The 44,071-nt window shown below is 40.7% G+C and carries 34 protein-coding genes and 2 pseudogenes; 10 read left to right on the plus strand and 26 right to left on the minus strand.

What is annotated here, in order from left to right; genetic code table 11:
- Nucleotides 1-273: 273 nt before the first annotated feature.
- Nucleotides 274-564, minus strand: a complete 291-nt coding sequence (locus ACFE90_RS04665; protein WP_375498185.1) for a Nif11-like leader peptide family natural product precursor — start codon at nt 562-564, stop codon at nt 274-276.
- Nucleotides 565-783: 219 nt separating this feature from the next.
- Nucleotides 784-990: a hypothetical protein gene (locus ACFE90_RS04670; protein ID WP_375498187.1), complete on the minus strand. Its 207-nt coding sequence runs from the start codon at nt 988-990 to the stop codon at nt 784-786.
- Nucleotides 991-1,403: 413 nt separating this feature from the next.
- Between ACFE90_RS04670 and ACFE90_RS04675 the strand changes: the two are divergent.
- From ACFE90_RS04675 to ACFE90_RS04700, 6 genes and pseudogenes are all read left to right on the plus strand, one after another.
- Nucleotides 1,404-1,755, plus strand: a pseudogene (locus tag ACFE90_RS04675) (IS630 family transposase); the annotation flags it as partial.
- 296 nt (nt 1,756-2,051) lie between these two features.
- Nucleotides 2,052-3,011 (plus strand): peptidylprolyl isomerase, encoded by a 960-nt coding sequence (locus ACFE90_RS04680; RefSeq protein ID WP_375498189.1) that lies wholly within the window; start codon nt 2,052-2,054, stop codon nt 3,009-3,011.
- 59 nt (nt 3,012-3,070) lie between these two features.
- Nucleotides 3,071-3,313, plus strand: coding sequence for a hypothetical protein (locus ACFE90_RS04685; protein WP_375498191.1), 243 nt, complete (start codon nt 3,071-3,073; stop codon nt 3,311-3,313).
- 492 nt (nt 3,314-3,805) lie between these two features.
- Complete coding sequence (locus ACFE90_RS04690; RefSeq protein WP_375498193.1) at nt 3,806-4,990, plus strand: phosphotransferase; 1,185 nt, start codon at nt 3,806-3,808, stop codon at nt 4,988-4,990.
- A 43-nt stretch (nt 4,991-5,033) separates the two neighbouring features.
- On the plus strand, nt 5,034-6,155 hold the full coding sequence (locus ACFE90_RS04695) for a T3SS effector HopA1 family protein (RefSeq protein ID WP_375498195.1): 1,122 nt from the start codon (nt 5,034-5,036) through the stop codon (nt 6,153-6,155).
- Between the two features lie 2 nt (nt 6,156-6,157).
- Nucleotides 6,158-7,159, plus strand: a complete 1,002-nt coding sequence (locus ACFE90_RS04700) for an aldo/keto reductase (protein ID WP_375498197.1) — start codon at nt 6,158-6,160, stop codon at nt 7,157-7,159.
- Between the two features lie 350 nt (nt 7,160-7,509).
- Here ACFE90_RS04700 and ACFE90_RS04705 read toward each other — a convergent pair.
- The 4 genes and pseudogenes from ACFE90_RS04705 to ACFE90_RS04720 all read right to left on the minus strand — a co-directional run.
- A pseudogene (locus ACFE90_RS04705) lies at nt 7,510-7,758 on the minus strand (IS4 family transposase); the annotation flags it as partial.
- A 204-nt stretch (nt 7,759-7,962) separates the two neighbouring features.
- Entirely contained in the window at nt 7,963-8,742 is a 780-nt protein-coding gene (locus tag ACFE90_RS04710; RefSeq protein WP_375498199.1) for a response regulator, read from the minus strand.
- Nucleotides 8,743-8,773: 31 nt separating this feature from the next.
- Entirely contained in the window at nt 8,774-10,240 is a 1,467-nt protein-coding gene (locus ACFE90_RS04715; protein WP_375498201.1) for an ATP-binding protein, read from the minus strand.
- Between the two features lie 965 nt (nt 10,241-11,205).
- Nucleotides 11,206-11,703 (minus strand): GNAT family N-acetyltransferase, encoded by a 498-nt coding sequence (locus ACFE90_RS04720; protein ID WP_375498203.1) that lies wholly within the window; start codon nt 11,701-11,703, stop codon nt 11,206-11,208.
- Nucleotides 11,704-11,948: 245 nt separating this feature from the next.
- On the opposite strand from ACFE90_RS04720, the gene ACFE90_RS04725 reads away from it, so the two are divergent.
- A complete protein-coding gene (locus tag ACFE90_RS04725) occupies nt 11,949-12,845 on the plus strand; it encodes an alpha/beta fold hydrolase (RefSeq protein ID WP_375498205.1) in 897 nt (298 codons plus the stop codon).
- A 175-nt stretch (nt 12,846-13,020) separates the two neighbouring features.
- Here the strand turns inward: ACFE90_RS04725 and ACFE90_RS04730 are convergent, their stop codons facing one another.
- The gene (locus ACFE90_RS04730) at nt 13,021-13,338 is read right to left on the minus strand and encodes an acyl-CoA dehydrogenase family protein (protein ID WP_375498207.1); all 318 of its coding nucleotides are present in this window, start codon (nt 13,336-13,338) and stop codon (nt 13,021-13,023) included.
- 221 nt (nt 13,339-13,559) lie between these two features.
- Between ACFE90_RS04730 and ACFE90_RS04735 the strand changes: the two genes are divergently transcribed.
- Nucleotides 13,560-14,339 carry a pentapeptide repeat-containing protein gene (locus tag ACFE90_RS04735; protein WP_375498209.1) on the plus strand — a complete coding sequence of 260 codons (780 nt, stop codon included), beginning with the start codon at nt 13,560-13,562 and terminating at the stop codon, nt 14,337-14,339.
- 177 nt (nt 14,340-14,516) lie between these two features.
- Nucleotides 14,517-14,993 (plus strand): DUF3592 domain-containing protein, encoded by a 477-nt coding sequence (locus tag ACFE90_RS04740; protein WP_375498211.1) that lies wholly within the window; start codon nt 14,517-14,519, stop codon nt 14,991-14,993.
- A 183-nt stretch (nt 14,994-15,176) separates the two neighbouring features.
- Here ACFE90_RS04740 and ACFE90_RS04745 read toward each other — a convergent pair whose 3' ends face one another.
- The 18 genes from ACFE90_RS04745 to ACFE90_RS04830 form a co-directional block, all read right to left on the minus strand.
- Entirely contained in the window at nt 15,177-15,338 is a 162-nt protein-coding gene (locus tag ACFE90_RS04745; RefSeq protein WP_375498213.1) for a hypothetical protein, read from the minus strand.
- Nucleotides 15,339-15,918: 580 nt separating this feature from the next.
- Nucleotides 15,919-18,711 (minus strand): glucosidase, encoded by a 2,793-nt coding sequence (locus ACFE90_RS04750; RefSeq protein ID WP_375498215.1) that lies wholly within the window; start codon nt 18,709-18,711, stop codon nt 15,919-15,921.
- Between the two features lie 166 nt (nt 18,712-18,877).
- Nucleotides 18,878-20,866, minus strand: coding sequence for an amylo-alpha-1,6-glucosidase (locus ACFE90_RS04755; RefSeq protein ID WP_375498217.1), 1,989 nt, complete (start codon nt 20,864-20,866; stop codon nt 18,878-18,880).
- Nucleotides 20,867-21,242: 376 nt separating this feature from the next.
- The gene (locus ACFE90_RS04760; protein WP_375498219.1) at nt 21,243-22,676 is read right to left on the minus strand and encodes a Dyp-type peroxidase; all 1,434 of its coding nucleotides are present in this window, start codon (nt 22,674-22,676) and stop codon (nt 21,243-21,245) included.
- A gap of 90 nt (nt 22,677-22,766) precedes the next feature.
- Nucleotides 22,767-23,786, minus strand: a complete 1,020-nt coding sequence (locus ACFE90_RS04765) for an L-dopachrome tautomerase-related protein (protein ID WP_375498221.1) — start codon at nt 23,784-23,786, stop codon at nt 22,767-22,769.
- A gap of 115 nt (nt 23,787-23,901) precedes the next feature.
- The gene (locus tag ACFE90_RS04770; RefSeq protein WP_375498223.1) at nt 23,902-25,851 is read right to left on the minus strand and encodes a galactose oxidase-like domain-containing protein; all 1,950 of its coding nucleotides are present in this window, start codon (nt 25,849-25,851) and stop codon (nt 23,902-23,904) included.
- A 273-nt stretch (nt 25,852-26,124) separates the two neighbouring features.
- Nucleotides 26,125-27,132 carry a sugar phosphate isomerase/epimerase family protein gene (locus tag ACFE90_RS04775; protein ID WP_375498225.1) on the minus strand — a complete coding sequence of 336 codons (1,008 nt, stop codon included), beginning with the start codon at nt 27,130-27,132 and terminating at the stop codon, nt 26,125-26,127.
- A 95-nt stretch (nt 27,133-27,227) separates the two neighbouring features.
- Nucleotides 27,228-27,632: a DUF4904 domain-containing protein gene (locus tag ACFE90_RS04780; protein WP_375498227.1), complete on the minus strand. Its 405-nt coding sequence runs from the start codon at nt 27,630-27,632 to the stop codon at nt 27,228-27,230.
- Nucleotides 27,633-27,666: 34 nt separating this feature from the next.
- Nucleotides 27,667-28,059 (minus strand): YybH family protein, encoded by a 393-nt coding sequence (locus ACFE90_RS04785; RefSeq protein WP_375498229.1) that lies wholly within the window; start codon nt 28,057-28,059, stop codon nt 27,667-27,669.
- A 220-nt stretch (nt 28,060-28,279) separates the two neighbouring features.
- Nucleotides 28,280-29,392 carry a myo-inosose-2 dehydratase gene (iolE, locus tag ACFE90_RS04790; protein WP_375498231.1) on the minus strand — a complete coding sequence of 371 codons (1,113 nt, stop codon included), beginning with the start codon at nt 29,390-29,392 and terminating at the stop codon, nt 28,280-28,282.
- Between the two features lie 824 nt (nt 29,393-30,216).
- On the minus strand, nt 30,217-30,885 hold the full coding sequence (locus tag ACFE90_RS04795) for a pentapeptide repeat-containing protein (protein WP_375498233.1): 669 nt from the start codon (nt 30,883-30,885) through the stop codon (nt 30,217-30,219).
- A gap of 94 nt (nt 30,886-30,979) precedes the next feature.
- Nucleotides 30,980-31,456, minus strand: a complete 477-nt coding sequence (locus ACFE90_RS04800) for a hypothetical protein (RefSeq protein ID WP_375498235.1) — start codon at nt 31,454-31,456, stop codon at nt 30,980-30,982.
- 51 nt (nt 31,457-31,507) lie between these two features.
- Complete coding sequence (locus ACFE90_RS04805; protein WP_375498237.1) at nt 31,508-32,599, minus strand: ferritin-like protein; 1,092 nt, start codon at nt 32,597-32,599, stop codon at nt 31,508-31,510.
- A gap of 157 nt (nt 32,600-32,756) precedes the next feature.
- Entirely contained in the window at nt 32,757-34,604 is a 1,848-nt protein-coding gene (locus ACFE90_RS04810) for a GMC family oxidoreductase (RefSeq protein ID WP_375498239.1), read from the minus strand.
- Nucleotides 34,605-36,197: 1,593 nt separating this feature from the next.
- Entirely contained in the window at nt 36,198-37,016 is an 819-nt protein-coding gene (locus tag ACFE90_RS04815) for a carbonic anhydrase (RefSeq protein ID WP_375498241.1), read from the minus strand.
- Between the two features lie 791 nt (nt 37,017-37,807).
- The gene (locus ACFE90_RS04820) at nt 37,808-39,442 is read right to left on the minus strand and encodes an alpha-D-glucose phosphate-specific phosphoglucomutase (RefSeq protein ID WP_375498243.1); all 1,635 of its coding nucleotides are present in this window, start codon (nt 39,440-39,442) and stop codon (nt 37,808-37,810) included.
- A 214-nt stretch (nt 39,443-39,656) separates the two neighbouring features.
- Complete coding sequence (locus ACFE90_RS04825; protein WP_375498245.1) at nt 39,657-40,856, minus strand: TonB family protein; 1,200 nt, start codon at nt 40,854-40,856, stop codon at nt 39,657-39,659.
- Between the two features lie 514 nt (nt 40,857-41,370).
- The gene (locus ACFE90_RS04830; RefSeq protein WP_375498247.1) at nt 41,371-42,009 is read right to left on the minus strand and encodes a histidine phosphatase family protein; all 639 of its coding nucleotides are present in this window, start codon (nt 42,007-42,009) and stop codon (nt 41,371-41,373) included.
- 247 nt (nt 42,010-42,256) lie between these two features.
- On the opposite strand from ACFE90_RS04830, the gene ACFE90_RS04835 reads away from it, so the two are divergent.
- A complete protein-coding gene (locus tag ACFE90_RS04835) occupies nt 42,257-42,427 on the plus strand; it encodes a hypothetical protein (protein ID WP_375498249.1) in 171 nt (56 codons plus the stop codon).
- Between the two features lie 676 nt (nt 42,428-43,103).
- On the opposite strand, the gene ACFE90_RS04840 is transcribed toward ACFE90_RS04835, so the two are convergent.
- A complete protein-coding gene (locus tag ACFE90_RS04840) occupies nt 43,104-44,018 on the minus strand; it encodes a TauD/TfdA dioxygenase family protein (RefSeq protein WP_375498251.1) in 915 nt (304 codons plus the stop codon).
- Between the last annotated feature and the right edge of the window lie 53 nt (nt 44,019-44,071).

Raw genomic sequence — 44,071 nt, forward strand, 5'->3', positions numbered from 1 at the left:
AGAGAAAATACACTAACGCCTGATCCGTGCTAATTCTGGAATAGAATGCCTTTGCGCTTTCAATAGACATAATTTCCTCAGTTGTAATGTAGATGGTAAAAGTCAATATTTGTATCCCAACTGCTGGCTAGGTAAGTTGGACTAAAATGAAGCGATCGCCTGATTTTGGAGTTTACTTTAATGTTTGTAATTCAACTGCTGCTTAGTCGGGCTAAAACGGGGCGATCGCAAATTGCCAAAAATTACTGCTTCTAATCCACTTGTCAACAGGCTCTAGAAGAGGTTATCAGGAATGTTGAAGAGTGCTGGCGTACCATAAACTGGTACCAGCCCCGGTAATCCACCGCTAACTGCTTGCAATTCCGAGTTACTCAGTTCGCTGCTATCGTTTGACGCTTGAAATTGAGCTTTGGCGGCTTCCCATTCTTGGGAAGTAAATTCATAATCAGCAGCTTGCAGTATTTGCTGGCGTTCTTCTTTAGAAGCCGCCTGCTCTAATTGCGTTCTGAACGTTTCATCTGTGGTCATCCTAAAATAGAATGCCTTTGCACTTTCAATAGACATAGATTTCTCCCATTTTTTCGGTTTTGCTTAGTCTGTAGCGGGATGCGATCGCTACATTTAATAGAAGATAAGTTGGAATTACGAGTTACCATTAACTCAACTTGAGTTTGGTAAAAAATTTCCTCAAAATCAAGATGTCTGAAAGTTATTTTGCCTTATTTCACAGTCAGGTTTGTGAAAATTCAGACATTGAGTTTTAAGGCATTTAAGTAGATATATTTAAAAATGTTTATCAAGTTTTTCCCCAATATCAGAAACTAAACCTTTGCCCTCTTTGTAAACGTCAGTAACAAAGTCTTTAGTAACATCTACTAATTTGCCTAATTCTATACCACCGGAAACCGAAGTAATCTCTTCATCAGATAACTCATTAGATTGCTGTTGGGAATCGATTTTATTTTGGGGATCAATTGGATTGTTTGTCATGGTATGTTTCTCCTTTGGCTTTTCTGGTTTACTTCATAGAGCTACTACAGGTGACTAAAGCTTATTAATCACTTTTGCTCTCATTAAATTCATCAACCTTTCCGGGAATAAAACTGAAACTTTAAATACTTTGCGACAAGCTGCTCAGAAGAAGTCTACATGTCCTTTGTATTCTACCCTTGCAGCAAGCCCTGACCTTTGTGACACTCGCAGGCTCGCTACCGCTGACGCTCCAAGTCTCACTAACGCTAAGGCTAGCCCGTTCTGGGTTTGTTTCTTCTGTTACAGTACTTAGTTTAGAGAATGCTACTTCCGCTGACAATGCACAATCTTTCAGTCAGACTAACCAATTTTTCGCTCCTGTAAGATGCGTTATGGAATGCGATCGCTGATTAGCTCAAATAGAGCAACACTACGTCAATACGGAACTTTTTAATCAGGTTTTAGCAGATTTTGCCCGTGAATTCAACGTCGGCGCGAAGAAACACATTCTCTTAGCTGTTGACCAAGCTGGGTGGCATACCAGCAAAGATTTAAAGCTACGTTTTGGGCTACATTTGGCACTTTTAACCTCCCATTCACCTGAATTGCAACCTGCGGAAAGATTGTGGACTTTGGTTAACGAACCAATTGCTTTCTCGTTGATTTGAAACACTCAATGATTTGGAGGAAATTTTATTCCATCGCTGTCAATCTTTACTTCAACAGCAAGATTTGATTCAAGGGTTAACTGGTTTTCATTGGTGGATTCAAATCGGAGCTTAATTGTAAGCAATTATCCGAACATAATATGAGGCATCTATACGAAGCAGAAGCCAAAGAATTGTTAGTCTTACCGAAAGTTTGTGCATTGTAGCTAAAAATTGCTTTCCTTAATCTAGAAGTATCAAGAGAAAGGAAATGTCCCTCGAAAGCGCAAGAGCATTTTACGAAAGATTAACGAAACGATGTTTCTATACTTTTCGTAACTTCAAAACCTGCTTTCTGAGACGGGAAAATATTCCACTTATTAGGGACACTCCTATTTTGGTACAAACTTAAATCTTTAAAGAAAGATAATCATGACTAGCAGTATGCAGCGACCAACATCGCAATCATTGCCTGTACTTAAACTTCCACCTGTTCCTCCAGCGACGGATGCAGATATTCTTGCTTACCTGCGTCGTTCTTTTAAAATGGCAAGAATAGCAGCTTTAGCCGAACGTGATGCAACGCTGTTAAAGTTCGGTGAGCGGCTTGGTATTACTGTTTCTGATGAAGAACTGCAAGCAGCAGGAGATGTATTTCGGCGCAGATATAAGTTATTAAGTGCTGCCGAAACTCTCTCTTGGCTCTCCAATCACAAAATAACTGCACATGATTGGTCTGAAGGTCTCAAAATTGAGTTGCTTACAAAGAAGTTGGAAGAGTATCTCTTCGGAGCGCAGGTTGATAGCCATTATTTGGAAAACCGAGATACTTACAAACGCGCTGCTTTCTCTCAGATTCTGGTATCTAGTGAAGTGGAGGCTCAACGATTAGCACGTGCTATCCGGGAAGAGAACGCTTCCTTCAATGCATTGGCCCTAGAACATTCACGGGGTCTAATTTCTAGAGCTAACGCAGGCTTTGTTGGCGTTCGCTTTTTTGGCGAATTACGACCAGAGCTTGCACAAGCGATGTCAGAAGCGAAAGAAGGCGAAATAGTTGGACCAATTCAGACAAAGCTAGGCTACCACATTATCCGAATTGAGAAGTGGTTCCCCACTGAACTCACCACCCCCCAAAGAAAGCGTATGCTGGCAGCTATGCTCAAGCTGGCTGTGACTAGTATTGAAATCACCGCTACCTCGGATGGGACTGAACTGTTAGCAGACAATGAAAGCTATATGAGTGAGCTATCTGAAGATGAGCTTAGTCTAGTTGCTGGTGGTAGCACTCCTCTCTCCGCTTTATATGTTTCTGGCGCTGCTCTTATGGGGGGTATCGCAGCAATAACCGCTGCTAAGCAACTCGTCGATGAGGTACAGGGCGACGACTGATAAGTTTCGGTAAAAACTTCAAAGGAAAAGTAAGAAAACTAAATTGGAGATTTTCTATCATGGCAGATGTTCGTATTGATGACTTACAACCCAGTGAAAATGAACTGTTGGCAGACGATGAAAGCTATATGGATGAGCTATCTGAAGATGAGCTTGGCCTAGTTGCTGGCGGTAGCAGTCCTATTTGTGCAGCTAGTGTAGCCGCTGCTGCTTCAAGCGGGCCGTGTGCTGCTGGTGCTGGTGTAGCTTCCGGGGTTGTTGGCGCAGTTGCTGGTGTTGTCTGGGGTTTCACAGATGATTAGAACTAATCGTAAACTTCAGTAAAGACTTCAACGAAAAGCCAGTTGAAGAATTGACATAGTTACAACTGAGTAGGTAGACGTAGAGTTTAATCTACCTACTTAGTGATAACAATAATGGACTGCGGTGCTGTTGCCGAAGATTTTAAGAAGTCTTAAAATCTGTAATAAACTCAGTTGGTATGCAAATGGAAACTAACAACCGAAATAAACTGTTTTATTCATTCATCATTGCAGGCCAATTTTTCTTTCTGCTCATGGGACTGTTTCTTCTCTACATAAGGGAATATGGAACAGCAGCTTCGGTTCTGCTCCTCACTACTGGGATACCATGCCTAGCGATTAGAGGTAATCGTTTTATCTTATTCCTTAGCTGGGCTGCTATAGGCATAGCCTTGATCGCTTTAGGAACGTGGTTCTTCAAAAGATAGCACATAGGTACTACGAAGCTTTTTATGTACTGTTGCAAGGAATTCATTCAGGGAGAGATAACTAATGCCGTTTTTACTGAACTCTGAAAATGTTTCTCGGTATTTATTAAAATCGAATCTTTGTGCTGAACAAGAATTAGAATTTCTTCAAGTAGAAGCAGGGGCATTTGGAAAAAATTTTAATTTGTTAGTTACTTTATCAAGTAACTGCAAGCTACTTGTTAAACAGGAACGTCACTGGCGTAACGGTAAAACGGCTAACGAGTTTTTCAAAGAATGGCAGTTCCATAAATTACTACACCATATTCCAGAACTGAGTCAACTTTCTTCAAAAGTTTCAGAATTACTTCATTTTGATGAAAGCAACTCAATTATCGTATATAAATACCTGCTCAACTACCTGGATTTAGATAAATTTTATCGTAAGGAGCAGACTTTTCCAGCCATTATTGCTACTTCGATTGGTAGGACTTTGGCAGTGCTACATGGCGCGACAATAAATCAACAGAAGTGCAGCAATTTTATCTCTCAAGTTCAAGAAGAAAAATCTCCAGATCATTTTTATAATCCTGCCCAACGGCTGGAGCGAATTGGACCCGAGGTTTTCGGCTCAATTCCAGATGATTGTCTTAAGTTTTTGGTTCTTTACCAACGCTATGAAAGCCTGGGAGCAGCAGTAGCAGAACTGACAGCTAGTTTGCATCCTTGCTGCGTAATTCACAATGACCTCAAGCTAGATAACATTTTGCTTTATGATGGCTGGGAGCAATCTGCTTTGCAGGGGAACCAGTTGCAAGGAAACCTGATTAGACTAATTGACTGGGAGCGCTGTACATGGGGAGATCCAGCTTTTGACTTGGGGACAATACTAGCCAGCTATTTGCGGATATGGCTTGACAGCTTGGTTGCAGCTCCTTCTATTGAGATAGAAGAATCTTTACGTCTAGCTATGACGCCTTTGAAGGTTCTCCGCCCATCAATAGTTGCCCTCATGAAAGCTTATCTTGAGAATTTTCCGGAAATTCTGAAGCATTATTCTGACTTTCTTCAGCGAGTCGTTCAGTTTGCTGGACTCGCTCTAATTGAAACCACCAGGGCGTTCATTGATTATCACAAGTATTTTGGTAATAGGAGTATCTGCATGTTGCAGGTTGCCAAGAGCTTACTGTGCCGTCCAGAACAATCAATGATAACGATTTTCGGCATATCAGAATCTGAATTAGCTTGCCTCAATAGCTCTCCTGCTTAAATTTTTCTCACGCTTAACTACCTTCAGTGAAGACTGAACGCTTATGCAACAGCTAAATTACCTGCAAGACCAACTTCCAAGTTCTTCTCCAAACAGATTATTAGAGGCTCTGCAAGACATTGTCCGGAACGTTCGGATTGAGTCTAATTTCCGGATTAATCATCCAGATTACAAACCCTCAGAACTCCCAACGGAGATGCTGACCCGCTTTCAGCAAGTGCCTCAAAACTTACAGAAAAAGTATCTGAGTCTACACCTGCGAAATTTTCTCTACGGTATCCACTACAGCGGTTCCCTGCGCTCCACCCTGGCACTGGATACAGACTTAGATAGTTTAGCACTTCGCAAAAAGTTAGAGAACAATACCTTTATGGGGATAGATATAGAATTCTTCGCACGATTGCACGAAAGCAATTGTGGAAAAGGCTACTTTGATCCTGGATGGCGTGTGCTAAGGCAGGAAAATGATGGCAGTCTGGCAGTGAAAAAAGGCAGTCTGACCTTACACATTGAACGAAACCGACATCTACAGTTAACAGAGCAATCGTCAACTGTAGGAGATTTAGTCGCAATCTGGACACCTCGTAATCGAGTTCAGAACGGATTCTATGTGGCAGTTGGCAACGCTGGTCAGGAGAATCACAGCAATTTAGATAGTCATTCTGAAACTGTGCGAATTTACTTTAACTTAAGCTTTGAAGGTGCAGCTGCCGTTATGAGATGCATAACGCAGCAGCTGAACGAAATACAACTTCCCTTTACCTTCAAAGTTTTATACAATCCTTCTGACTATGGGCGCTTTGACTCAGGCGTTCTCTACTTTAATAAAAGTAACTACGGAGGTGTACGACGAGTCATTCAGACTGTTTATAAACAAAATAAAAGGTATTTTCAAATAGAAGTGCCTCTATTTACAAAGTTTATTGCACCAGGTCTTGCTCTAGCAGAAGAACCCAATCATAAATTTTCCACACAAGAGAGTTTTGGTATGAACCGTTGCCAAATTGTTGCCAATGGTTTATTGGAAGCTTGGCAAAAAGGTGATAACTCTCCAGAGGCGCGCATGACAGCTATTATTCAATATTTCGCGCTCATAGGAATTGATTTGCAACGTTCCTATCTCAATGCTAATTCTGAAGACATTTACACTCAGTTGAGTTTATAAATATGCCGCAGTCTGTAGTCACACTAGGCAAAGACAACTCTACAAACGCTAATTTTCCAGATTTAGATCTGCCTTTTTACCGCAAGCTTGGGCGAACTGATCTGACTGTCAGCTGTTTAGGGCTGGGAGGCGGAGGCGGGATTTCAAGTGAGGATAGCCTTTACGCCTTTGAGCAAGGAATCAATTATTTTTTCTTTTCTAGCGATTTACACCACTTTTTATACAGAGAGATGTCTGGGGCACTTCGTCAATTGTGCAAAAGAGGCTCCTCAGTCAGAGAAAAGGTTATTCTCGCAACCGTGACTTACAACAAAAGTCCAGAGATGGCCTTTGCTGCCCTATACGATCAGTTTAGTGAGCTAGGGCTTGACTACATTGATGTGTTTTTTTGGGGCTGGATTGGAGCGAATGATGGTTCAGCTCTCAGTAATTGCTTGCAACTTTCTCCTGATCTTAGAGGCCCAAACTGCGTTTATAAAAGAACGGTCGAAAGAATCTTTAAAACTTCAGAACGCCTTAAAAAAATGGGTGCAGTTCGTTACATCGGTGCCTCTTTTCATGATCTCAGTTTGGCTCAACAGTGGTTGCATAGTCCCCTGCTAGATGTGGTGATGGTTAGACACAATGTTGCTCATCGCTCTGCCCAAAATGTAGTATTCAAACATCTGGATGATGAGGATTACCAGCGCCCAGGAATTATAACTTTCAAATCTGCTAGTGGCTCTCATACAGGCCCTCTATGGTTAGCTCCTGCTGGATTGCCGGAAGCTTGCTGGCGACCTTCTGCCCCTGATTTGTATCGCTACTCTTTAACACAAAATTGTGTAGATGTTTGCTTAACGGGACTGAGACGACGCGAAGAGATTGATGCAGCGATTAATGGAGTTAAACAAGGTAAACTAACTGCTGCTAAATTGGAGTACCTTAATATTTATGGGGATTTACATCGCAAGAAGCTGAACATTAAAGAAGTTCCACCTGAAAAATTACTTTACCAAGACTAGTAGTCCTTACGGGGGACAAAAATGGCTAGGACACAGACAGAATAAGCCTCATAGCCCTCTCTTCTTGCTGATAGTACTTACACCTATTAGAATTTAGTATCAAGAATTCGGCGACTAATTCATAGGAATTTTCGGCGTTGCTGAATTAAAGTATGAATTTGGATGTAGAGACGTAGCACTGCTACGTCTCTACAAGGATTTTGGTATTATGCAAAATCATTTTCATACATGGAATCAGCAACGCCGAATTTTCCATGAAATTGACCCAATTGTGGCCATAAAGACCAATATAAAAACTACTATGTCGTCGAACAGTCAATCACTATATAAATAACTTAATTTAAGGGAAAATATATCTCTAACCAGCTTTTAATAATTGGGAACCAAATTTCTTCAATATTTATGTAATTTAAAGACAAAAATCTTTGAATTCTTTTTCTTCTGCTTTCAAAAAATATGGGGATAGGTAAAGCAGTAGCCAGTGCTTCAATGCTAACAGTTTTAATAGATTGTAATAAATTTATCAGGATTTTTAGTAATAAATATTCTGCACGTCCCAATTCTCGCTTGAGGTTTGTTTCGTAGAATTCTGGTAATATTATCATTAAATAGAGCTTGTTGCGAATAAATGCTCTTTTTCTTTTACCACAAATTGCTACACTCTTTGTAATATAAGCATTCTAGACCATTTTGTCCCCCGCAAGGGGTTTTAGACATTTCAAATAGGTGGCTTATTTACACCGAGCTGTAGTAGTAAAGTAAGCGGACGATCTGATCGCCCGCTTACTTTACGAATTGCTGCACTATGCGTCTCTCCAAGCTTGGGGAGTAGTTCCGTGATATTGGCGAAACTGACGAAAGAAATGACCCTCTGTCTGATAGCCGACTGCCTCTGCAATGTGATTTACTGACTGGTCAGTTTCTCGAAGCAAAAAGCATACCTCTGCCATGCGACGAGCGACAATCCAGCGGTTTACTGTTTGTCCTGTTAAGCGTTTTACCTGGCTAGTTAAATAAGCCGGAGAGTAACCAACAGCTTGGGCTACCTCATCTAACCCAATAGATTGATTATAATTGGCTTCAATAAAATCGAAGACTTTACTCAACTGAGGACAGTCCGGAAAGATGAAATGCAAAGCTGCTGTTTTTCCGGTGTCAGTGGTATTTGATGTTTCCACGCTCTGAGATTGAGCAGTGTACCAGTTTTTTACGGTTGCTTGTTTTTCTAATCGAGTTGCGATCGCTCCCAATAATTCCTCTACTGTGGAGGGCTTGGTAAGATAGTCGTCAGCTCCCAAATTCATCCCTTGACGAACCTCAGTTTTTGTAGATTTGGCACTGAGAAAAATGAAGGGAATTGTTGCTGTTAAAGGGTTTTGCCGCAACGTAGTCAGGACACCGTAACCATCTAATTCTGGCATCATAATGTCGCACAGTACCAAATCAGGCAAGTGATCTTGTGCTTGCTGAATACCAACAAGACCATTTTCCGCAGCGATCGCTTCAAACCCTTCTGCTTCTAAACTGTCTAAAAATATATCTCGGCTTTCTGGCTCATCTTCAATCACTAGAATTTTAGTCATAGTGTCCCCTTGATGTTAAGCGTCAGATAAATTATGAATAGTCATAGACTTTCTGGCTGTCCTGTTGCAGAGATTGCCACTGCACTGGTAGGGCAATTGTGAATGTAGTACCTACCCCAATCTCGCTGGCAACTGAAATTTGACCACCATGCAGGTCTACAAGCTTTTTGACAAGTGCTAATCCCAATCCATTACCAGGGATATTGTCGATATTAGTACCGCGATGAAATGGCTTAAATAGTCGTTGTTGATCTGCTACAGAAATGCCAATTCCTCGATCTTTAATCTGGAAAATCACTTCTTCATCCCGGCGAGAAACTATCAAATCAATCGTGCCACCATTTGGAGAATACTTGACCGCATTTGAGAGCAAATTCCTGAGAATAGGCTGTAACAATTTTTGATCTACACAGACTGTACAATCACCTTGGCTAATTAAGGTGACTACGTTGTAAGGGGTCTGCGGGGACGCGAATATTGCGAAGTTTTTCTTCTGTCCGGAGTTTTTGGAGTAGAAGCTTTCCTTACTCGAAACTTCTCCTTTGGGAGACGCGACGGGGGATTCTCTCGGTAGTAGCAAGTGGTGTGGTTCTTCCCAGGAGAAAATCTCAAAAGGGTCTCCCGGCATCAAGCAAGTGGCGTTGCTTTCGTTCAAATTCATTTCTGCCAATATGTCAATGCACAATTGGATCGGGTTAAGTGGTTTTGGCTCAAACTTGAGCTTTCCTGTCTCTGCTCTACCGTTGAGAAAAATTTCATCCATCAATTGGCTAATTTGTTCAACTGCCATTTCCAAGCGCTGCAAATATTGTAATTTTTTCTCTTCAGTCCACCGATGAAGATGACGTTTCAGTAAACTAGCGGATAGTGAGATAATATTTAACGGAGTGCGAAATTCATGAGAAAGCATAGAAAAAAAATGCGCTTTGTGTTCAGTGAGTAGTTTTTCTTGTTCTAAAGCCGTCTCTACCTGCTGGCGCAAAATTTTCTCGCGGTATAATTTCTGGTTAGCATCTCTTAATTCAGCTATAAGCTGTTGCACTTTGCACTCTAATACTTCATTAACCTTTTGTAAGACAATAGACGCTTGCTGACGTTGACTGATATTGCGGATCAAGATACAGCCATATTCGGTAGAGTTGTATTCCAAATAGATAATAGTAATTTCTACGGGAAAGGTCTGCTCTTCTTTAGTTCTATATAAAGATCCAAAATATAGGTAGCCCTGCTCTTTAATAGTTCTCCAATGCTTTGACCAGACTGCTGGCGAAAAGTCTGGTTTGATGTCGTGCATAGTCATAGAAAGTAATTCTTTACGAGAATATCTCACCAAACTACACGCTGCATCATTAGCGTAGACAAACCGCGCATCTGGCTTTACCCAGAAAACTGCATCTTCCATATCAACAATTACGGACTTAGTATGCTGTAACTCTTTTTCTAGTAGCAGTCTGATTGGAAAGTTGTTTTGCTCTAAAATGCGGTTGCTAATAACCATAGTTCAAGTCACTGCAATTACTGAATAAGCTTTTAAAAATGACTTTTCATCACTAAGCTGCTGGTTGCATCTGGTTTAATACGACTTTTGTCGAATCGAACCAGGATTGCCACTTCCTGCAAACTTATGGAAGCATTTCAATTCTTTAAGTCAGGCTTTGTTTTCTCGAATTCATCGAAAGCGGCGGTAAACTTCATTCCTTTGTGGGTGGAAAGGGATAGCCGCCCCGCAAGCTTGAGGCATTGGGCATAGAGCATTGGTAATTCTTTCCCATGCCCTATGCCCGATTCCCCATGCTCAAAAATTTCATCCCCTTGTGGGTAGAGTTTTTTATACTCATAACCTATGTAATGTCGGTACAGTCTCTATTTGTTTCTCTTGCTACTACAACTTTTTTTATGCAAGTATCAGATTTTATTTACAAAACTTTACTTAGCTTTTTAAGCAAAAAACTGACTTTTGCTTGGGATTGCTCATTAGGAGGTTGTTCCTGGGAGCATTCCAGTTTTTTGCAAAGAGGGTGAAAATCAGTAATGATTTAGGATTGCTATATTAATCAATCAAAGATTTTAAGGAAGAATAAAAAATTTGATCCAAAGGCGTTGGATAATAAAGAGAATGTGTGGGTAAGAAATATACAACAGTTAATCGAAGATAATGAGGGATACTAACCATCGTTTTTGTTGTTTCTAACTTTAGATAACAGTAATGATTTGATATGGAAACCTGTAGCGTGGAAATCCGAGTATATTAGGTAATTTACCTCAACTATTGCAACACTTCTTTAACTTATTGTTGGCTTGTTTGAGTTAATTTTCCACAACCCCGATAAACCTCTGCCAACTTTTGGGTAACAGTTTATCTGGCTGCTTCTGTGATTTGGCATTGGCTCCTGGGTTTTGGGATTACGCCCCTCGTTCTTAAGAGCGATCGCGTTGCTCGAATCACCCAAACCTATCAAGTAGTTAGCTATTATACGCAAATACCAAAAATTCAGTGCCTTCATAGATGAACTCTGCCATCTTGCACATACCCATCTTTTGATGTGCCTGAAGTGATGCTTTGTTGTTTGCCTTGATGAACAGTATTCCTTCCCGCTCTGGTAAAAAATCTTTCAATTTAGCGAACATTTTCGCAGCAATACCTTGCCCGCGCATAGTTTCATCAACACAGATGGGGCCATATAAGTAAGCATCTTTTGTACCAGCGTAGGCTTGTAACATCACCTTTACTATTGGTAAATTAGCAGTTGCCTTTGACCAACTGAGTAAGAATCCTACAACTTGTCCATTTTTACGGGCTACAACGCTTGGCATTTTAGATATGGTCATCATCACTGCCTCTGGTTCAAGATGACCTAACAACATACCACCATGTTCTGGGTCATTGGCTTGGGACAACTTGACAATTGCAGTAACATCGCTGAGGCTGGCACGGTCAATTACGATATCATTGAGACACATACTTGGTTGAAATAAGTGGGAGAAACACTCAAAATCAAAGAATTTTCTTTAATTTTATTAAAAATACACAGAGCAGAGTAAATCAGAGATGTTGAATTAAGTAGCTTTTAACACTCATGTTTGCTTATAGCAACAATAATAAATACTCAACACGACTTTTAGATTAGCTATTTTTTCCTACAGTAATTCTTATAATATTTCTGGTTCCGTTTCAGTTACAAATTTGATTAAAGCTTTGAACACCAGTGTTTTCTAATTTTTTGCCATCACAAGTTAATCAACTAACAGATCCAAAAGCGATCGCTTTTGTCCAAAGTATTGAAAGAATTGCCCTTGCAACCACCTTGAGCCAACACCCAATCCTTACAACCTACATTCACAAAGGTAGTAGAGGCACACCAATTCTGCTGCTACACGGCTTCGATAGTTCCATCCTAGAGTTCCGTCTTCTGTTGCCATTACTTGCTACTCAAAATGAAACATGGGCAGTAGATTTGTTAGGTTTTGGTTTTACACAAAGGCAAAAAGAAATAAATTACAGTCCAACTACAATCAAAATTCATCTTTACGATTTTTGGAAAACTTTAATCAACAGACCGATAATACTAGTAGGTGCATCAATGGGAGGTGCAACTGCAATTGATTTTACTCTCACTTACCCTCAAGTTGTAAAATCACTAGTATTGATTAATAGTTTAGGTTACACTAATTCTCCCGCCTTTAGCAAATACTTGTTTCCTCCTTTTGACTTTTTGGCTGTGGAATATCTACGTCAACGTCACATCTTGGCATTAAATTTATGTAATAACTTACCTAATTTAGATACCAAAATACTTCTGGCTATTCAGTGCGCTATGCTACATCAAGAAATGCCTGGGTGGCATGATGCCATGATTTCTTATGTCAAAACTGGGGGTTATAGCAACTTGGCAAATAGAATTGCCAAAGTTGGCAAACCAACACTGATTTTATGGGGAGAAGCTGATGATATGCTCCCACCTGAAGACGCAGAAAAATTTCAGCAATCCATTGTAAATTCTCAACTAAGAAAGCTCAATAATTGCGGTCATGCGCCCCAAGTTGAACAGCCCCAAATCACATCTCAACATATTTTGCAGTTTCTGAATAATTGTAATTTATAATTGATTTAAGGATAACTTTGAAGGTATTAGTTAAAATTCCATCTGTCAGGTTTATTTGTTGCTCAACTTGACAAATATAACGAAAAAGACTTTTTTTAAACTCAAGAGGCAACTTGGTATGAGATATTGTCCTGGCACGCCTGCTATTGGAAGTAACTAGCTACCCCTCAATCTATTACAAAAAGTTCACTATCTCCAGACGCAAGATTTCTCGCGTAAAGTCACAAGAATACCCGATAGTTGCATCGGCAATAAACTTGCCAGCCAAACACTCTTTTGTTACCCCATAACCCCCAAGAATTTCAACTGCTGTTTGTGCGTTTTTGATTGCAACATTCACTGCAAAAGTCTTGGCGGTATCTACCTTTTTTGTAACTGTTTTTCGCTTTGGGTTAAGAATATAACTGATATTGTCCGAAATTACGCAATTCGGCAGTTGAATTTCCCATAGTTGCGTCTCATAGAGAAGGGGAGACGTAATTAAGTTCTGCAATAAGTGAAAACGATCTGCAACGTGAATCGCTTCTGGCGCTCCTTGGCGAATAACACTTTCATAAGTTTGTGACCGATCTCGTGAGGTAATTTTGATCCCAAGATAAGCTTTTAACCATTCTGCTAAGGTTTCAGCTTTTTGCGTTTTTGAGTAGCTAGACTGCGGGCATCAATACCAGAAGCCGCTTGGCGATCGCGGTTGGAATTAGGCACAGATGCGAGTTGATCACTGCAATAATTCTGCTAGATGCACCCACAGTACTAGCCAACGGTTCTCTTCAAGTACGATTAGCGATCGCAAACCTGCGAGGTGTGAATTTACAAGGAGTTAACTTAGCCGATGCCAGCTTCATTGGTACAGACCTTAGTGAAGCCAACTTACAAAACGCAGATTTATCTAGAGCCAAGTTCATACAAACCCAATTAGACGGAACTGACTTTACAGGTGCAACTTTCACTGGAGCCTGCATTCAGGACTGGGGGATCACCATTGATACTAAGTTTGACAATGTAAAATGTGAGTATGTGTATATGCGGTTCCCCACCCAAGATAATCCTGACCCATTTCGCAAACCGGATAACAGGCAGGAGATTTTTGCTGATGGCGAATTTGGGGATTTTATTAAACCAATCGTTGATACTCTCGATTTGTACCATAATCAAGGTGTTGACCCAAGAGCGATCGCAATTTCCTTTAAGCAGTTAGCCGAGAATCACCCAGAAGCAGATTTGCGAATCGTGGGCATGGAAGTACGCGGTCAAAACAAGTTTCTGCTTCGTGCTAAAACTGCTGTTGAAGCTGACAAGTCTGAACTAAGTGCGGAATATTTTGAAATTTATAATCAACTCAAAGCATTAGCACAACAGGAATTACAAGCACTAATATTAGAGAAAGACAGCAGAATTTGTAGTTTAGAGACTATGGTGGTTACGGCACTGCAAAGCCCTAAATTTTACGCTCAAACTTACAGTAATCAAGGAGATACTATGTCACAAAATTAATGGATCATCCTCTCGTCAATATACTGTTGGCAACTTTAGAGGGGTGGCAGGATGCTGAATAGTTCAGTTGCTACAGATGAAGCAGGGGGGAACTGGTGATGGCGAATGAGGAGCATTTATAAACAGTATGATACTGGTTAGAGTGTGATTAGTTTATTTTGTGCTGTTTTCAAACCCATGAATTTCAGACCTCACCAAAGTACTTTTGACGACAAATTAAGTGCAATCATTGGGCTAGTAATTGGATTAGTGTTCATTGTTGGTGGTTTTTGGGTACGCAACAAAGTTGCACACGAGCGTGCAATGCTGATAGAAACAGAGGGGACGGTGGTAGACAGCATCAGTCGTCGTGAGCGTGATAATAAGGATAAGCTCATAGAAACCTATGCGCCAGTTATCGAGTTTGTTACTAACAGCGGTCGGATTCGCTTTAGAGGTAATTATGAATCCTACCGCTCCAGTAATGGTAACAAAGTGGTTGTCCGTTATGACCCCAAGCAACCACAAACTACTGGGCTTGTAGTGAATCCGCTTGAAGGCTTGGTTTATGTGGGAATGTTTGGGATGGGTGGCTTAGTTATAATTTCTAGTCTAGGTAAGGTGTTGCCTATACGCTGGTCTTCAGGTGGGGAACCTGCAATGAAGACTAAGTAGAGGTAGAAGTAGGAAAAATTGCCGATTCCACGTATTCCTAACTACGTGAAATTGGCAATTGAATGCAATAAAGTTGAACTAAACTTCAACGATTCTCGATATTACTTACTGATAAGTAAATCTCCTAAGTTTAAGTTAGTTTTGTAGCCAATTAGGAAAAACTATTCTTAGTAAACATGGTACTTAATGTAAGAGTTCTATCTGTTCCAAGTGGTCAGCAATTGTGATTTTGGGCTTGAGTTTCACGCCTTCCTTGAGCAATATTGCTACTTTTACAATGACTCTACCATCAAAACCTGATTGCTTAACCCCTTGCCAGAGGCGATCGCTCTCTTTAGTATGCATTTACTATATTTAGATACGTTTGCCCTGTTGGTTAAATTCGTCTTGTCAGGATAAATCGCGGTTATTACGAGGAAATGCATTGGAAGATGCACTAAATTGGGTAGATAGTAAAAGTCTAACAGATGAAGATTATAAATTCTTGAATGCTAGTCAAGAAGGACTGAACAAACTACGAATTAGAATTAGCCAGCAGTGCTTGTGCAAAAAAATCAATCACAGCTCTGGCTTGACGACGACAAGTTTGCACTACTGTCAAGAAATGGTCAGTGTGTTTAAATGTGTCCATTTGAAGCGTTAGGAATCAATCTATTAAACTCAAACTAATTTCATGAAGCTTGCCTGTCCCAATTGTCGAGAGCGATCGCAATCTGGGGAGTGCCGTTATGCAAACTTTAACTGAAGAATAGAAGCCGTCAGCAAAACTTGTGGTTTTGGTAGTAGTGTGTGGTTTCGTTAAATTTTTCAAAGCCTTTAAGAAGTCGTTTATGAAGTGGCAAAAGTGGCTGGATGGAAAAGGTTTTTAGCCTCGTTTATCTTTGTTAACATAGATGAACGAGGTTTGATTTTATTCTGCCGACCTTTATTTTTTCGCTGATTTTTGAATCAATTCAGCTACTAAACCTGTCCAACCGGTTTGATGGCTAGCACCAATACCTGCACCAATATCGCCATGAAAATATTCATAAAACAGAATCAAATCACGCCAATGTGGGTCGTTTTGGAACTTTTCTGAGCCGCCATAAACAGGTCGCTTACCAGATGTTGGGTTTTTCAGGAAAATTTTGATCAGTCTTTGGCTTAATTCATTAGCCACTTCTTTCAGATTCATCTCTTCCTTTTCACCAGAAGAAGTAGGGCACATAACTTTGATTTGATCTCCCCAAAAATCATGAAACTTCAACAAAGATTCAATAAGAAGATAATTCACAGGAAACCAAATAGGCCCACGCCAATTAGAATTGCCACCAAACATTCCATCTTTTGATTCTGCTGGTTCGTATTCCACCCGATACTCCTGTCCATTTGTCCGCAAGATATAAGGATGATCCTTATGATATTTTGACAAAGCTCGGACACCATAATCACTCAAAAATTCTGCTTCATTCAGCACACGCTCCAAAATCGATTTGAGTCGATCTTTATTTACCAGCGACAAATAATAAAGTTTATTTTGATTGGGGAGGACGGAAACATTCTCGTGTTGAGTAAGTTGGGGGCGATTGTTAATAAACCAATAAACCCGCTTTTTGAAATCTGAGGATAAATATTTATCGACAATCTCTTTTTCAATTGTTTCTACAGCAAAAAGCGGAATTAACCCGACCATTGACCGCACTTTCATTGACAGTACACCATCCTTGTTGGCACCCTCAACTATACCTGGAGGAGCATTAAGAATATCATAGTAAAATTTGTCTTGTTCATCCCATATATCTACATTTGTACCACCGACTTTATTCATTGCATCAGCGATGAGTAGAAAATGCTGGAAAAATTTAGAAGCCATATCTTCATACTCTCTCCTAGACTTACTACTAGACTCGCTACTAGAATCTTTTTTGGCAAGTTCTGTGGCTATTTTTAGCAAATTTAGACAGTACATTGCCATCCAGCTAGTACCATCAGACTGCTCTATGGTTGCATTAGTAATCTGACGATTGATATTGCTTCTATCGAAAACCCCAATATTGTCTAATCCTAAAAAGCCTCCTTGAAAAAGGTTGTTGCCTTCAACGTCTTTACGATTAACCCACCAAGTAAAATAAAGAGATAACTTTTGAAATATTTCTTCCAAAAAGTCTCTGTCACCCTTGCCATTGCGATACATGTCCTTTTCTATGTTGTAAACACGCCATGCAGCCCAAGCATGAACAGGTGGATTTACATCACCAAATGCCCACTCATAAGCTGGTATTTGACCGTTGGGGTGCATATACCATTCGCGGGTAAATAGATACAATTGCTTTTTAGCAAATTCTGGATCTATTAGTGCCAAGGTAACGGTATGAAAAGCTAAATCCCAAGCAGCAAACCAAGGATATTCCCATGCGTCTGGCATGGAAATAATATCTTCATTAAATAAATGCTCCCACTCAACGTTTCTGGCTTTTTTGTCTTTTCGTTTTTCTTTACGTTCTTCTGGTGGCTTTGGTGGATTGGGGTCGCCATTAAGCCAATCATAAACTACATAGTGATAATATTGTTTGCTCCACAACATTCCAGCGAAGCTTTGTCTTTGTACATTCCGCATATCCTCGGAAATAGGATAAGGACAAACAGCTTGATAAAATTCATCGGCTTCGCGTTGGCGAGTTTGAAATACAGTTTCAAAATCATTACCAAAGGGAGAATCTAAATTTGCATCGCTCAACCGCAGTCTAATTACTTTGGTTTCTCCGGGATTAATTGTTAAATCGTAATGAACTGCGGCTTTTGTACCTTTTTGAGTAGAAATTACTTTTTCTTTCTTTCCGAAAGAAGCAATGTAATCATTTATGCCATCTTTGACGGGGCCGGAATTCTCACCCCATCCAAATCGTTCCTTATTTGTTTCGTTTTCTGTAAACAGAAGTTCTTTAGCAGCTTCGCTATAAAGCCATCCTGTGCGTGAATTTTTAACTTCATCATTGTCTTTATAAACAACTTCTATGACGCTTAAATTGGGGTCAGATTTAGTAGCTTGCAGGTATTTATCATCTTTTGTTTGACCTTCATACCCCCAAGACCAAGTATTGCGAAACCAAATAGTTGGTAAAAGATGCAGTTTAGCTGTTTCCGAGCCTCGGTTAGCAACACTAATTTTGATGTGAATATCTTCTGGAGAATTTTTAGCGTACTCTACAAGAACATCAAAGTAACGATTATCATCAAAAACCCCTGTATCTATTAGTTCATATTCTAAAGCTCCGAGATTGGTTGATTTTCGCTTTGCATTTTCCTGAATTAACTGGCTGTAGGGAAAAGGTGCTTGCGGATATTTGTAAAGATATTTCATGTAGGAATGTGTGGGAGTGTTGTCAAGATAAAAATAATATTCTTTGACATCTTCCCCGTGATTGCCCTCATTGTTGGTTAAACCAAATAGCCTTTCTTTCAGAATATCGTCTTTTTCATTCCAAAGAGCGATCGCAAAACAAACTCGTTGGTGATTATCGCTAATCCCAGCAATTCCATCTTCACCCCAACGATAGGCGCGAGAACGAGCTTGGTCGTGGGAAAAATAATCCCAGGCAGTACCAAATTTGCTGTAATCTTCTCGTACTGTTCCCCACTGACGTTCGCTCAAATAAGAACCCCACCGCTTCCAATATTTCTCTTGTTTGCGGTCTTCTACTAATCTTTTTCCTTCTGCTGTGTCTTGAATATTTGTCATTTTTCGTTTCCTTGTATGACGTTTGTGATGATTAATTTGCAATAATTAATAGCATTCATTAGCTATTAACTTTCAAAGGAACCTAAGTAAGTGGGCACAATAAAAGCAAACTGTGTAAACGAAAGTAAACAAGGCTTAAACCCTTTTTCCCCCTGCCCCCTAATTATTACTCTGTAGCTAGCCAAGCACGGAGTACTTCTCCAACTGACCAAGCTTGAGCAATACAACCTTTAGGTTCCATTGGTGGATCTCCATTAGATATTTCACTGATAGTTCCAACTCCAGCAGTATAGAGGTGATGTTGCATCGGTTCTAGAAATTGCCGAGCAACGGATGCGTTCTTGAACACACGTAAGTGAGCTAAGACAAACGGCCCAATTAACCATTCCCAAACTGTTCCTTGGTGATAAGCGCCGTCACGATGACGTTGATCTCCACCGTAGTGACCGATATACTGCGGATCATCAGGTGCAAGACTGCGTAATCCGTGAGAAGTTAGAAGCGATCGCTCGCACGCTTCTACTACTTGCCGTTGTTGTTCAAGAGTGAGCGGACTTTCTGGCAAGGATACGGCGAAGATTTGATTTGGTCGCAAAGAGGCATCATTACCATTTGGGCCGTCTAATACATCAAAACAATATCCCTTGGCATCATTCCAGAAACGACTAAAACCTTTTTGAGTGGCATCAGCCATTGCATCATAGTCTTTCTCAGGTTTTCCTAACTTTTGGGCGAACTGGGACATTGTTCGCAAAGCGTTATACCAAAGGGCATTCACTTCTATAGGTTTGCCAATGCGAGGAGTAACCACCCAATCATCGACTTTGGCATCCATCCAGGTCAGCTGCACTCCTTTTTGCCCTGCATAAAGCAACCCATCACTGGGATCGAGGCGAATATTGTAGCGCGTTCCTTGACGGTGAAATTCGACAATCTCTGCGAGTTTGGGAAATAAATCTGCTAATAGCTTGTCATCACCAGTCGTAACAAGATAAAGGCGGATGGCTTCAAAATACCACAGTGTTGCATCAACTGTATTGTAGTACTCTTCTGTGGGTGGCTTATTATCGTCAGGAAAACGATTGGGCAACATTCCCTTATTGATATATTGGCCAAAGGTGCGAAGAATGGACTCTGCAATTTGGGGACGATTAGTCGCAAGGGTCAAACCGGGTAGACTAATCATGGTATCCCGACCCCAATCAGTAAACCAATGATAACCGGCGATAATGGTTTTTCCACCTTGTCGATCAACAATAAACTGATCGGCAGCGAGTACAAGTTGCTGCACCCAATCAGGAACTTGAGGCGCTTGTGGCGATCGTTTAGCTTGCCAGTCTGCTATCAGCTTTTGCTCGTACTGGTGACGTAAGTCTAAGGCTACTGCACCCTTTAAATTAGGATTTTGCTGTCTACTAGCGACAAAAGTAAATGAGCTTCCAGGCTCAAGTGTGGCTTCAAAAGTTGCTGCGTGAAGATGATCGTCTATATCGTTGAGTCCGCGTTCCTTTTCGGCTGCGAGTTCAAATCCGTAGTACCACTCATTATTAAGTGAGGCATTACCGCTATCTGTCAACAAGTACAAAGGTTGCGCTCCCTGAAACACTGTGACACCGACTCCATGCTCGATCGCTTTTACACTCATTCGCCAATCCTTGGCAGGCGATTCTTGAGCATGGGTTCTGCTGTGATAATCCCGGTGATTAACAAATGCTTTGATTGATAATTTAAGCGATCGCTTTGCTCGTTGCAAGTAGTAATGAATATATGTAGTATCAGCCCCAGGCTGCATCCAGATGCGTTTTTCTAATAACGCACCTCCACAAGCAAAGCTCCATACAGGTACTGTTCCTTCTAAATAAAAGCTTTCAATATGGCGATAACCTTGAGGATCAACTGTGCCATTTGACCAACGATTAGCAAACAGAGGATAAAAGCTGTCTTCATACTCTGCTGTTTCATCTAGCTTTGCTAGTAGTAAGGTTCGCTGCAACGGTGGTTGCAGTGCAGCCACAAGTAAACCGTGATAACCCCGTGTTGATAAACCTGCTACTGTACCTGAAGCATAGCTGCCGCTACCATTGGTTACTAACCACTCACGCGACTCTGCTGCATCAAGATTTCCACAAATTTCCCGTCCGAAGTTAATGCTCATAAATATACCTAATTATGTCACTTTTTGTTTCCACATCAATAACTTTTATTAACTCCAAATCTATATATAGCAGTCCTAAATCATTTGTGAAAATTATATATCTCTTTCTTCTTTCTTCCCTTTGCGCCCAAAGCCAATACTTTGCGGTAGCCTGCGGCAAGCCGCTTTGCGTCTACGTTTTCAAATTTTATATTTTTCACGAATCAAATAGGACTGCTATAGTTGGTAAAAGTTTTTGAATATATAGCAATCCTAAATCATTCGGAAAAAATCTGTTGCCTATTGCCTGTCTTCATGACTAATTTGATAACTCAAATAGGATTGCTATACCGCCTTATCAATCAACAAAACGAGTTTAACTAAACTCATTTATAAGCTACGATTCAGTTCTTGCCAAATTTTTTAAAAAACTCAGGCTAGGTGCAAAAAAATATTCCCCCCCCTTCATTTTTACCGGCAGTTTAAACCCATATTCTTCAGTTTTTGATCCGCCCCATTCTTTCGGCCATTTCTGAATTCCCTCTGGTTGACCAATTAGCGGATCTGGGCCAGCATTGACTTGAACAAAATGCTTAGGATTTGCCCATCTAGATTGTATAAAATTAAACTGATTTTCAATATCTGCTTGAAAACAAAGAAACAGCAATCCTGAGCCTGTTGTCGGCTCTTGACTGCAATCTTGCTCTCCAAAACTGACAGAACGACGAGCAATCCGATGCCTTCTCTCCACCTTGAAAGCCTCGTCAAAACCTGGGGAAGACTCTACTCTACCTGTATCGCCTCTGGGATTAACTTTGCGGATATGGGTGTGGAACGGACACCTTGTTGCCTCCGTATCCAAGTCGTAATTAAAGTTATTAAAGTAATTGTAATTGGTCGATGTCGCGCTTTGACTCGGTAAATCTGAGAGGGTTACTGGAGTTCCATCTTCAAACCGTCCCACAACCAAAGCTCCGGCTAAAGTTTCATTAATACCTAATTGTTTAGCCAAATTCCGTACCTCTTCACGGAATTTTTGGACATTTTGTTCAAGTTTGCGACAAACTAAGTAACTGCCATAACTATCTTCAGTCTTACCATTAGGATCTTTAACCAAGATCGCATTTAGCGGAGCGCGAGGGTCCCATTTGCTAAAATCAGAGTTATTAGCTTTGGCGCTGGCAATATTTCGTTTCAGAAATAAAGGTTGACTAACACCATCGACATAACCGAAGTGTTCTATAATTTGTTTTTGAGCATTTCTGAGGATAAAACCATCTTCTCTATGAAGTATTTTGGACAGCTGAGACAATTCTGAACAGATATCGTTAATTGCTTTGGATAAGTCTGTCAAGTTATCATCTGCTAGAAGTAGCAAAGCATCTGATTTCTGTTGAAATCCTGCTTCCCAATCTATCGGTGCTGGATCGTTTAATGAGTTCTTGATATCAACATTCTGCATACCTAATCGAAATGGTTGATCTCCAGGTATTTTCCACGGATTTATTTGCAAATATTCATAACCTTGACAAGATAAATATAAACTAGCAAATATACCACCTGATATCTTTTTAGTTCGGTACTCGCGTGCTTCATTTGACTGCTGCTCCGCAGATTTGACATATTTCTGGGCAAAGTTTTGAATCCATCGTTTGACTGCATTTACTTGACCAGATTTAAATTGTAAAAACAGATGTACGATATGATCTCGTCCATGCCCATTCAGAATGTTTCCCTGTAAATCATTTAGCAAAGTCTGGTATTTACCAGGATTTTCTGGATCGATGCCATCTTCTGGTATGGTTTTTAAATCTTCTTCTGTTAGTGCCATTGCTTAACTCTTGTTGTAAAGTTACAATTGAACCGTTGCAGATTAAAATCAAGTATTTTAGATAGTGTTAGTAAAACATTTGGTTTAACACTACGCAACTATTAAAGTCGAAGGTTTCAAACGAAAAATATAATAGGGTGGCATAGAAGTATTTTCTCCTGCATTGAGAGGAGCAGAACGGTGTAATTGATTGCAATCTAAATATATATAGCCATCTGAACCCAAGGTCAGTGAATCTGTCCAAGACAACTTCTCGTCAGTAACTAGAATTTGGTAGCAGCGATCTGGTGTAATCACTCCAATCGCGTTATTTGCTAAGTCTCCCAAGTAGATATTGTTTTCTTGGTCAATGGTAATGCCATCACAAATTGGTTTTTGGCTGTATCGTTCAATTTTGCTGCCCAATTCAGCTTCACTCAAATCAGGATTGCTCAAGTCTGCACTCTGCACGCGGTACATACTAGTACCATGCATCGGACATAAATATAGCCATTCATTGCATGTATCTAAGACAATCCCATTCACACCCAAGTGAGGACGAATTAAAGTCCCATTAGGCTGCTTAATCTGCACTGGTATCCCGTCAACCACCAAATCAATGTCGTCTGGCACTACGCTTTGGTGTCCTTGTAAAATGCGACAAGCTAACCCTGTTTTCAAATCGACCCTAATCAAAGCCGCCTTATTTCCTTCTGCTGGATCGGAAATATACACAACATTACGGGTCAAATCCACTGCCAAATCATTAACAAAGGAACTATCTAGTGTTATAGGCGGTGGTAGATAAATCACTCGTGCCAGTTCATTTTTATGAGTGTCCCATGCCACCAGTTTGGGAACTGACTTACTTTGATTGCCGTTGTCTAACATCCAAACAGTTCCATTGGCATCGGACTTAATTCCTAGCACGGTATCAAAAGTAATATTTTTTACTTTTGATGACTTAGGAAATAGTACTAGATCGTCTTTGGTAAGTTCCGCTACTTTGATTTCAGGGTTATAAAACTGGTGAAGGCTAAGAATAATTCGACCTTCTGGTGTGACAGTGATGTTACCGGGGGCAATCGGTAATTCTGCTACGACCTCTAGGCGATCGCGTAAATTTTCCATAGTAAAATTTTATTGATTTCGCCAATGGTTAAGAGAATGTGATTTCCTGGAAGTAGTTACAAAATGGATTTTCTCATAGTAAAAAACCTTCTTTTTGATATTTGATTGAGCCTCCTTAAACTTCAAGCTTTACCATCTTGGCGTGGGAAGGCTTACCTAATTCATTGAGGTAGAACATCATGTAGTAACCTGGTGGGTAAAGATTAGCATTTTTCGGTACTCTAAATTTGATGGCAGACTCACTTCCTAAAGCAACATTTTCGACAGGCAAATCTGCTAATCGTTGCCCATAATCGAAAGAATGAGTAACTGAACCCAACTTAACCAGAACCACAGAACCTGTTTTTGTGGCATCCTTGACTGAGATGCTACTAGATTTTCCATAGTTGAGGCTTTCAGGAGCTTTAAATATTTCAGGACGAGCACCCGGCTTAAACAAATAGGGGGGACTGAATATCTCTGCCTGCCAAATTTCAGAAGGGACGAAGGGTTGTTTGTCTCCTTTATCAAGGTCTTCCTTAATAAAATAACTTTGAGGAGATTGGTAATATTCTTCAAGATTGAATTCCTTTTCCTTCTCACCTGATTTGTCTGTCAGTTTGGGAAACTTATAATAATATTTCAGGGGATCTCGCTGGATATTAACGTGAAGTGTGCCATCTTTTTCCCGTGCTGTTCGATTGGCATTTCCTCCAATAATCAAAACACGAGCATCCGGTAACAAAATTGCCCCATTATGATAAAGCCTGGGTAATTTAGCAGGATTCATCGATTTGGTAATGTAACCCCCTATAGCCCTGGAATCGGGAGTCATTAGCAAAGGTTCATAAACTGGCTTGTATTCTGGATATTCACCGCCATTGACTACCAACAGTTCCTGATTGGGCAGAATCACTGTTTGGAGGTTAGCTCTTGGCTTATCAAGAAAATTATTGACAATTTCCCACTTGCCATTCTTTTCTCCACTCTTACGGGAGGATGTCCAATGCTGTAGGCTAGTAGAAACCCTTGACCAGTTTGGAAAACCTGCTGTATTACCTCCTCGGCCATAGTTGATGTCGTTGGTGCCGATGATACCTCCGAGTAATAAAACATCTTCAGAATTAGGAACTTGTACGGCAGTTCCATAAGCTTTAGACGGCTCTCCCCGGTCGGCTACTACTTCAAAACTGACGGATAATTTCTCCTCTGCGCCCTCATGGATAGACATTAAATAGCTTTTTTTGCTGGACTGTGTGACCAAAACCCCACCAATTCCAGCGTCATCTCCAGTTATCAAAAGTTTGCCATCAGCTGTTGGGAAAACGCGAGGATACAGGTCTATAGTATCGTAGGCACCAACATCTGTGAGTTTGGTGTTGAAGGGACTGTTCTCTACGGTTGTTAGGTCAATATAGTGGAGTTTTTGGGTTTTAGGATCGTAAATTTCTAGACTTGGATTAACTTGATTGGGAGACTCGTATTTTAGACCGGAAAAAATAACTATTTTCCCATCAGCTAGTGAAATTAAACTGGGATACCAACGTCCTTCTTTGAGTTGTCCGGCAGCAGACCACTTACCTGTTTTCCAATTATAAAGGTTGACCTGTCTAGAGCCTGTAAAAGCTCCTCCAGGATAGTATCGTCCAGTACCACCGACAAAAAGAACATTACCATCAGCTAGTTGCAAATGACCGGAACAAAATAAATCGTTGATTTCTCCATATTGCTGGACTGGTGGCGAAGCAATGCGTTCAAATTTTCCAGTTTCAGGATCTAAAAGGGCAGTATTGTTGATGACATCATAATCTGTGACATTCACTCCTTCTATAAAACTGGGATTGGGTTCTGCATTTTTAATAACTACAGTGTTGCGAAAACTACTACCACTGACGCTCAACACCTTGCCATTGGGAAGAAGTAAAGTATGGACAGATTGCATCAAATTTTCTTTAGGAGGCATAGGGATGGTTTCCCATGCACCCATTTCTTCTTTTAAATCGGCTATTGGCTGGGCGATCGCCTGTTCCCAGCCACAGATAGTAATAGCTACAGCCAGAATAAAAGCCAGAAAAACTGAGACCATCCGATTTTTATTAAATAGCATAATAATCGAGAAATCTTAAGTACCTATGCAAAATTAATTGCCCAAGATAGAAGAAGAGGTCAAATGATATTTAAATGAAAAATATTTTATTTACTATTTAACCCCTTATATTCCCTATGATGGCAAGGAGAAAATAAACAATCGGATTCACAAGCGATCAAAATCAGTATCTAAATATTTGACGATTGCTCAATCAAGATAAATCTCTTCGAGAATTTAGACAGAAATATCTAAGTAATTTAGGATAACTAATTAACATGAATACTTGATTTTATCCAATTCTATTTGAGTAACTTTGATGGCTTCGTTGGCAATATCATAGGCACTTGGATATTTATTTTCAGGATCTTCTCCAGGAATCCAAAACTTACGCCGAGTCAAACGAAGTGAGTTAATAAAAGCAGGAATGGCATTGAAAATCTCCACCGCGATCGGGCCATCATAGACTTGTAAGATTGGTTCTAAAAATGATTGCCAAGGAATCCAACTTGTATGAAGTGCCCCGCGATCGGGAGGAGAGACTTGTACGTAATGAAGTCTTTCTTGTTCCGCAAGATATGCCACTTGTGCTTTGAATATCTCAGGCCCATCACCATCAAGAGTTTCGTGAGCGCTATCAATCACTACTCCTACTTGTTTACTATCAACTCCATCCAAAAAATCAATTAATTGCGATAATTTGTTAGGGCCAGGGGTTTCCCAATGAGTAATTGGTTCAATTGCTAATTTAACATTTTGTTGCTCTGCGTATTGACCTAACTCATCAAATATTGTCTGAGCATTGCGATAGCGAATTGCTAAATGCTCCTGAAGTTGATCGCTCCATATTGGAACATTAAAGTCAGTAGTTGGAAATACACCATAAGGGATGACAATCGGCCCCATCATAATTTCACCCCTCAGTGCAGCTGTTATGTCAATCCTTGACTTGAGGTACTCTAGTGCTGCTTGTCTTTGTTCATAGTAGGGAGAACTTAGATCGAGGGTACGGGTAGCCCCGACATTAGTAGCAATTTTTACATCTTCTAACCCTTCTGAGTCCAGACTATATCGCAAACTAGCATAATCTTCAATGTGTTTTTCGTAATTTTTATCTTCGTTAGGCGCAATAGGAAATTCAAAGCCAGTGTAACCAAACTTTTGAAGCTCTTTTATATGCGTTAGAATTGTTTGCCGATATTCTGAATCACCAGGATTCAAATTGACGGTAAACAGGAAGAAGCTCAGGTAAATATCAGGCAAAGATGATGAGTTGCTCATGTTAAAATTTGCGTTTATTGCTGGTTAAATCCAAAAATTATGAACTTTAAATTGATGAGTTAAACCAATTTTGCTACCTATTAACTCTCGTAAAATTAGTATCCGTTGCCTGTAAGCCACTGAAGCAAACCTTCAGGATTATCTATGATAGCTTTGGGATCGAACATAGGCCATATATACACAATCCCTTCTTCATCAAGACGGAAGAAATTGTGCAGAGTATATAGAGTTCCTTTTGTTGTCTTCATCTGCCATACACCGCTTGCTCTCGGATATTGAATAGTAACAGATAGTACGTTCACCTCAGCAACACGAGTTGCAACACTGCTAACAAAACGCACAACTTCTTCACGCCCATTGATAGTCCTTTCACTAATCGGGCTAAGAAATTGAATTTCAGAAGAAAACTGTACCTTTAAAAAATCACCTGTTCCAAAGGAGCGGAAATAATAGTCAATAATCTCGCGATATTCTTCTTTGCCCTTTTTGCATTTGTTCATTTTACAATTCTCCAAAGCTTGAGAAATCGTAGTATTACAAGGGTTTATTATTCCAAATTTGACGACTAATTTTCCAGTTATTATCCTGTTTTTTCATTAACCATAATGCCCGAAATTTAACCAGTTTTGATGGGCTACCATCTTTTGGGTAAATTGTGGCAAAAGAAATTCCTAGGACATAACCAAAATCGCCAATGACTTCGATTTCTTCAGCAGTGAAAATTGGATCGATCTTGTTGCTAGCAATCTGTTCGCTAAAGCCTTCAACAATGTCATTAATCCCAACGCGATCAGCGACATTCGGCGCCATCCAAAGAGCATCTTCTGTATACATCTCGCCGTAACCACACAAATCTTCAGATTTAACATTAGCGGCATATACTTTTTCAAAGACACTTTTGATCTTTTCTTTATCACTCGATTTCATTCCTATTCTCCGTTGAAATAATGTTTAATTATTTTATTTGCATCTAACAATTGGGCAAATTCCATCATATTTCGATCTTCGCTATAGAGAATATGACACTGCAAAACGAATTTGCTGATGAAATAACTATAAAAGCCCTAAGGATGTGGTAGATCAATTCAAAATTCATAATCTTTGTCTTTTGAATTTTGAATTGACTACTGATAGTTGCTGAAATAGCTTATAAACCAGTCACATCACGTAGATAACTACGAGCTATTAGCGCGTTTTTCAAAGGATTTGTTTTGTTAGGATCTTGTTCTGCTTCCACTATGAGCCATCCTTGATAGTTGGCATTAGCAAGCTCATTTAAAATTGGTTCAAATTCAATTGCACCTTCTTTGGTGTCTCCTGGAACAGTAAACACACCTTTTTTGATCGAACCTAAAAAGCTCCAACCTTTTTTGATGGACTCATCTAAAATAGGCTGACGAATGTTTTTTAGGTGAACGTGCTTGATGCGATCGGCATATTTCCTTGTTACTTCCAGAGGATCGACTCCTGCGTAGTATAAATGACCAGTATCGAGCAGCAAATTAACATATTCGGGATTGGTATTTGCCATCAAGCGATCTATATCAGCCAAGTTTTCTACTCCTGTACCAATATGGGGATGGTACGATATCTGCATACCTTGCTCCTTTGCTTTTTTACCAAGTTGATTCAACCCTTGAGTTAGAGCATTCCATTGCTCGTCAGTAAACTTTGGTCTGTTAGGCAAAGGTGCAACTGGCTGTTGATGAACTGCGTTACCCAATTCGGCTACCACAATACTTTTGCTGCCACCAATTTGTTGCATAAATTGCACCTGTTTCTTGAATTCAGCCCAGGTTTCATCCGTCTTTCCTACAGTGAACTCAGTCCCCACCCAAGGTTCAGAAATAGTCAAGTTACGAAGTTTTAACTCTCTTTTCAAAACTCCGATATCTTCCGGATACTTACCTGAGGTTTGCGAGCCTTTGAAGCCAGATAGTGCTATTTCACTCAGAATCTGCTGATAAGGGATACGAGGATAGAGATCAATACTAGGATCGTCACCATTGCTCCAACCCGTGGGCGTAATGCCCAAATAAACTTTTCCTGGATCGAATATAGGTGTTGTCTTTGAAGGCGGAACCAGAGAGACTAAATATGAGTTTTTGTCGCTATTTGTAGCGGCAGTGGCGGGAGAATTCAAGTAAGTGATCCCGAAAAATACCAATGCCACTAACACAACCAATAAGCGACCAATAGATTTGAATTGGTTACAACCTGTAGAGTTATTCATCTTATGCTTACTTTGTTGTTTCAACATAGTTTGGTTATCCCAAATATATGTAAGTTTGTTCGAGTTTTGCCAGGTTAGTTAATAGTGTGCTTTCAAGAAGCAGTAATCAGCTAAAAAAGATAAAGGCTAATTATCGCTCGTTAAAGTGAAGGAAAGTATTAACTAGCTCTTAATTTCAGAAAAAACCTCATTAGCACATTTAACTGCTACTGCTGAAAGTACTAAAATCTTCTAATATTTAAAATCACTTTAATTGATCCTTTCATAATCAGTTAATAGCTTAAGAAACTTTTCAGGATCGTTATGAAACTGATTACTATTTTTCAATATTTAAGTATTTACTAAAAAGGAATAGGTCTAGCTGAAATAGTAGTATTTCTTAACTAAACTTATTGCACAGTCAAAATATATCTTTAATTGGAATTTAGATTATAGATTTGGTCTCAAGTTTTCAGAAATCAAAGATAAAAGATATATTTATTAACCATATAGACATGAATAATTGCATTGGCTCAAAAAGATGAATAAATTGGGAGAATTTTTGTCTAGCAATGCTGAGGATTAACAAAAGTTTATTGTAGAAAAAGTTGCAGAATAATTTTGGCGATCGCCATGCTCTTTTCCTTTATACTGCCTTCTCTATTTTGAATTCCTTCTCAAGATTCTGTTTGGGATGATGAGAATTCGTTTTTTTGAGTCAAATTTCCTCAAATATGGCTTATCCCGAAAGGAAGTTTTGTCAATGCTTTACAGCAATGTTCGCGAATGGTGGGTTATGAAATTGTACTAACCCACCCTACATTTTTTTGAATTTTCAGCTTTTCAAATCACACTGAAGCAGGACTTAGGTCTCACTGCAAAGCACCAAACTTAGTGACATCTCCATTATAAGTAGTCCCGTCAGGCATTACAGAATTAGACAGGTCTGCCCCAGATAGCTTAGTTCCATTAAGCTTGGCTGCTGATAACCTTGTATTTCTCATGAAGGTATTGGACAAATCCGCTCCTGATAGAATAGCTCGAGAGAGAATTGCTGCCTTTAGCTTGGCATTTTTCCCCACAGCATTAGATAAATCTGCATCAGAGATAATGGCTTCTGTTAGATCTGCACCCGTTAAATCCGCATTTAACAACTTTGTTTTACTCAGAAGGGCATTATATAAATCTGCCTGAGAAAGATTAGCCTCCGTTAGATCGGCATCTGACAAGGTTACCCCCATGAGTATGGCTCCCGATAAATTGGCTTTTTTTAGATTAGCTCCTTTGAGTTTTGCGTCATTGAGTAGGGAGCCAGAGAGATTGGCTTCTGATAGATTAGCTCCATCGAGCGCGCTGCCATATAAATCTTTACCTGATAAATCGGCTTTCGATAGATCGCAATTAACACAGGCGTTTGTAACAAGCAACTTTTGGTAATCTGTCGTAACGAAAGCGTTAGCGGGCAAAGTAAAGATGGCCAAGCTAAGGAAAATTAAGAAGGCAATAGTAGAGAGTCTACGAAACCAAGATGTAATACTCATGTTTGGTTTTAAAACTAGGAATTGTTGCTATTTTGTCAGGCTCAAAGATGAGTCTCATTTTAGTGGTTGAGTGAGGTGATACCCAGAAGAGATGTTAGCTTTTAGCCAAGCTGACTAAAGGGGGTTCGCTCCAAGTCCCGTATCCCTGGCCTTTCGCGCCAGGTGGGTTAACACCAATTGCAGACCATAAAAGTCCTTCTGGATAGGCTTGTGGACTGATAATAAAGGTTCCATCTTTCTCTTTGGTTCCGTAAACATCCCGCCAGGATTGTGGCAGTGCATACCAAGTGGCTATATACCAAACCTTGATGATATTGCGGGCGATGGGGCCAAATTTCTCAGATGCCAAAATCTGCGTGATTGATTCGTGGTTGTTTTCTTGTTTTTCAAGCTCCAACTGATGAAAACTTGTTAATAGTTCTGCAAACAGCTCTCCACCAATGATGTCCCGAATGGTTTCAAAATAAAGAGTAGCCAGACCTGTTCCCTGCAAGTGAAACTTAGAAAAACCTGTAAGAACCACTGAGAGATTGAGGAAATAGTCCAAAAACTCAGGTGCATTAATATCCATAGTTATTTACCTCTACAAAAGTTTAGATCCCCAAGTCAAAGTTAGCTAAGGCTAGTCCAACCGAAAAAGAGGAGCTGCATTAACCCCTGGTTTGCCTGGAATGGGGTTACGCATTAAACTATTAGCCTGTTCTTTGAGGCGGAACATTCCCCCAACTGCGGGAATCAAATGCTCGGGATGTCCGTCAAAAGCGTATTGAATCTTGGCTAAGAAGTCACTATAGGCAGAGTGAAACTCTAAGGCTGCTGTACGCACTTCCGATCCTTCTGGATAATCACTCAGTTTGGGATTATCCTGAATCGGATAAACTCCGTCCCAATCTACGGTAAAGTGTTTACCTGTAGGCTTATCAGGCAGATCGGATTTTGTAGGATCGTCCTTGTCAATTACATAATATTGCTTTAATAATATTTGCTGAAAACGATAGTCATGGGCTAGTTCTCGCTCTGCATCATAGATCGTTTCGCTTCTTGACCCCTCACCCTGATCTTGAATCACTTTTAAGGCTCGTATGGCTGAACGCAGATCGGTCACTGGGATGATGTCTCCACCACCGTTGTAGTAGTATTCGGGGGTAATTTGTCGCTTAAAATCGCCACAAAATAGATTGGGATTATCTTTATAGAGCGCATTTAGACCACGAATTATCTCTGCATAAAATAAGCCAATGCTGTAGAAAGCCTTGGTCGGATCGAAGCTTATAACTTCCAACAAATATTCTTCTAAGCTTCGAGATGCAACTAATGCTTGACTTTCTGGAACGTGTTGAGACCGTTCAATTTGACGAAAGGTCTTTATCGTCTCTTCGGAAAACTTGCTTAAACCTACTTTAAAATCTGTAGAGCCTGTAGGTAGATAGCTAGGATATCTTGGAACAAAATCAGATGTCGTCAGGACTCCTGAATCAAACGTTCCTCCCACCGCATTATAAACATTAGCCACGAGAGTTAGGTGTAGCATTTCTTCTACAGCAACCGCCCGGATAATATGGAAAGCTTCTAAATTCGTTCCGGGTTTAATCGAGTAAAGCGCTGTCATGTAAGGGGGAATGGTTGCATGTTCTATCTTCATTGCCTGTATGAGATAGTACTTTAATTGATCGACCGTTGTAATCAACTTTAAGCTATCGGAGACTGTAGTCATAATGTCTACTCGCAATATTTTTTCGACTGTGTAAGGGGTACGTCAAATAGCTGTAGAACCCTATTTAGGGCTGAAATTCAGCCCTAATAAAGCTTTGGATTAAAACCGCGCCCAAAGCCTTTCTCTGATGGAGCGTAATCTTAATTGATGACATGCTCTAGATGGCTTGCAAATTACTGGTTTGCAAATTATAAGAATTTAATTCTTTAAGCATCTGCTCGGCAGCTCTAAAACTCAGCGCGGCAACGGTCAATGTTGTATTTGAACTACCAATGGTTGGCATACTTCCTGCGCCGACTAGGTAAAGATTTTGATGATCCCAAGAACGCAGATGACTATCAACAACTGAATTGGATGCTGCCGTTCCCATGATATGAGTTCCCGAAAAGTGGTTTCCGCCTTTGTATACGTAACCTTGACCCTCAAACTCAAAATAAGCGGGGTCTTTAGGATCGTAGTTGGTATGATCGTCGGCTCCTAAACGCTCGAAGATTACACGAGAAACTTTTCTGGTATAAGCAAGGGTTCTGCGACTGTAGTCGGGTAGGTTGAAGTTAATGACGGGACGATAATTATCCAGTTTATCCTTGTACCTCGGATCGATGGTTACTCGGTTCCCGTACTCGGGGAGTAATTCACACATGAAAGCCAGCAGCAGTTGTCGTGAAATTCGACTAATCAATGTCTGACGCAGTTCTTGGCCATATTTGTTTTTGTTGTCGATCGCATCTTCCACTTCACCCTTGGGCGATCCGGTTGCCCATCCCCAACCATCATTGTGAATATCTACCGCGAAGGCGGATTGTAAATTACGAAAATCGCCTCTACGAAATGTTCCAATTCCTGATGTCACAAGAGGCCCTCGCATAGTGCCAGTCACTTCAGGCATCAAAGCCCAAGCTAACGTGAAAGGGTGATCCATTAAATGCCGCCCAATCATTCCACTGGTGTTAGGCAACTCAGAGCCGAGCAATAGGCGAGCGTTTTCCACCGCATTAGTCGCTAAGACAAATAATGTTCCCCTAGCGGTTCCTGTAGTGTACTCATTAGAATTGGGATTCTCATAACGCTTATAGTGAATGGCACTGACGTGACCATTTTCGCGGTTATATTCTACCCGATAAGCCACCGCTTGGTAGAGTACATGAACCCGACCAGTTGCAAAGGCTTTACCTAAAGTTCTGCGAGCATCATATTTCGCTTGAACCGGACAGATAGGAACACAGTTAGCGTTTCCTTGGCAACGTTCCCCAAACTGAACAGGAGGGACAGTGGTTACTCCGTCGGGAACGAAACGGTTACCAGCATCGTATTTAGGATTAGGTACTCCATTGCGAGCTTGAGGAAAAGTAGAGAAGCTTAATGTATGGGTCTTGCCATACAGTTCAACTGTAGTCCCAGCAACTTTCTCAATAACTTTTTGATCTAAGTAAGAGGGGGGAAGCTTTTCCATCGGGAAAACATAGTCATCTGGAAATTCGATGCCTAGTTGTTTTTGCTCATCTACGTCCCCACAAACCCCCATTTCGTACTCGGCTTTGCGGTAGTACGGCTCAAGGTCTTTATACTCAATCGGCCAGTCAAGACCTTGACCGTAGTGAGTCAATAACTTAAAATCTTCCGGTAACATCCGTGGGGTTTTTGCTTCCCAGTGCATCGTTGTCCCGCCCAGAACCCGTATATAGGAACCCGAAAGGGGCATGGGGCCTAGCTCTATAAAATAGTCTTTGTAATCAGTGGGGCTTTGAACATTGGAGTTAGCAGGATACGGAGAGTTGGGATTTTTCTCCACCGCTTTGTAGAAAGTCTCGACGTAACTTTGAAAGCCTGCAAGGGTGAAATCCTTTTCTACTGTAGCTTCCAGGATTAAAACCCTCTTGCCCTGTTGACTCAATTCTTTGGCAACAATGGCTCCAGCGACCCCCGTTCCTACGATGACAACATCATACAACGTTTTAGAGACAGTCTCAGAATCGACATTTACAATTGTCTGACTTAGGCTCATTGGTTACTCCTTAAAAGTTACTCTTTGACATGAATCTATTTGGCAATATCTCCAGATATTAAATGAGAGGACTTTTGCTTCAGCAATATCCTTATTAAAGACTCCATCACCGATCTAAGGAAGTCAATACTGACAGACTTCTTCTTGATCTGCCATCAACTTTTTCAAGAAAATTTATTACATACTGTATACTTGTTATAAAGTTTAGTAACATGCTCGTTTGCAAACTCTAATTCCACGAAATAGGAAGGCAAACGCATCTTGCCAGAATGAAGACGGTTCCAGTAGTCAATTTCTGAATTTGTAGATAAATTGTGTGTTTTATTTACAGACTTTATAAATTATGTATTACAAACAACATCATATTATCATCACCGTAAATACGGAGTGTCAATCAGTAATATTACGTAACTATATTTACAAGTTCAAGCTACTTCATTAGCTCAATTCGTTTATTGTTATAGTCTTGTACTGTTTAAGAAAGTAGGGAGTCAGCCTTTTCTAGTTGTAAAGAGTTTTTTCACAAATAAAATAGGAGTTTTATATATTGGGGAACTGACAGCGAAATAGTTAATTTATCGCTGAATTAGTGATTGGTGTTTAGACGTAAGAAAGGACAAAACGACCTAGCAGTGCTGAGTTAAGGCTCTCAAAATGTACATAGTTAGAAATCAAAGACTTAAGCTGATTTTGAGGCTTGTTTATATCGTCTAATATCTAATAATGCCTTTTTTAACAACAGGATAGCGAATACTACGTTGACGTGATTTGCCGATGGGACATCCTGGAGACTTTCCTCAGAGTTTGGGGGGTTGGGCGGGTGTACTAATCGCCGCTAAAATTCCAGACCAAGCTTGGGCAAACCTTCTGGCGTCAATTGAGCGGATAACTTCTTCTGCCTTAGCGCGTTAGCATCTCCCTTTGAGCGATAGATATCGCTAGCCCAAAAATTTTGTTGAATACCCCGATTTAGCCCCTCACTTTAAGTATTATTACTTATTGATAAAAATTCTATAGATTTAAACTCTCAGCAATGGGTCAAGAAGGATTCAGGTAATGTACTAGATGCGTAGACGCGCTTTGAGCGGTTTTTCGTAGACATTGCGCGTGTCAAAAAGGCGGTTGATCAGGGTATGGTTAACACTTGGAGTAAGCATATTTAAATTAACTTTGACAAAAAGTCTAATTAATGTGTTAGAAAGAATCTGGATTAATCATTCATTAATCGTTTGATTGATTTTCCGAAATGAAAGCGATGCCTTTGCTTGGTAAAAAGGCTACATATATAACAAACTATATAGTATCTAGTCTTAAAATTTTGTTCCTAAGCATATGTGAAGAACATTATTTTAAGGTTTATTCATGATGCAAAGTATTTTGTTAACACAATGAACTTATTTCAATATCATAAGTATAAAATTTTAAAATTATTACGGCGGTAAGGCCCAAACCAGAAAGTTTTTTAACGATAAAATTCTTGCATAAACAAAGCAGTAGAATTGGCATCCATGCGGCACAAAGTAGCGACAGTACTACGCGCTTTTGCCCGGCAGCTATTCCTGCAATGCCCATTACTGACTGCTTGTTGCCGTTTTACTTTTTTGTCGAGCCTCGATAAATTCGCTCCATTTGCTCTGGAGAAAGCACTGTCATTGGAAACCATTCATGTGCGGAAATAGGGAGTTCCGGGGACGATTGAAATTCCCGTTGTTGAGTTTTAGTAAAATGTATTTCCACATTGCTATTTAAAGATGGGCTAAGTAATGTCTCATCTATCTCCGATGGAGGAAGCTGATTTTGAGGCAAGACATAGGCGTGCTTTTGTGGATCGTATGCCAAAATTTCTCCTGTCTCGATTTGATAAATCCAAGCATAAATATTGAGTTGCCCTTGGTGAAGCTTAGAGTGAATCACTGGATAAGTCCGTAAATTTTCGATTTGGGTAAGCACATTCTCAGCAATAATTATTTCTAAGAGTTCTTCCCCTTCGTAGTGGCTATAATTGTCTTTTACCAGTCGTCGCGTTGCCTCTGCATACTTAAGCCAGTCATGTACAAGAGGCATTTCTACCCGCAAGCTGTCTAACTTCATTAACCCTTTCATAGCACCACAATGTGAGTGACCACAGACAATAATTTGTTGAATATCTAATGCTTGAATAGCATATTCAATTGTTGCCCCCTCACCGCCATTAGTCGCACCAAATGGTGGAATAATATTACCTGCATTGCGGATAACAAATAATTCGCCTAACCCAGCTTGTGTAATCAGGTTTGGATCGATACGCGAATCTGAACAAGTAATAAATAGTACTCTGGGCTTTTGACCATGAGAAAGTTGTTCAAACAGTTCTTCATTAGCGGAAAAATAACTACTTTTAAACTCGCGCAAACCTTTAATCAATTTTTTCATAGGAGTACCTAAATGAACAAGTAATACTTGAAACTTCTAGTAAAAATTCAGTTCTCAAATTCAGGAGTTAGGGACGGGTTAATAACATCTGTAAATAGATTGACTTAATTGATGGGCTTTTGTCATTGTACCATCGGCTTAGTCAAAGGGTGAAATTTATTATTGTATTGTTTAAGCCGTCTTGGGAAACTACTTTACCTGGGCGCAGTTTTAATCGGAAATCAATCTGCAATTGGTAATAATTTTGGTATTTTTCTCCTTCCACTCATCTCCCTATCTGCATATCCCCTACTGCGAAAATTTTGCTAACAGCTTTTTAATGACTATCTGCTTTTGTTGGATAATCATTGCAGCACGACTTTAAGTTGGGAAATTCGTAATCCAGAGCAGCTAAAAAAACTCCAAATTATTAGAAAAAAGGATTTTTTATCAAAGTGGAACCAGTTTCAATGTCTAACAATAACATAGTTCCTTGTAACGTTCCAAATAACTCTTTGTAACCCTGCCAGAGCGGTAAACAATTAATTGTGCGATCGCAGTGATCGCACTTTTGCATAACTAGCAATTTGGGTTAATATCTGGACTTCACCAACTAATGGCAATGGTAAATAAATTCGTAGTAATCACAAAGAGTGCTTAGAAAACAATACGCTTTGTGCCTACTACAAACCTCATAGCGCAAGCAAAGTACTAGTACAGCACGGCGGAAATCAAGCTACCATATTAAAACTTGCAAAAGCCTTGATATACAAAACTTTTCACTTTTGACTTTTGACTTCCGCCCTGCGGCGCTAGGTGATTACAGTTGGCTGTTCCCGTCCTGTAAGTTCGCGGATCTGGGCTATCTCCTGGGCAATAGTAATTAAAGAAGCAAGTGCTTCTTGTGGATCAAGGTCATGTTTGCTGGGATCTGGCTCGTAGCTTTCTATATAAACCCTTAGGGTTGCACCTTGAGTACCCGTACCAGAAAGTCGCACCACAATTCGAGAACCATCGGTAAAGCCAATGCGAACACCTTGTTGATCGCTAACGCTACCATCAACAGGATCGGTATAACTAAAATCATCACTGTATTCAACTTGATAGTTACCGAATTGCTTGCCTTTGAGAGTTGGCAATAAAGAACGCAGTCTTTCTATTAAGGTATTGGCTGGTGCTGTCTGTATCTCTTCATAGTCATGGCGAGAGTAATAATTGCGTCCATAAGTCTGCCAATGTTCCCGGACAATCTGCTCAACAGATTGTTGTCGGACTGCTAGGATATTCAGCCAAAACAGCACAGCCCATAGCCCATCTTTTTCGCGGATATGGTTAGAACTAGTACCAAAACTTTCTTCACCGCAGAGAGTAGCTTTCCTTGCGTCTAAAAGATTGCCGAAAAACTTCCAGCCAGTGGGTGTTTCATAGGATTCAATCCCAATCTGAGCAGCAACTCGATCTACTGCTTGGCTAGTAGGCATTGATCGCGCTACCCCGGCTAAACCCGCACTATAACCAGGGACTAGTTTGGCGTTTGCGGCTAACACTGCGAGGCTATCGCTAGGGGTGACAAAGAACTTACGCCCTAAGATCATATTGCGATCGCCATCTCCATCAAAAGCTGCCCCAAAATCTGGCGCATCCTCTGCGTATAAAATATCCACCAACTCATGGGCATAAACCAGATTTGGGTCAGGGTGTCCGCCGCCAAAGTCTTCTAAGGGTATACCATTACGCACAGTTCCCACTGGTGCGCCCAAACGTTGCTCAAAAATGGCATGGGCATAAGGACCAGCCACTGCGTGTAAGGCATCGATGCTGATCTGAAAATTTCCTCTTGTTAATAGTTCACGAATGCGATCAAAATCAAACAGGGATTCCATTAATTCTTGATAATCATGTACGGAGTCAATCACCTCAACTACCGTCTCTCCCAAATGTGACTCACCTAAAGTTTCTAAGTCTACATCTGGTGCTTCCAGAATTTGGTAGCTATCAATTACTTTACTGCGATTGTAGATAGCCTCTGTCACCTTTTCCGGGGCTGGGCCACCGTTGCTAATGTTATATTTCACACCAAAGTCACCATTTGGTCCGCCCGGATTATGGCTAGCAGACAAGATGATGCCACCAATAGCCTGGTACTTGCGAATAATAGCGGAAGTTGCAGGAGTAGACAAAATTCCCTGTTCACCAACTTTAATCCGCCCAATGCCATTGGCCGCAGCCATTTTTAAAATGATTTGAATGGCTTGGCGATTGTAATAACGCCCGTCACCACCCAGGACTAGGGTTTGCCCACGCAAGTCGCCTACAGAATCGAAGATAGATTGGATAAAATTTTCTAGGTAGTGGGGCTGCTGAAAAGCCTTAACTGCTTTCCGCAGCCCAGAAGTACCAGGCTTTTGGTCGCTTAAAGGAGTAGTAGAAACTTTATGGATCTTCATAGATAAGGTTTAACAAAGCATTTTTCTTTTACAGCTTTGCATAAATTCGTTACAAAAAAAATTGCCATATATATATATATAATTATGTACCCATCGATACGGTTCGGGTAAGCTGGCGTTGCAGGCAGGGCGGCTGCATCATGCCAACAAGACCACAGCAGCACTACACTTGACAAGCTTTGATATCGCCAGCCAGCACTCTGTTTGCCTGCTATTAGCCGCCATCTCTCCATAAATTTAGTTCGCCATAAACATTGATGTCAAACGTAAATTCGATATCAATCTGGTTGTTGGGATATTCTGTGGGCAAAGGTGCAAAAGGTGCAGCTCGCTGTATAGCATTGAGTGCTACTTCATCAGTTACACTGAACCCAGAGGTTTGTGCAATATTGAGATTGCTAACTTGACCAGAACGGTTAATAGTGAAGTTAAGCACCGTTCGCCGATTAGACTGGCTCATTCCTGGTAGCCACTGCTGCCGAACGCGTTGCTTTAGTTTGTTTAAGTAAGAGGTGAGGTCTATATCTTGACTGCGGGCATCAATACCAGAAGTAGCTTGGCGATCGCGGTTGGAATTAGGCAAGGCTGCCAGATCATCACCACGATAATTCTGACTAGATACACCCAGAGTACCACCCAACAAACTTGCTGCACCTGTTTTTAGAGATGACTGAGCTTGGGTCGGTGTTCGCGCACTTAATCTAGTTGTCGATTGCCCTAACTTCTTAGGGTTGCTGGGTACTGGTAATGTCGTAGCTCTTTCAAGTGCTGTTTTTCCCAGTGTTGCTGGTAATGGTGTAGTCATTGGTGCTACTGCAATTTTCTTAGAATTAGGGGCTTGTACTATGGTTGTACGTGCTGACGCTGTTTGCTTTGGGTTGAGTACTAAAGGTGTTGTCAAAGGCGCTGTTTTAAGAAGTCGTGCTACTGCAATTTTTTTAGAATTAGGGGCTTGTACTGCGATCGCAGGTGCTGAAGGTATTGGCTTTGGGTTAGGCGCTGTTTTAAGAAGTGGAACTGGTAGTGGTGTAGTCATTGGTGCTACTGCAATTTTTTTAGAGTTAGGTACTTGTGCCTCTCTTGCAGATGCTGATACCGTTTTTCGAGATTTAAATTGTGGTTGTTGACGAGATATATTTCGTGATTCTGTTTTCTGCTGCTGCGGTCCTGTCTGGAATACCTCTGGTGGAGATGAGGCTGTTAAGTCAAAAGAACGCTTATTATAGGCTTTATATTCTGTGGGATTCGCTGACTTCACCACAGAAACAGGTCTTTCTGGCAAAGCTTTACCACCGGCAATAGAATTTTTAGTAGCCCGGAATGAGGTTTGAGGAGGTATGTCTGTTTTATTCGCAGGAACTTCAACTACCTCGATTGGCATCTCTTGGGTAATTTCTTGCTTCGGCTCACGCATCAAAGCTCTGTACCAATATTTGCTCCCTATTAATAAAATTGAGTGCAATAGGATAGAAGTAATTACACCTTGGAGCATATCGATAGAGCGCACGCTCCGATGGTACAGAAATTTATCAGAATCAGCCATGTGATTGTACTTTCTTTAATAGCAGCCTCAACAGTCTATTTATAGGGTACAAGCTTCTGTTATTTTGGGTTATCTATAAGACTGTAGAAAACAGCAGACATCGCACTTCCCAAATCTTCGCGCCAGTTTTCCCACCAACATGCTACTCATTACTCCAATAGCCTCTCCATCAGTAGGGTTTTCGGCAATCTTGGGATTACGCACTGCCTAGGGATCGCATTTATGAACATCTGGATATATGCAGTTGCTGCAACCCTTCCGGCGCTACTGGCCCTTGGGGCAAAATACCCAACTGCTGCGCTACTTCCTTGGTGGAAAGCTTAAAATCCTGGGGGAATATGCAATGATAAGTTTTTCAGTACATTGGTGTGACCGATTCTGTTCATTATGTTCCCGGACGAAAGCGAATATGATCGGGTATATGATGGCGATCGCCTAATATTTCTAACAAAGGGCCATTAACGTCAAATTTAACCATACTTACCGACGCGACTAAAATATTCACCCGATAGCGATAGCGTCCCAAATCAATCCCCAGTAAACTGCAAAGCATAATCCGAATCGTGGCTTTATGGGAAACTACTAAAACATTACCTTGGGGATGTTTTTCTTGAATTTCAGCAATTACAGGCATAGAACGATTAGCAATATCTACCGCAGTTTCTCCACCTAGTGGTGCATTCCAAGCGGGTTCTGTCAACCATTTTACATAGTTTTCTGCGTAATTCTCTTGGGCAAACGATTTACTCTTCCTTTCCCATTCGCCGTAACTACCTTCTCTAAGTCCGTCACGCAACTGCATATCCATACCGATAGCATCACAAAATGGCTTGGCAGTTGCAATTGTGCGCTTCATCGGGCTAACATAAACAGCTTCCCACAACAAGCTTTGATAAACATCGGCAAAACCGGATGCCATCTGCATCCCCTCTGTTGTCAACTGGGCATCAGTTTCACCGCAGAAATTACCACTTTGACTAAAAGTAGTTTCTCCATGTCGCAGTAAATATAAATTGAGTGTCATAGCTTGTATCGCGATTGGGATAAAGGAGTTTGTGCAAAAATAAAATACCATTAATCTCGCAATCGAGTCTGTGACACCAGGACAAAGTAATCAACCAAAAAAGTCAATCAACCACAAACTTTAATACAGTAATCAATGCAGTAACGCAGTAAATAGTTCTGATGTTGGTTGTAAAAATCCTTCAATACACGCTTTCAAGTTATACTTACTGCATCAATTCAGTAATGCAGTATGACAAGCTCAGTCTGTGCGTGGTGGTGCGCTTCAACCCGCTATATCTATCAGTCGTGCTGTTAAAGGTACAAAGTTATTGGGTGAAGCGATCGCACTTCTATCAAAAACCAAAGAGGCGACAGTATTAAAAACTGTGATTCACCAAAAACAAGCGATCGCAGATACATTTGTTCTGGGAGCGTAGTTTACCGCCGTAGGCATCGCTTATTCTAGACTCAAAAGCAAAGGCGATCGCAGTTCTACCATTTCTTTGTGAGGTTGCGCCAAATTTTCTTTCTTCTTTGTGTCCTTTGCGGTTCGTTCCTCATATAGTTTGGCGCATCTTCATACAGAATTGGGATTACCCCTCTTTTGTCACTCTGGGGAAATAAAAATTGGGGCTAAATGATGAAACCTATATTTAGTGGAAAGATTAGCGCTCGCAAGCTAATAGAAACCTTCCAAGAAAGCTCTACAGTTAAAATCCTATCTGGGCAAGGGTTACAGATTATTCTCTGCCGAAAGTGACAAAAGAGGGATTACGCCGTAGCTTATCCACTAGCGGCTCAAGATTATTTACAACAAGCTCAATTTGCACCTTCGCAATATCCCAACTTTTCCAGTCACTAGGTGCTAGGACGACCTATTCCAGGCACAATAAACTTTAGTTAAATCTATTGGTCAAATCTATAATTATTTTGAACTACGATAAGTCTGTAGGTAAATCGTACATTATTGAAAAGGCAAAAAAATAAATAATACTGCCAATAAATATTTTGCAAGGGCAGCCGTGGGGACCGGTTTGCGGACTTGTAGACGCATAGCGGCTTCCCGCAGGGTACGGACTGCCCATACAAAGATAAAAAAGGTATTGATCTGTTCTAAACTAAAGCGGGTTCACGTCGGTTATATGCAGAAGAATCTCCCTTAATAGCTTCACTCTGCTTACCATCAATACCAACAGGAATATCACCCACAAGTGTAACTCGTTGAACGTGGCGAGGTTGATTACCGTAGTCAGCGATCGCATAATGTTGAGTAGCGCGATTATCCCAAAAAGCCACATCGCCAACTTTCCAGCGCCACCGGACTGTATTTTCAGGACGTGTGATGTAAGCTTGCAACAATTTCACGATTTCATCGGATTCATTCTGTGATAAACCACGTAGACGGCGCACGAACCCACCAATGAATAACCCACGTTCACCAGATTCAGGATGAACGCGGACAACTGGATGTAGGGTTTCGTATAAAGTTGAGGTGAAAACAGCCCGATGCTCTAAAACTTCTTTTGGCAAGTCAATTGTAGCTGCTGCATAATCATAAGCATTGCTGTGTACTGCCCAGAGTTGGTCAGCAAGATTACGTAAGTGAGTTGGTAAATCTTCGTAAGCAGTCACGGAGTTTGCCCAAATGGTGTCACCTCCCGACGGTGGGATGACAAGCGCCCGCAAAATAGAACCAAGAGGGGGACGATCTACAAATGTGACATCGGTGTGCCAAGTGTTGGCGCGGCTCACAGTCTTGCCGTAATTCAGATCAAGAACTTCTGGGTTTTCTGGCAATGAGGGAACGGTGGGATGGGCTGTGGTGACTTCCCCAAAGCGTCGGGCGAAGGCTACTTGTCCTTGAGCGTCAAGGTTTTGATCTCGGAAGAAGATGACTTTGTGTTTAACTAAAGCTTTACGGATATCGCTGATGATTTCATTGCTGAGGTTACTGCTCAAGTCAACACCAATGATTTTTGCACCGATACGTCCGGCGATTGGTTTGATGTCAAAGTGTTGGGAAGTCATAATAGACTTGTCGCTTAATAAGGTAAAGTAAAGATAAGTGACACGAATGAGAC

It is taken from the genome of uncultured Nostoc sp., from assembly GCF_964245445.1.
In the GTDB taxonomy this organism is placed as follows: Bacteria; Cyanobacteriota; Cyanobacteriia; order Cyanobacteriales; family Nostocaceae; genus Nostoc.

Bases quoted from the DNA above. Each gene is read 5' to 3' on its own strand.
- ACFE90_RS04665 (WP_375498185.1), bottom strand. From the start codon at position 564: ATGTCTATTGAAAGTGCAAAGGCATTCTATTTTAGGATGACCACAGAT.
- ACFE90_RS04670 (WP_375498187.1), bottom strand. From the start codon at position 990: ATGACAAACAATCCAATTGATCCCCAAAATAAAATCGATTCCCAACAG.
- ACFE90_RS04680 (WP_375498189.1), top strand. From the start codon at position 2,052: ATGACTAGCAGTATGCAGCGACCAACATCGCAATCATTGCCTGTACTT.
- ACFE90_RS04685 (WP_375498191.1), top strand. From the start codon at position 3,071: ATGGCAGATGTTCGTATTGATGACTTACAACCCAGTGAAAATGAACTG.
- ACFE90_RS04690 (WP_375498193.1), top strand. From the start codon at position 3,806: ATGCCGTTTTTACTGAACTCTGAAAATGTTTCTCGGTATTTATTAAAA.
- ACFE90_RS04695 (WP_375498195.1), top strand. From the start codon at position 5,034: ATGCAACAGCTAAATTACCTGCAAGACCAACTTCCAAGTTCTTCTCCA.
- ACFE90_RS04700 (WP_375498197.1), top strand. From the start codon at position 6,158: ATGCCGCAGTCTGTAGTCACACTAGGCAAAGACAACTCTACAAACGCT.
- ACFE90_RS04710 (WP_375498199.1), bottom strand. From the start codon at position 8,742: ATGACTAAAATTCTAGTGATTGAAGATGAGCCAGAAAGCCGAGATATA.
- ACFE90_RS04715 (WP_375498201.1), bottom strand. From the start codon at position 10,240: ATGGTTATTAGCAACCGCATTTTAGAGCAAAACAACTTTCCAATCAGA.
- ACFE90_RS04720 (WP_375498203.1), bottom strand. From the start codon at position 11,703: ATGTGTCTCAATGATATCGTAATTGACCGTGCCAGCCTCAGCGATGTT.
- ACFE90_RS04740 (WP_375498211.1), top strand. From the start codon at position 14,517: ATGAATTTCAGACCTCACCAAAGTACTTTTGACGACAAATTAAGTGCA.
- ACFE90_RS04745 (WP_375498213.1), bottom strand. From the start codon at position 15,338: ATGCATACTAAAGAGAGCGATCGCCTCTGGCAAGGGGTTAAGCAATCA.
- ACFE90_RS04750 (WP_375498215.1), bottom strand. From the start codon at position 18,711: ATGACAAATATTCAAGACACAGCAGAAGGAAAAAGATTAGTAGAAGAC.
- ACFE90_RS04755 (WP_375498217.1), bottom strand. From the start codon at position 20,866: ATGAGCATTAACTTCGGACGGGAAATTTGTGGAAATCTTGATGCAGCA.
- ACFE90_RS04760 (WP_375498219.1), bottom strand. From the start codon at position 22,676: ATGGCACTAACAGAAGAAGATTTAAAAACCATACCAGAAGATGGCATC.
- ACFE90_RS04765 (WP_375498221.1), bottom strand. From the start codon at position 23,786: ATGGAAAATTTACGCGATCGCCTAGAGGTCGTAGCAGAATTACCGATT.
- ACFE90_RS04770 (WP_375498223.1), bottom strand. From the start codon at position 25,851: ATGGTCTCAGTTTTTCTGGCTTTTATTCTGGCTGTAGCTATTACTATC.
- ACFE90_RS04775 (WP_375498225.1), bottom strand. From the start codon at position 27,132: ATGAGCAACTCATCATCTTTGCCTGATATTTACCTGAGCTTCTTCCTG.
- ACFE90_RS04780 (WP_375498227.1), bottom strand. From the start codon at position 27,632: ATGAACAAATGCAAAAAGGGCAAAGAAGAATATCGCGAGATTATTGAC.
- ACFE90_RS04785 (WP_375498229.1), bottom strand. From the start codon at position 28,059: ATGAAATCGAGTGATAAAGAAAAGATCAAAAGTGTCTTTGAAAAAGTA.
- iolE (WP_375498231.1), bottom strand. From the start codon at position 29,392: ATGTTGAAACAACAAAGTAAGCATAAGATGAATAACTCTACAGGTTGT.
- ACFE90_RS04795 (WP_375498233.1), bottom strand. From the start codon at position 30,885: ATGAGTATTACATCTTGGTTTCGTAGACTCTCTACTATTGCCTTCTTA.
- ACFE90_RS04800 (WP_375498235.1), bottom strand. From the start codon at position 31,456: ATGGATATTAATGCACCTGAGTTTTTGGACTATTTCCTCAATCTCTCA.
- ACFE90_RS04805 (WP_375498237.1), bottom strand. From the start codon at position 32,599: ATGACTACAGTCTCCGATAGCTTAAAGTTGATTACAACGGTCGATCAA.
- ACFE90_RS04810 (WP_375498239.1), bottom strand. From the start codon at position 34,604: ATGAGCCTAAGTCAGACAATTGTAAATGTCGATTCTGAGACTGTCTCT.
- ACFE90_RS04815 (WP_375498241.1), bottom strand. From the start codon at position 37,016: ATGAAAAAATTGATTAAAGGTTTGCGCGAGTTTAAAAGTAGTTATTTT.
- ACFE90_RS04820 (WP_375498243.1), bottom strand. From the start codon at position 39,442: ATGAAGATCCATAAAGTTTCTACTACTCCTTTAAGCGACCAAAAGCCT.
- ACFE90_RS04825 (WP_375498245.1), bottom strand. From the start codon at position 40,856: ATGCGTGAGCCGAAGCAAGAAATTACCCAAGAGATGCCAATCGAGGTA.
- ACFE90_RS04830 (WP_375498247.1), bottom strand. From the start codon at position 42,009: ATGACACTCAATTTATATTTACTGCGACATGGAGAAACTACTTTTAGT.
- ACFE90_RS04840 (WP_375498251.1), bottom strand. From the start codon at position 44,018: ATGACTTCCCAACACTTTGACATCAAACCAATCGCCGGACGTATCGGT.